Below are 55,832 nucleotides of genomic sequence, written 5' to 3'. Positions count from 1 at the left end.
TTCATGCCGCTCGCCACGTTGATTCATCGCGCCAGTTTGCCCAGTCCGCAAGTCTCTGCGGAGCAAGCGCTTGAGCTGTTGCAGGAGCATTACGGGCTGGGCGGCAGGTTGCAGGCCCTGGGCAGTCAGCAGGATTTGAACTACCGCGTCGACAGCGATCAGGGGCGTTTCGTCCTGAAAATCTGCCGGGGCGATTATTCGGCGCTGGAGTTGCAGGCTCAACATGCCGGGCTCAAGCATTTGGGCGGACACCCCGACGTACAGGTGCCGCGAGTGATCCCGGCAAAAAACGGTGCGGACCTGTTGTCTCTGGACGTCAGTGGCCAAGCGGTGCATGTGCGCCTGCTGGATTACATCGAAGGCCAGTCCCTGACGCACCTCGATCATTTCAACCGCACGGTGGTGGCGGGTTTCGGTCGCCTGTGCGGCGAGATGGACCTGGCGTTGGCGCAATTCGACCATCCGGGGCTGGTGCGCACCCTGCAGTGGGACGCGCGCCATGCCCAGGCACTGATCGCGCATTTGTTGCCAGTCATCCAGGATGACGCTCAACGTCGATTGATCGCCGAAGCGGCGGAGCAAGCCGAGCGTCACTTGCAGCCCTTGGTGGACAAGTTGCCGATCCAGGCCATCCATATGGACATCACTGACGACAACGTCGTGTGGCAGCGCGACTCAGCGCGCCAATGGCAGTTGCAGGGCGTGATCGATTTCGGGGATCTGATCCGCACTTGGCGCATCACCGATCTGTCGGTCACCTGCGCGGCATTGCTGCACCACGCCGATGGCGACCCGTTCTGCATTCTGCCGGCGGTACAGGCCTATCACGCGGTCAATCCCTTGCAGCATGAAGAGCTGCTGGCACTGTGGCCGTTAATCGTCGCTCGTGCGGCAGTGTTGGTGCTCAGCGGTGAGCAGCAGGTCAGCATCGATCCGGGTAACGCCTACAGTCGCGACAACCTGACTCACGAATGGGAAATTTTCCGCGTGGCGACCTCGGTGCCGTTGGCGCTGATGGAGGCCGCGATCCTGACCGCTGTCGGGCAGAATCTGCCAGGCATAGCCGGTGACGGTTTTGCACCGCTGCTGCCGAGCCTGGTGGGACGTGAGTTTGCCTTGATCGACCTGGGTGTACTCAGCCCGCATTTCGAGGCTGGTAACTGGGAGCAGGTGGGTGTCGATCAACGCCTGCTGGACGAAGCGGCCGTGGCCCACGGCCTGGCGGCCAGCCGTTACGGCCAATACCGTCTGTCCCGCACCCGGCCGGATGACGCCAACGAGCCGGACACTTGTCCGTTGCACGTCGAGTTGCGCGTGCCCCATGGCACGGCGGTCGAGGCGCCGTTCGCCGGGGTGGTGCACCAGCCGTTGCCGGGTGTGCTGCAACTGGATGGCCCGCAATTGAGCGTGCGTCTGTGGGGCGTGACACCGTCACTGAATGCAGGCGCCGCGTTAGTCAAAGGTCAGGTGTTGGGGGCCGTCAGTGGACCCCTGCTCGTGCAACTGTGCCGTGGTGCGTCGTTCACGGCGCCCTTGTTCTGCACACCGACCCGCGCGCCGGCCTGGCAAACGTTGTGCCCGTCACCGGCGGCGCTCCTGGGGCTGGCTTGCGATGCCGAAGAAGAACTCGATGCGCAAACCTTGCTGGCCCGTCGTGATGCCAGTTTCGCCCGTACGCAAAAACACTATTACGTCGATCCGCCGCGAATCGAGCGTGGCTGGCGCAACCACCTGATCGACATGCAGGGCCGCTCGTACCTCGACATGCTCAACAACGTCGCGGTGCTCGGCCACGGTCATCCGCGCATGGCCGCGGTCGCCAGCCGCCAATGGTCGCTGCTCAACACCAACTCGCGGTTCAATTACGCCGCCGTGGCTGAGTTTTCCGAGCGCTTGCTGAAGCTGGCGCCGGACTCCATGGATCGCGTGTTCCTGGTCAACAGCGGCAGTGAGGCCAATGACCTGGCGATCCGTCTGGCCTGGGCCTACAGCGGCGGCCGCGACATTGTCAGCGTGCTGGAGGCCTATCACGGCTGGACCGTGGGCGCGGATGCGGTGTCGACCTCGATTGCCGACAACCCCAAGGCGTTGGAAAGCCGCCCGGACTGGGTGCATCCGGTCACTGCACCGAACACCTATCGCGGTGAATTCCGTGGGCCGGACAGCGCGCCGGACTACGTGCGCAGCGTCGAACACAACCTGGCGAAAATCGCCGAGCAGAAACGCCAACTGGCCGGTTTCATCTGCGAGCCGGTGTACGGCAATGCCGGTGGTATCTCGCTGCCACCGGGTTATCTGAAACAGGTTTACGAAAGGGTCCGCGCCCAGGGCGGTGTATGCATTGCCGACGAAGTACAGGTGGGCTACGGACGCATGGGCCATTTCTTCTGGGGCTTCGAAGAGCAAGGCGTGGTGCCGGACATCATCACCATGGCCAAGGGCATGGGCAACGGCCAGCCACTGGGCGCGGTGATCACCCGTCGGGAAATCGCCGAAGCGCTGGAGGCCGAGGGCTATTTCTTCTCCTCGGCGGGGGGCAGTCCGGTCAGTTGCCAGATCGGCATGGCAGTACTGGATGTGATGGAGGAAGAAAAACTGTGGGAAAACGCCCAGGTCGTGGGCGGGTATTTCAAGGAGCGACTCGAAGCGCTGATCGATATTCATCCGCTGGTGGGCGCGGTGCATGGTTCCGGGTTTTATCTGGGCGTGGAGCTGATCCGCAATCGCGAAACATTGGAACCGGCGACCGAGGAAACCACTGCCCTGTGCGATCGCTTGCGCGACCTTGGCATTTTCATGCAACCGACGGGTGATTACCTGAACGTACTCAAGATCAAGCCGCCGATGGTGACATCGCGTCGGAGCGTGGATTTCTTTGTGGACATGCTCTCGAAGGTGCTCGCCGAAGACCTGTAAACATTTACCCCTTGTGGGAGCGAGCCTGCTCGCGAAGGCGATCGTTCAGTCGGTATTGAGGTTGGCTGGTACGACGCTTTCGCGAGCAGGCTCGCTCCCACATTTGTTTTGCGATATTAATTCGATTGTTATCGGGTTTAAGAGCGTAATTTTTGACAAGAGGCAGATTAATAGCTTCAAAAGCCGATTTTTATCGGTTATAAAGTCGCCACTGCCAGGGCGCGGATAAGCCATGCCCGACCGTCAAGCACTTGCCCGGAGATGATTCATGAGCCGTATCGTTACCGTTGCCGCCACCCAGATGGCCTGTTCCTGGGACCTTGAAGGCAACATCGAGGTCGCTGAAAGACTGGTCCGTGAAGCCGCTGCCAACGGCGCGCAGATCATCCTGATCCAGGAACTGTTCGAGGCGCCGTACTTCTGCCAGAAGCCGAATCCGGATTACCTGCAACTGGCTACGACCGTGGAAGACAACGTTGCCATCAAGCACTTCCAGAAAGTCGCCAAGGAACTGCAAGTGGTGCTGCCGATCAGCTTCTACGAACTGGCGGGCCGTGCGCGTTTCAACAGCATCGCGATCATCGACGCCGACGGCAGCAACCTCGGGATTTATCGGAAAAGCCACATCCCGGACGGCCCTGGCTACCACGAAAAGTATTACTTCAACCCAGGCGATACCGGCTTCAAGGTCTGGAACACCCGCTACGCGAAAATCGGCGTGGGCATCTGCTGGGACCAGTGGTTTCCGGAGGCGGCGCGCAGCATGGCGCTGCAGGGCGCGGAAATCCTGTTCTACCCGACCGCCATCGGCAGCGAGCCCCACGACAAGACCATTTCGTCCCGCGATCACTGGCAACGCGTGCAACAGGGCCACGCCGGCGCTAACCTGATGCCGCTGATCGCCAGTAACCGCATCGGCAATGAAGAACAAGACGGCTACGACATTACCTTTTATGGTTCGTCGTTCATCGCCAACCAGTTCGGCGAGAAGGTGCAGGAACTCAATGAAACCGAAGAAGGCATTCTGGTTCACACCTTCGACCTCGACCAACTGGAACACATCCGTAGCGCGTGGGGCTCGTTCCGTGACCGTCGTCCGAACTTGTACGGCGCGCTGAAAACCCTCGACGGAACCCTGGAGTCCTGATCGACATGACCACTTTGAAAAGCACCCCTCGCGCAGACGGCTTCTACATGCCGGCCGAGTGGGCACCCCAGACCCAGACCTGGATGATCTGGCCCGAGCGTCCGGACAACTGGCGCCTGGGCGGCAAACCGGCGCAAGCCGCGCACGTGGCAGTGGCCAAGGCCATCGCGCGTTTTGAACCGGTCACCGTGGCGGTCTCCGCGGGCCAATACGAAAACGCCCGTGCCCGTCTCGACGTGCCGAATATCCGCGTGGTCGAGATGTCCAGCGACGACGCCTGGGTCCGGGATACCGGCCCGACGTTCGTCATCAATAACAGCGGCGAAGTCCGTGGCGTGAACTGGGATTTCAATTCCTGGGGCGGTTTCGACGGTGGCCTGTATTCACCGTGGAACCGTGATTCGCAGGTGGGCGGCAAAATCCTCGAGATCGAGCGCAGCCCGCGCTACCGCACCGAGGGCTTCGTGCTCGAAGGCGGCTCGATCCACGTCGATGGCGAAGGGACGCTGATCACCACCGAAGAATGCCTGCTCAACCGCAATCGCAATCCGCACCTGAACCGCGCGGAAATCGAAGCGGTGCTCAAAGACAATCTGGCTGTGGATAAGATCATCTGGCTGCCGGACGGTTTGTTCAACGACGAAACCGACGGCCATGTGGATAACTTCTGCTGCTACGTGCGTCCGGGTGAAGTGCTGCTGGCGTGGACCGACGACCCGCAGGACCCGAACTACCCGCGTTGCCAGGCGGCCATGAAGGTGCTGCAAAGCAGCACGGACGCCAAGGGTCGCCCGTTCACGGTGCACAAGATGCCGATTCCGGGGCCGCTGTACGCGACCGAAGAAGAATGCGCGGGTGTCGACCCCGTGGATGGCACCCAGGAACGTAATCCATCGGTGCGTCTGGCCGGTTCCTACGTGAACTTCCTGATCGTCAACGGCGGCATCATCGCGCCGAGTTTCGATGACCCACTGGATGGTCCCGCCAAGGAAATCCTGCAGACGCTGTTCCCGCAGCACGAAGTGGTGATGGTACCTGGCCGCGAACTGTTACTGGGTGGCGGTAACATTCACTGCCTTACCCAACAGCAGCCTGCGCCGCACAAGGAGTGAGTGACCTCGTAACAGCTTGAGTTGATTGCCAAATCATTCACGCAAACGTTTTCGCTCGTGACCTCGCACAGAGCCCGCGGCCTTTCAGGATTGCGGGCTTTTTTGTATCCGCTTATCGACACTCCAGACACATTGGCATAGCTCTTGTATCTCTCATGAGGCAACTCGGGGAGGGGGAGAACTGCGATGTTCTGTCATAAACCTTGGATAAGTTAGCCGCTCACAAACCAGGAGAGAGCGCTGAAATGAACGCCGAAGTGAATGTGGTGAGCGAGCGGGCGTTGCATCCCCTGGCAGTCAATGGCGAATCGCTCCAGATCCTGGCGCACTGGTTCAAGTCCAATGGAACGCGTCCGATCAGCGAGACTGATCCGCGCCGGACGATGATCGAGCGCTACCCCGCTGGTTTATTCAGCGAAGCGGAACTGGATGCGTTGTGGGATGTGATGGAAGGATAAGAAGAAAAACAACGGATTGATAAAACAAAAGCGCTGCCGGGATGGCAGCGCTTTTTTTATGGGCGAGCATATTTTGTGATCAATGAGGATCAAATGTGGGAGCGAGCCTGCTCGCGAATGCGGTGTGTCAGCCACCATCGATGTCGACTGACCCACCGCTTTCGCGAGCAGGCTCGCTCCCACAGGGTTATGCAGTAGTTTTAGAAACTGTAGGTTCCAGTGACCACCACGCTACGCGGCTCCCCCGGCTGTATCTGTGCCGCACTGGTCGCCGAGGAGTAATACGTCTTGTCGGTGATGTTGTTCAGCGCTGCGCGCAAATCCCAATCCTTGTGCCGGAACCCGGTCAATGCGTCCCAGCGCCCATAACCCGGCAGGACCGTGGTGTTGAGGTTATCGGCATAACGGTCGCCCACCAGGGTCAATCCGGTCTCGGCGTACCAGCCCATTTCCGGTTTCCAGGTCAGGAACAGGCTGCCGTTGTGCTTGGCCACGTTACTGATGCGCTTGCCTTCAAAGCCGTTGTTGTCCTTTTCGACTGTTGCGTCCTGCACGCCCACGCCGCCGCGCACGTACCAGTTGCCGGTGATCTTGCCGGTGGCGGTCAGCTCGATCCCGCGTGAACGTTGCAGGCCGGAGAGCAGGGTGATGGTCGGGTTGTTCGGGTCGCTGGTGCGGCGGTTGTACAGTTCCAGTTCGTAGATCGCCAGTGTGGTGCTCAGGCGATCGTCCAGCCAGTCGCTCTTCACGCCGATTTCTTTCTGCCGGGTCAGCTCGGGACTGAGGTCGTTGGTGTTACCCGCGGCGCCCGGCGTGATGCCAATCAAACCACCGCCGACCGGCGAGAACGTCTTCGACCAGGATGCATAGAAGGAATGATTCTCCAACGGCGTCCAGACCAGTCCTACACGCGGGCTGGTGCTGTGGCTGTCGCGGTCTTCGGAAATGCCCCGCAGCTTGTTGGTCGATTCGATGTCAAACGTGTCGTAGCGCAAACCGGCGAGCAATTGCCATTGATCGTTCAGTTGCAGCTGATCCTGTACATACACCGCGCGGCTTTCGACCTCGGTGTGTGAGCTGCTGGAAACCTGCATGCGCCCGGTGTGGCGCAAATCGCGATTGGGGTTGTTGAGGTCCAGCGACGGTACAGGCGAGCTGCCCGGTCCGTTGGTGGCGGCGGTGTACAAGGTCGGATCGCGCCGCTGGCTGCCGATCTCGATCCCGGTCAGCAGGCGATGCTCCAGGCCGAAGGTATCGAAGCCGCCTTCCAGCTCAACGTTGTTGTAGACGTTGCGGGTGGTCAGGTCCTGCTGCCAGCGCTGGCGCGTGACCCGATTGGTCGCCGGGGTATAGCCGGTCAGGTAGGTGTTGTCGAAATCGCTGTTGAGCTTGAACACACCCAGGGTCTGGCGCAGCTGCCAGTTGTCGCTGAGTTCATAGGTGAGTTTCGAACGCAGGGATTGCGACTTGTCATCGATGAAATCGTGTTCGCTGCCGTAGGTCGTATCGCGGTCTACATCCGCTGGCCGGCCGTTTACCCCGGGAATACCGCGATCCGGCGTACGGTTATAGCGGCTGTATTCGTACTGCACCAGCCAGTTCAGGTCGGGAGTCAGTTGCCAGCTCATCGACGGCGCGAACAATTGGCGATTGCCGCTCACACCATCGCGAAAGCTGTTCTGGTCCATGTTGCCCATGTTCAGGCGAAGGCTGATGTTCTCGGAAGGGTCGGTGCTGAGGTCGGCGTAGAGGCTACGCAAATCGTCGCTGCCACCCTGTGCTTCGAGGGTTGAGCGGCGGCCGAATTCCGGCAGCTTGCTCACCCGGTTGACGATCCCGCCCTGGCTGCCACGGCCGTACAACACGGCGGCCGGCCCCTTGAGCACGTCAATGCGTTCGATGTTGTGCAAGTCGCGCACGTACTGGCTGTCGTCGCGGATGCCATCGAGATAAAAGTCGTTGCTGGCGTCAAAACCGCGGATGCGCAGGCTGTCGAAGCGGGTGTCAGCACCGCTGCTGACGTTGGGAATGCCACTGAGGGCGGTGCCCAGATCGTTGGTGCCGTAATCGACGACGTTCGCGGTTTTGATCGAGTCGATGGCTTGTGGCACGTAGCGCACCGGCGTGTTGGTGCGGGTCGCGGTGTTGGTTTCTTTCACGCGCGGGTCATCGGCCTCGGCTTCGGCGCTGATGGCGGTGGCGGGTAAAGTGGTAGGTGAAGCGTAGGAAAAACCGGCAGACAGCAAAGCAGAAAGCCCAAGACTGCAGGGCAAAACGCGAAAAGGGGCAGGCATTGAAAAACGCATCCGTAGGATTTTTAGGGGGCAGCTGAAGCGGTGCAAATGGTAATGCTTGCTATTTACTTCTGTTAATTATTCTTTATTGGTTCCCCTGATGGATTGTTTCTAATTGTGTCTATTTTGTTACTTTCAGCTCGATGCTGGGTGATTCAACGGTTGAATAAACGGAAGGGAATTGAATGATTCTGCCGCGTAGAGTCATTTCTTAGACGATTTTCGCCTAATTCCAGACGATTCATGAAATTGACACATCGTTAAGGGCACGGCTACGATTCGGCCAACGCCTGTGGCAGACCGCCATGACCCTAAAATAATAAAAAGGCCCGCCGCGAGTGATCGTGGGCGGGCTTTTTTGTTTGCGGAATGAAAAAAGAGCGCGATAGTGCCGTTTCAGCCGTTCGACACAGCGCGTTTCAACCCGTAATAAGGAAAATAAAATGTTGAACAAGCGAATCAGCCTGATCGCTCTGGGGATTTTGAGCGCTTCACAGGCCATGGCTAACGACCAGGCCGAATCCAAGGGATTTGTCGAAGACAGCAGCCTCAAAGTGCTGCTGCGCAACGCCTACATGAACCGTGATTTCAAAGATGGCCGGGACGATAAAGCCGAGTGGGGCCAAGCGGCTATCGGCACGTTCTCGTCCGGTTTCACCCAAGGTACCGTGGGCGTGGGCGTGGATGCCTTCGGTCTGTACGCACTGCGTCTGGACGGTGGCAAGGGCAAAAGCGGCGCACAAGGCATCGACTTTTTTAAACAAGGTGACAGCGGCAGCGCAGCTGACGACCTTGCCAAAGCTGGCGCCGCCGTCAAGTTCCGTCTGTCCAGCACCACGCTGACCTACGGCGACCAGATGCCGGCCCTGCCGGTGCTGAGCTACGACACTGTGCGTCTGCTGCCGGAAAGCTACACCGGCACCCTGATCACCTCCAAGGAGATCAAGGGCCTGGAGCTGAACGCCGGTCGCTTCACCGCCGAATCGCGTAAAAGCGCTGAAGGCCACGACAGCGGTGGCCTGAAGTCGATCAACGTGTTGGGCGGCAGCTACCAGTTCACCGAACAGTTCAAGGCTTCCCTGTACGCCTCCGACGTCGAAGACGTGCTGAAGAAGCAATACGTGAACGCCAACTATGTGTTCCCGCTGGCCAAGGATCAGTCCCTGACCCTGGACTTCAACGGCTACCGCACCAAGCTGGACAGTTCCTATGTTGAAGACGTCGGTGCTACAGGCGACGACAACAAAATCTGGAGCCTGGCTGCGATCTACGCCACCGGCCCGCACTCGTTCACCCTCGGCTACCAGCGCAGCACCGGCGACAGCAACCTGGGCTACCCGTACGGTGGCTACCAGAAAGATCAGAACCGCGTCGGCGACGGTGGCAACACCATCTACCTGGCCAACTCCTACTGGTCCGACTTCAACGCCGAAGACGAACGCAGCTGGCAACTGGGCTACGGCCTGGACTTCAGCACCTTCGGTGTTCCGGGCCTGAGCTACAACTTCGCCTATGTGCGCGGTGACAACATCACCACGTCCACCAGCGAGGGCGGTACCGAGCGTGAAATCTTCAACCAGTTCAAGTACGTCGTGCAAAGCGGCCCGGCCAAAGACCTGAGCGTAAAACTGCGTAGCTCCATCCTGCGCGTGTCGCAGAAATCGAGCGAATACAACGTCAGCGGTAACGAAGTGCGTGTGTTCGTGGATTACCCGATCAACATTTTCTGATGATCGGTTGCGTTATCGAGGCCTGATTCAAGGCCGGGAAAAAACAAGCCCCGACTGGTTCGGGGCTTTTTTATGGGCGCTGCAGGCTCTGGTCTGCGCCTCAGGAGCAATTCAATGGTCTACCGCCGTCACGGTTTTCACCTTGGATGATCGAAATGAGCATTCTTGTTGATTGAATTGCGCAAAATGAGGCAATGCCCTAAGATTATTTTGACTGAACTAATCATTGCATGATCAGTTCAGTCAGTTTCGAGGTGATACACGTCTTACCAAACAATTATAAAAGGAGACCCTCGTGGCCCAGATTCCTATCAAGCGCACCATTGAACGCATCCCCGGCGGCATGATGATCGTGCCCCTGCTGATCGGCTCGCTGGTCGCAACCTTCACGCCTGACACCCCCAAGTTTTTCGGTTCTTTCACCAACGCGTTGTTCACCGGTGCATTGCCCATTCTGGCGGTGTTCTACGTGTGCATGGGCGCGAGCATCAATATCAAGGCCACGCCTTATTTGCTCAAGAAGGGCGGTACGCTGCTCATCACCAAAGTCGGCATCGCCATGCTGCTGGGCATCGTGCTCGGGCAATTCCTGGGTGAGCAGCCAATTTCGTCAGGACTGTTCGCCGGCATTTCCACACTGGCGGTGGTCGCTGCGATGAACGACACCAATGGCGGCTTGTATATGGCGTTGATGGGGCAGTACGGCCGCTCCGAAGATGTCGGTGCCTATTCGGTGATGTCGCTGGAGTCGGGGCCCTTTCTGACGATGGTTACGCTGGGCATTGCCGGTCTGTCAGCCTTTCCCTGGCCGACGCTGGTGGGCAGCATCCTGCCGCTGGCCCTCGGCATGTTGCTGGGCAACCTCGACCGTGACATGCGTGACTTCCTGGCCAAGGCCGTGCCGGTGATGATCCCGTTCTTCGCCCTGGCCCTTGGTGCGAGTCTGGATCTGCATAACGTATGGCAAGCCGGTTTGTTGGGCCTCGCCATGGGTGTCGCGGTTGTCGTGCTGACCGGTATCCCGCTGTTTTTTGCTGATCGTTTGACCGGTGGCACTGGTGTCGCGGGTGTTGCGGCAGCCACCACTGCCGGGAATGCCGCCGCCGTACCTGCGCTGATTGCAGCGGCAAACCCGGTCTACGCCGAGGCGGCCAAGAGCGCGACCATACTGGTAGCCGCCTGCGTTGTGGTGACCGCGATCCTGGCGCCGATACTCACCGCTGCCGTCGCCAAACGCGTGCAGCAGCGCAACGCCGCCGTGGTCCCCGAGCCGGACCTCAAACCGCAAAAGCGGGAAGCCTTGCGATGAGTATTCTGATCATCGCCGACGATCTGTCCGGCGCGGCGGATTGCGCCATCGGCTTTGCCAGTGTCGGGCTGCAGACCGTAGTGACGCTCGACGCCTTGAACGATCAGCCGGATGCGCAGGTAATCGCCGCCGATACCGACACGCGACGCCTGTCGCCCGAGCAGGCAGCCGAGCGCACTGTCGCGGCGTTCAAGGCGCTGCGTAAACCCGGGCAGCGGTTGTACAAGAAAATCGATTCGACCTTGCGCGGTAACTGGGCGGCGGAAGTCGCCGCCCTGCAACCGTTGGCGGGGCTGGCCATCGTCGCCCCGGCATTCCCCGCCACCGGGCGCACGCTGCGCGGCGGTCGGGTATTCGTGAACGGCCAGCCGCTGGAGACCACCGATACCTGGAAGCTGGAAAACGCCGACCGCCCGGCGGATGTCGAAGCCATGCTCGTCGCCACCGGCCTGAGTACCGCAAAACTGGACCTCTATACCCTGCGCGGCGACCCGGATGCACTCGCGCATTATTTCGCCGAACTCGCCCGAAGTAATACGCAGGCAGTGATCGTCGATGCACAGACCGAAGACGATTTGCTGACCCTGGCGCGTTTGACCGCGACACTGGACCAAGCACTGTTCTGGATTGGCTCGGGTGGTCTGGCGCGGGAAATCGCCCAACTGCCCGACTTTTTCCATACATCGAATCAGCGTATCGAAAGCACCGATAGCGAGAAAAATCCGGCGTCGACTCTAGTAATGGTTGGCAGCCTCTCCGGCGTCTGTGAGCGGCAATGCACGGTATTGAAAACGCAGGCTGGACTGAGCGAATTGATCGTTCCGCCCGCCGTTCTGCGCCAAGGCAGCCAGCATCCAGACTGGGCGACCTGGCAGGCCCGCATCGGCGAACAGCTCGAAGGCTGGAGTGACCTTCTGCTGCGCATCGGCCGCGACGAAGCGTTCGACCCGCAAGAAGGGGCGCACCTTTCAACGATGCTGGCTGAGATGGTCGAACCGCACTTCGCCAAGGTTGGCGGCCTGATCGCCACGGGCGGCGAGACGGCGCGAGCCATTCTGACCACCGTCGGCATCGACAGCCTGCAACTGCTGGCGGAAGTCGAAGCGGGCGTGGCTTTCGGTCGGCCCAGCGCCTCCCGCCACGGCTATCGCCCGGCAATCATTACCAAGGCAGGCGCGTTCGGCACCGACCGCGCCTTGTATGCGGCATGGCGACACTTGAGCGACATCAACGATCGCTCCCAGCTCCAACGCCCACGAATCCAGGGACTCGAATGAACACTATGAGCAACTACCTCCCCATCATTGGCATCACCATGGGCGACGCTTCGGGTGTCGGTCCGGAAATCATCGTCAAGAGCCTGACCCACGACATCGTCTACCAACAGTGCCGGCCGCTGGTGATCGGCGATGCGCGACGCCTGGAGCAGGCCAATGTGATCGTCGGCGGCAGCGCCAAAGTGCGCCGCATCGAAGACGCCTCCCAGGCGCGCTACGAGGCCGGCACCATCGACTGCATCGACCTCGACCTGATCCCCGATGACTTGCCCTTCGGCGAGCTGTCGCCCATTGCCGGGGACGCCGCCTATCAGTACATCGCCCGCGCCGTGGAGCTGGCCGAGGCCAAGCAGATCGACGCGATCTGCACCGCGCCACTGAACAAGGAAGCGCTGCACGCCGGCGGTCACAAGTACCCTGGTCACACCGAAATGCTCGCGCACCTGACCCACGTCGACGAAGTGTCGATGATGCTGGTGGCGCCGCAGCTGCGGGTGATCCACGTCACGACCCACATCGGCATCATCGACGCGATCCGCAAAATCGAGCCGGGTCTGGTCCAGCGCACCATCGAGCGCGGCAACGCCACATTGATCAAGGCCGGCATCGCCCGCCCGCGAATTGGCGTGTGCGGGATCAACCCGCATGCCGGTGAAAACGGCCTGTTCGGTTATGGCGAAGAGGAAGAAAAAATCATCCCGGCGGTGAAGCTGCTGCAGGAACGCGGTCTCGACGTGACCGGCCCGTTGCCGGCCGACACGCTGTTCTTCCGCGCCGGACGCGGCGACTTCGACCTGGTGGTGGCGATGTATCACGACCAGGGCCATGGCCCGGTCAAAGTGCTGGGGCTGGAAGCCGGGGTGAACGTGACCGTGGGCCTGGAAGTGATCCGTACCTCGGTCGACCACGGCACCGCCTTCGATATCGCCGGCAAGGGCATCGCCGATGAACGCAGCCTGCTCGAAGCACTGCGTCAGGGTGCGGAGCTGGCCACGCGACGGGGATGAGCGGCGGCGGCGCTGTCGTGTAAGATCGACCACCGTCCAAACAACGAGACCCGCCATGAAAGTGTCCGAACGTCACCGCGCCATCCTCGAACTCGTGCGCATCGGTGATGCCAACGTCGAGCAATTGAGCGCGGCGCTCGGGGTTTCGGAAGCAACCGTGCGACGCGACCTGACCATGCTCGCCAAACAGCGGCACCTGGTCCGCACCTATGGCGGCGCCACCGCGGTGGTGGGCGTCCATGAGCCGGAAGCCTCGCTGGAAGAGCGCAAGACCAGCCAGTGGGAACAGAAAGACGCCATCGCCCTTGCAGCAGCGGCCCACGTTCAGGACGGCGACACCGTCCTGCTCGACGGTGGCACCACCTGCGCTGCGCTGGCCCATCACCTGTGCTCGCGCCAGGACGTGCACGTCGTCACCAACAACCTGCTCGCCGTGATGACCCTGGCCAACGCACCGGGCGTGCGCCTGACCCTGATCGGGGGTGACTTGCGCGGTTCGAGCATGAGCACGTTGGGACCGCTGGCAGAGCTGACGTTGAGCCGGTTGAGCGTCGACAAAGCCTTCCTCGGCGCGGACGGCGTCGTCGCGGAATTCGGCTTGTGCGAAGCGAGTGCGCAGCAGGCGTATCTCAAGGAGTGCATCATCAAACGTGCCGCCCAAATCGTCGTCCTCGCCGACACCGACAAACTGGGTCGCGCTCGCCAGCAACACTGGACGCCCATCGAGCGGGAATGGCGGCTGATCACCGGTGCCTCCGCCGATGAGGCTTTGCTTGCGCCGTTTCACGCGATTGCGCAAATCACTGTGGAAACCGTGGACGTCGCCTGATTTCCTGCTTTTTGTGGCGAGCGAGCTTGCTCGCGTTGGGCTGCGTAGCTGCCCCAAAAATCTGATATCCAACGCCGTTGTCGTGCATTGAAGCGATACCAGATTCCCTCGCCACACCGCTCATGTCGCAAAACCCATTTTCGGTAACACATGTCGCCAACCTGTCGTCCGTGACGACACGTTCCCAAGACGTGTCGCAAAAAGTGGAAAATTGCGACACGTTACAAAACGGACTGCATCAAAAAAGTCTGAGTCCTACTGCGGAAAGAGCCAGCGATGACTACCAAACAGGGCCCTACCAATCATCTACTTGAGAGTTCGGAGGGCGCCGCCCGATTCACGTAGGAATCTGTCTTTTGAAGAGATTTGCTTTTGTAAATGAAGCGGCAACTCGTGAGTACAAGGGATTGCCGGCATGGGTACAAGATGAGTTCGGAAAAGACTTGATGCGTGCGCAATACAGCGCGGACCCTGAGTTGGCAATAAAGCAGCTGAGTTCAGTTGGGGCTGGTGCAATTGAGTTGATCATCAACGGTAGCCCTGCCTACCGATGTGTCTACATTGCGAAGTACGCGGACACCATTTTTGTCCTTCATTCATTCATCAAAACAACGAACGGGACCGATCGTCACGCCATGGCGGTTGCGCAAAATCGGCTGAAGGAGCTGAAAAGTGAGCTCCGGAAAATGGGGTTCAATGTCTAGCGGGTTTGAACTTGTGAAATGACGATCCGAGGCAAGGCCCCGGCATCATCGGACGGCAAGGTAAACGTAGTGCGAAAGCCGAGTTTATCCAGCATGTCCATCATTGCATCGATCGTAAATTTCTCGATCTTGCCAGTGGCTAGCTCTGAGATGCGTGATTGGGTCACGTCTAACATGGTCGCTGCCTCACTCTGTTTCAGGCCCAGCTTTTTGATGCAATCAGTGATGAAGATCGAGAGTTCCATTTTTAAAGCCATTTTGCTCGCGATTTCCTCGTCATACGTGACATGGAATGGGCTGTCGAAGAATTGAATTGCCATGGGCATTCCTCTTTAGGGATTATCTAAAATTTAAGATAAATTAAGGTTAGCTGATTGATCAATTGAAGCAACCGTTTTTTTGCTCACCCTCGTGACACCCATTACACCACGTAACTAATGATGTTCCCGCCCCCACCTTTATCCCCTCCAGCGAACTCCCTACATTGAGCTCCAACGCCTCTCCCATCATTCCGAGGGAAGGTCACTGGAGATTCCTCAATGCCTTTCGTAAGCGTACGCATCACCCGCGACGGCGTTACCACTGAGCAGAAAGCTCAGGTGATCGCCGAAATCACTGAAACACTGGAGCGCGTCCTTAACAAGCGCCCAGACCTGACCCACATCGTGATCGAGGAAGTCGACACCGATAACTGGGGCTACGCCGGGATCACCACCACTCAGTACCGCAAGCAACTGGCGCAAGAGGGGCAGTCATGACGGCGTCGGTGACCATCGATTTCATCTCCGATGTGGTGTGCCCATGGTGCGCCCTGGGCGCTACGGCGCTGGAGCAGGCGATCGAGAACGTGGCGGGTGAGATTTCGGTTGAGCTGACCTACAAGCCCTTCGAGCTGAACCCGAACATGCCGCCCGAAGGCGAGAAAGCCGTCGAGCACTTGATGCGCAAATACGGGCGCACTGCCGAGGACGTCGCTTCCGGCAAAAAGATGCAGATCGAGCGCGGTGCGGCCATTGGCTTCAAGTTCGATCTGGAGAAGCGCACGCACTTCTACAACACCTTCGACGCTCACCGTTTGTTGCTGTGGGCACTGGAGGAAGGGCGTCAGGTGGCGCTGAAGAAAATCCTGCTTCGCGCTTACTTCAGCGAAGGCCAGAACCCGAGTGATCAGCAGACGCTGGTGCGGTTGGCAGGTGAAGCGGGACTGGACGAGGCCCGTGCACAAGAGGTGCTGGTGTCAGGTGCCTTTGCCGAGGAAGTGCGTGAGCTTGAGGCGTTTTACCAGCAGCACGGCATCAATTCGGTCCCGGCCATGGTGTTGAACGGCCGTCACCTGGTGTCCGGTTCGCAATCGGTCGAGTACTACGAACAAATGTTGAGACAAATGGCGACGGCCCCTGCTGAAGCCTGATTCATCGAATTTCAAATCCCACTATTGTTAGAGGTATACATCATGAGCAATTCGAAAAAAGTCATCGTCATCACTGGCGCATCCCAAGGTCTCGGCGACGGCATGGTCAAGGCCTTCCGTGAACTCGGCTACCAGATCGTCGCCACTTCGCGTTCGATCAAGCCGTCCACCGATCCGGACATCCTCACCGTGGCAGGCGACATCGGCGAACCGGAAACCGCCCAGCGCGTGATTCGTGAAGCCATCGCCCGTTTCGGCCGTATCGATACTCTGGTCAACAACGCCGGCATCTTCATCGCCAAGCCGTTCACCCAGTACACCGCTGAAGACTACGCCAATGTGTTGTCGGTCAACGTCAACGGCTTCTTCTACATCACCCAACTGGCCATCGCCGAGATGGAAAAAAATGGCAGCGGCCACGTCGTCAACATCACCACCAGCCTGGTTGATCACGCCATCGACGGCGTGCCATCGGTACTGGCCTCGCTGACCAAAGGTGGCCTGAACGCGGCGACCAAATCCCTGGCCATCGAGTACGCCAAGCGCGGCATTCGGGTAAACGCGGTTTCGCCTGGCATCATCAAAACCCCGATGCACGGCGAAGAAACCCACGCCGCGCTGGGCGCACTTCACCCGGTCGGTCACATGGGCGATATCGATGACATCGCCAACGCAGTCGTGTACCTGGATGGCGCCAAGTTTGTCACCGGCGAAATCCTGCACGTTGATGGCGGTCAGAGCGCGGGTCACTAAGACCTGGTTTTTCAACGGCAGAAACAACAAAGCCCTCGTATTGCTACGAGGGCTTTGTTTTTTGGTTTCGAGTGAGGTGATAAGCAGCATTTTCAGAAGCGTCTGACATACGCAGCGGTGACTTCATGATGATCATTGGCTCTTTTCCGTGGCACGGGGTCACGGGAGGAGCAATGAAGGATTTCGAGTGGAGTACTTGAAGCTGCATCGCGTGTCGATCTGTCTGCCGGGGGAGGACCGTCGTTGATGGGGGCCACACTGAAAAAGGTCTCTTTCGACGTTGATCGCGTGTTCTGCATTTCATTGAGTGAGCGCGAAGACCGGCGCGCATTATTCGAGCAGACGGTCGCAGCCCAGATTTCCAACCCGATTGAATTCTTCGTTACCGAACGCTGCAGCGACCCGGTCCAGGGCTGTTTTGAGTCGCATCAAGCACTCGCCAGAATGGCCCTGGCTGAAAATTGGCAAAGAATCCTGATCTTCGAGGACGACGCGAAACCCTACAAGCTTCGCGCGATGCAGGTCCGATGGGTGAATCGGTTTGTACGGGGTAAAAAATTCCAGTCACTGCACCTGGGATACAGCATGGGCCGAACGTGGCTGACGTGGTTCCCATTCGTTGCCCGGGGTGAAGTGGTTGCGCTCCATGCCTACATCATCTCTCGCGAAGGTTGTCAGGTCCTGGCCGAAACGCCTTACTCCGGCAAACCGGTCGATGTCGTGTTCAAGCAGCAGATCAAACAACATTGCGTATTCCCCATGCTTTTTCGTCAGCACGGGGCAGCTGTGGCAGGCAGTAATATTCTGAAGGTCGCCATCAATGAAGATGAGTGGTGGGAGCGCAACTGGAAAAAACACCGGCGATCGTTGCTCAAAAATATTTGGCGCACGGTGTTGCGGATTAGGTTTTGAGATTGAGTCGCACCGGTCATTAACCGATACGAAATTTCTCTGGGTGAAGCGAGGAAGTTGCTGGCAGAGAAACAAATTGGGTGTGGGCACTTTTTGGACGTTTTCGCCTTTTAAAGTGAAAGCGTTCCAAAGCCCAGAAACAACAAAGCCCTCGTATTTCTACGAGGGCTTTGTTTTGTATGGTGCCGGCACCAGGAATCGAACCCGGGACCTACTGATTACAAGTCAGTTGCTCTACCATCTGAGCTATACCGGCGTGTCAGGGCGACGATTATAGCGATTGGGCTGGTTCTGTAAACCCCTGAATTCTGACTATTTTTGCGCAGGCCATTGTGGAAGATTTCTGGCGCGTGCTGAGCCTCATCGAGCGTTGTAAAAGGTGGCGCCCGACGGGATGTCTTTGTTGACGAACGACATGGCACCGATGGTGACGTTGTCGCCGATTGTCAGGGTGTCCGCGATGATGCAACTGTTGGCGCCCACGCTGACATTGTCGCCGATGACCAGGTTATAGCTGTCCAGCCCCAGGGTCTTGATGCCAATCGTGGTGTTTTGCCGGATGAAGAAGTTGCGGCCGATTTTGACTTCGCCGGTGATCACTACGCCCGGCAGGTGGCCAATGCGAAATCCTGGGCCAATTTGGGCGTCGATGCTGATGTCGACGCCGTACTTGAGGTTGAGATTTCTCTCAAGACGCTTGGCGTACCAGCGCGCAAAACCGTTTCCGGAATAGAAATACTGGGCCAGTCGAAACATGAACAAGTAGCGCAGGGCGTTGTTCTTGCGAGTCCGCTTGAGGATGTTGCTGATGAGCCCCGTGCGGCTTCCGCGTTTTTTCTTGTTCGAGACTTCCGACCGCCAATGTTCTAGCAAGGTGTCCAGATTCAAAACTTGGCCCTGTTGATTGATCGTGTTGTGAGGTCATTGATAGTAGCTGCTGGCTATCACGATTCCTATGCTCACTTTCTGCCCGGATTTCAACAGATATGTCTTTTGCTCAAATGCTTATGCACAACAGGATTCGCAATGCACGGGGTATATGACGAATTTGTGGATCCGTTCTCAACTGCTCGCAAATCACTGTTTTTCTGGTTTTTTATCCAAGTGTACGAAAACTGAACAGTGACGTTTCACCCCTGAAACAGCTGTAAAATATTGGATCCACGATATTTCATCAACAGAGTTATCCACAGGCTGGGGCGTCAGGCGCGTTCTGCCAACATCAGGAAGTTACGCGGTGTGAGCTTGGTTTCACAGAAGGTGCCCAGACGAACCTCGTAACCCTGCTCGATCAGGAAAAGTGCGCGATCGAGTACCAGCCAAAGCTCCAGTGGGCGTCGGAAAAGTCCGCGCAGCAGCTCCAGATTGCGCACTTCAGCCAAGCGCTGCCAACCAGCGCCTTCTAGAGCCGGCCAATCCTGCGGGCCGATTGTGGATAACTCTTTGAGTTGGGCCAAATGCTGGCAGTAATCGGCGAAGGGCTTGTCCAGCCAGGCGCTGGGCAGGGATGGCGTTGGCAGGTATTCGTCAACGCCGCGTAGTTGCCTTTGCAGCAGGTCGAAGGCCAGGCGTCGGGCCATGGAGGTGTCGCGTTGGCGTCGGACGCGTGCACCGGCGGTGACGGTTTCACTCATCGGTAACGCGAGATCATCGAGAGACAGCTGTAGGTCGGAGGCCATGGCGGCCGAGGAAAGTGGCGAGTACCGGGGAAGACTGATCCGGTTGTAACAGCAAGGAGCAATGGCGAGTTGTTTGCAGCCTGCCGCGCTGGCGAGCTGAATCAACCTCACGTGGAGATCGCCGCAGGCGTGCAGCGCGACGGGGCTGTGTTCGGCGTTCAATAACGCGGCTACATCGACCGCGAACACATCCTGCTCGACATGCAGCGCATGCAGCTGATGGCGCTGACTCAGGGCCTGGCCGCTGGCAACCAGTGCCGGGTCATATTCCAGGCAAGTCAGCTGCTGGCCGGTTTGCAGCAAGCGTCTTCCCAAGTGCCCTTTGCCCGAACACCAGTCCAGCCAATGCTTGGGCGTATCGGCGAAGTTCAATCGACTGGCGAAGGCTTCGATCTGCTGCCACTTGCGCCCGGGTACGTCGACGTTCAATCGATGGCCCGCCGCTTCCAGCGCATGGGCGGGCAATTCATCCACGGTACTCAGCGCAAGAGACTTCGCCGCCAAGGTCGCAAAAGGCTCCGGTGCATCCAAAAGGGCGGGTTGGTTGTGTGCGTTTTCCGCATCGTCCAGCGACCGTCCGCGTAGCCAGGCGGCCAACTCAGGGTAGGAAGTTTCCCAGGGAAGTTGCAGGTGCGTGAACGGCCGTGGTTTCCACAGCGCCTGATGCGTTGTCAGAAAAGCATCCAGCGCCGTGAAGCGGGCGAGCAGGGCCTCGCCCGTCAACACGCGGGGATCAACGCCCTTGGCAGGCATCGACGCGCAGCCAGCGCTCCAGCAGCTTGAAGCCGCGCACCAGCACATAAGCCATCAGCAGGTAGAACATGCCGGCGGCGAAGAAGATTTCTACCGGCAGGTAGGTCCGGGCAATGATGGTGCGGGCCATGCCGGTCAGCTCCAGCAGTGTCACGGTGCTGGCCAGGGCGCTGGCCTTGAGCATCAGGATCACTTCGTTGCTGTAGGCCGGCAGACCGATACGCGCCGCCCGGGGCAGGATGATGTAGAACAGCGCCTTGGGCTTGGACATGCCCAGCGCGCGTGCCGCTTCGATCTCGCCCGGTGGAATCGCCTGAATGGCGCCGCGCAGGATTTCGGCGATGTAGGCGGCGGTGTGCAGGGTCATGGTCGCCGTGGCGCACCAGAACGGATCGCGCAGGTAAGGCCACATCGAGCTGTTGCGGATGACGTCGAACTGCGCCAGCCCGTAGTAGACCAGGAACAGCTGAACCAGCAGCGGTGTACCACGGAAAAAGAAAATGTAGCCGTAGGGAAATGCCCGTACCCACCACAGGCGCGACGAGCGGGCGATGCCCAGTGGAATCGCCAGCAGCAAGCCGGCGATCACGGCGATGGCCACCAGTTCCAGGGTCAGGGTTGCACCCTGGGCCAGTTTCGGCAGCCACTTGATGATGACTTCCCAGTTCATTGGGTGCTCCTCGCGAAGCCGCGAGCGGCGCGTTTTTCCAGGAAGTGCATGCCGGTCATGGCCAGAATCGTCAGACCCAGGTACATGAAGGCGGCCACCATATAGAAGGTGAACGGTTGTTTGGACACGGTCACGCCGATTTGTGCATGACGCATGATTTCTTCCAGGCCGATCACCGATACCAGCGCGGTGTCTTTCATCAGGATCATGAACAGGTTGCCCAGGCCGGGCAGGGCGATGCGCCACATCTGCGGCATGATCAGCTTGGTGAAGATCCGCCATTTCGACAGGCCCAGGGCCACGCCGGCCTCACGATGGCCTTTGGGAATGGCGAGGATCGCGCCGCGAAATACTTCCGTGGCGTAGGCGCCAAAGCACATGCCCAGCGCAATCACACCGGCGGCGAAGGCGTTCAGTTCCAGATCGGGGTTGCCGAAGAACTCGCCCAGGGCACGCATCAGGTTGACCGTGCCGAAGTAGATCAGCAGTACCCAGAGCAATTCCGGGATGCCGCGAACCAGGGTCGAGTAAGTACCGCCAAGCCATTGCAACGGCTTGTACGGGGAAGTCTTGGCCAAGGCGCCGAGCAGACCGAGTACCAGCCCCAGGCACAGGGCCGAGAGTGCCAGTTTCACAGTCATCAGCGCGCCAGCGGCGAGCGCCGGGCCGAATCCGTAGAGGTCGATAATCATGGATTTCTTTTCAAATCGCGGCAGGCAAGGCCGGGGACCGGCGTCATCACAAAGCGACGCCGGTCCGGCAGGTCAGTATCAATAGATGCTGAACGGGAAGTACTTGTCGTTGATCTTCTTGTAGGTGCCGTCAGCGACGATTTCTTTCAGCGCGGTGTTCAGCTTGTCGCGGATCGGGTCGTTTTTACGTACAGCGATACCGATCTTGTCGCTTTCTTCCACCGGGTCGCCCTTGAATTCGTAGGACTTGCCGGCGTCGCTTTTCAGCCACTCGTAGTTGACGTATTTGTCGGCCAGGATGCCGTCCAGACGACCGGAAGTCAGGTCGAGGTAGGCGTTTTCCTGGGTGTCGTAGAGTTTGATGGTGATGTCATCGCCAATGTTGTCTTCCAGCCAAGTGCCGGCCAGGGTCGCTCGTTGGGCGCCGATAATCTTGCCTTTCAGCGAAGCCTTGTCGGTCTTGAAATCGACGTTTTTCGGGGCGATGAACTGCAGCTTGTTGGAGTAGTACGGTTCGGTGAAGTCCACCGCTTGCTTGCGCTCGTCGGTGATCGACATCGACGAGATCAGGAAATCGAATTTCTTGGCGTTCAGGGCCGGGATGATGCCGTCCCAGTCGGAAGTGACCACGGTGCATTCGACTTTCATCTTGGCGCACAGGGCGTCACCGATTTCCTTGTCGAAGCCGACGACGTTGCCGCTGGCATCTTTGTTGTTGAACGGCGGGTAGGCCGCTTCGATACCCATCTTCAGGTTCTCGGCCATGGCACCGGCGCTGAAGGCCAAGGTGACGGCGGCAGCCAGGAAGACCTTTTTGTAGTTCTGCATGCGGGTAGCTCCGTTAGCGGTTGCTGGACATGAATTGTTTGCAGCGCGCCGAAAGCGGGTTTTCAAACACCTGCTGTGGCGATCCTTGCTCTTCTACCAGGCCCTGGTGGAGGAACACCACTTCGCTGGAGACCTGACGGGCAAAGCCCATTTCATGGGTAACCAACAGCATGGTGCGGCCTTCTTCGGCCAGTGCGCGGATGACATTAAGTACTTCCTGGACCATTTCCGGGTCAAGCGCGGAGGTCGGCTCATCGAACAGGATGACCTTGGGCTGCATGGCCAGGGTGCGGGCGATGGCTGCGCGTTGTTGCTGCCCGCCGGACAGTTGCGCCGGGTAGGCGTGGCGCTTGTCGGCGATACCGACCTTGGCCAGCAAGGCTTCGGCGACTTCGATGGCTTCGGCCTTGCTCTGGCCGAGCACGCGGCGCGGGGCTTCGATGATGTTGTCGAGCACGCTCATGTGCGGCCAAAGATTAAAGTTTTGAAACACAAAACCAATTTCGCTGCGCAGGCGGTTGATCTGCTTGCCATCGGCAGCGACCAGTTCGCCGTTCTTCGCGGCCTTGAGCTTGAGTTCTTCGCCGGCCACCAGGATCTGGCCCTGGTGCGGGTTTTCCAGCAGGTTGATGCAACGCAGGAACGTGGACTTGCCGGAGCCGGAAGAACCCAGGATCGAGATCACGTCGCCGTCGCGGGCGGTCAGCGAGATGCCTTTAAGCACCTCCAGCGAGCCGTAGCGTTTGTGCAAGTTGCGGATTTCAAGCGCGGGCGTGGCCTCAGCCATGTGCGTTCCTCATTGTGTATTCGCTCCTGCTGTTGGTGGCCTTCCTGGCGAGGCGGCCAAGCTAGCATAGCGTTTCAAAGGCAGCCAACAGCGCTACGGGCAGTAAGCGGGTGGCATGTGACAGGTTGTCGCATCGGCGCAGCAGACTGTCGCCCCATCAACAACCGAACAGCCGTTTGAACCCTGCTTGCAGGTAAAAGCGCGGTGGCTGTCGCGTAAAAAAGGGCGCGATGTTGCCAGCTTTGGCGGGGGGTTGGAAGCGCTAACAGGCCAAAGGTTGCCGATCCGCACTTTTATTGTGCGTTGAGGAGTTGTGGGGTGTGTTTCCGGTGCGCTGTTTCGTTCATCAAGTGAGTCGCAGGGTAACGCTTTGGCAAAGTGCCAGTATTATCAATGAGTTGCGATGACTGTCCGGTCAGGGCGAGATCGCCGGGGTAGAGGGTTTTGAAACATTTTGGCGCAATTATTGCGTGCAGATTCCGGAACGCCCCGTTGGTTTCTTTTTACAGAAGGGAAATTCAAACGGGATGCATGCATTCGCTTTTCCTTACAAAGGTAGTTTTAATGAGCAGTACCCAAAGCTCTAACGGCCTCGAACAGGGGCTTAAACCGCGTCATGTGACCATGCTGTCGATCGCCGGGGTTATCGGCGCCGGCCTGTTCGTTGGCTCGGGCCACGCCATCGCTGCAGCAGGCCCGGCCGTGCTGTTGGCCTATGCTGCCGCCGGTATGCTGGTGGTGTTGGTGATGCGCATGCTGGGTGAAATGGCGGTTGCCTCGCCAGACACCGGCTCCTTCTCCACCTACGCCGATCGCGCGATCGGTCACTGGGCCGGCTTCACCATTGGCTGGTTGTACTGGTGGTTCTGGGTGCTCGTCATCCCGCTGGAGGCCAACGCCGCCGCAACTATCCTGCACGCCTGGTTCCCTGGCGTGGACATCTGGGCCTTTGCCCTGGTCATCACCATGCTGCTGACCGTAACCAACCTGTTCAGCGTGAAAAACTACGGTGAGTTCGAGTTCTGGTTCGCCCTGCTCAAGGTGGTGGCGATCATTGGTTTCATCGTCCTTGGCGTGCTGGCGATCTTCGGCTTCCTGCCGACCAGCCAAGTCAGCGGCGTTTCGCACCTGTTCGACACCCAAGGCTTCCTGCCAAACGGCATGGGCGCGGTGCTGGGTGCCATCCTGACCACCATGTTCTCCTTCATGGGCACCGAGATCGTGACCATCGCGGCCGCGGAATCGAAGAACCCTGGCAAGCAAATCTCCAAGGCCACCAACTCGGTGATCTGGCGGATCGGTTTGTTCTACCTCGTATCGATCTTCATCGTCGTGGCTCTGGTGCCATGGAACGATCCGGTTCTGGCCAGTCTTGGTTCCTACCAGACCGTGCTTGAGCGCATGGGCATCCCGAATGCCAAGATGATCGTCGACATCGTGGTACTGGTCGCCGTGACCAGCTGCCTGAACTCGGCGCTCTACACGTCGTCGCGCATGTTGTTCTCCCTGGGCAAGCGCGGTGATGCACCGGCCGTGTCCACGCGCACCAACAAAAGCGGCACTCCATACTGGGCGGTCATGCTGTCCACTGGTGCAGCGTTCCTGGCAACCTTCGCCAACTACGTAGCCCCGGCGGCGGTGTTCGAATTCCTGCTGGCCAGCTCCGGCGCGATCGCGCTGCTGGTTTACCTGGTGATTGCGATCTCGCAACTGCGCATGCGCAAACAGCGCATGGCTCGCGGCGAGAAAATCGTCTTCAGTATGTGGCTGTTCCCGGGCCTGACCTACGCGGTGATCGTATTCATCGTCGCGGCCCTGACCATCATGCTGTTCCAGGACGCCCATCGCGTGGAAATCCTTGCAACCGGCCTGCTCAGCGCTCTGGTGGTGGCTGCCGGCTTGCTGGTTGCCCGCCGTCGTCGCATCGAGCGCGGCGTAGCGGCAATCGCGCGCTGAGTCTTCTGGCTCAATCGAGATTGTTGAAATAAAAAAACGGCCGCTGTCAGTGATGACAAGCGGCCGTTTTTGTTTGAGTCGAAAACCTTACTCGGCTTTTTCTTCGGGCGCATCCACCGACTGCCGGTAGACGTCCAGTGCGTCGCCGAAGTCAGCAATGAACTGCGGGTCGGTCAGCCATGCCTGGGCGGCGTCGCGGTCCATGCCGTCAGTCCACATGCGGTAGTCGATCAGCATGTCGGCGGCCAGGTGGGTGGCGGCCATGCCTTCGTCGTCGGCGTTTTCCATGTCCAGCAGTTCTGGATGATCAATGATGATAAAGGCGAGGTTCGTCAGCAGCACGGCGAGCATTTCGCTACGGCCGATGGCTTCCGCATCGCGCATTTTGCTGAACATCGCCAGGGTGTATTCCGGGATCGGCTCGCCGATTTCACCCAGGTCATCGTCCAGCGCGGCAGGTTTTCTGCCGTGGATATTGATTTGCCTGGCTTTGAGCTTGGCGCGTTTGGCGCGTTTCTGTTGCTTGTTCAGGGATGCCATGGGAACTCAGTTCGGTTTCTGTTGGGTTTGGGCTGCGATAGCGTCGGACGCTGCCACGTAGTCAGCCTGGAAGGCTGGGGATTCGATCCACGCCAGGGCGCCGGCTTCGTCGGTTTCGGCGGACCATTGACGGTATTCGATCAGCGCCGCGAGGATGAAGTCCATCGCGCCTTCTTCGCCCTCCTGCTCGTACACCAGCTCCAGCAGCGGGTCTTCCAGGAAGGCGATGCACATGGCTTGCTGGCTGACTTTTTGCGCGTCGATCATTTTCTTGAACAGTTCGGTCAGGTCCACCGATTCGAAATCGATGCGATCGTCGTTCGGGTCCAGTTCGACCGGCGCGGCGGCGCGTTGGGTGCGGTTCTGCTTGGCCTTGGCCTTGGCGCGGGAGGCGCGTTTTTGCTGCTTGTTGGCGGAGGCCATGGGCGTCGTTCCGTAATTCGTTGAGAGGGCAGTGTTTCAGCTGCGTGACACTGTCCGCCCGGGTGTGTCGGGGGCCAGTTCGCCGTTTTGCAGCCAGGACAATGCAATGGGCCATAGTGTGGCTTGGTATGCGCTACGAAAAAAGGCGAAATGTCCGACTTCTGCTTCGCCGATGTCTTCGGGAGCAATGCGCAGGTGGGTGTTGGTGCTGCTTGTGAAGTAGCCGAGCAGGCGTTCGATGGCCGGGATGGTGCCGTAGGGATCGTCGCTGATGCTGATTGCCAGGGTTTTTGCGCTGATGGTGGAGAAGGGCAGGTGACCGTTGGTTGCGTGGGCTACGCGGCCGCTGGGGCGTGTTTCATAGTGTGCAGTGGGCGTACTCCAGTCACGAACCACGCCCGCAGGTGTGTCTTCGAGCCAGCCGAGGCGCTTGCCGGGAAAGTAACCGTAAATCATCGTCACTATCGGCATCACCACATGCCATTTGGCGAACATCCGCCAGCGATGGGCCGGCGCGTAATCGCGCCAGTAGGCGAACTGCGCGCCGACTGTCACCAGGCGCCGGATGACTTGTCCGGAGGCTCCCAGTCCCGCTGCGCAGCCGCCAAAGCTATGGCCGACGACATCAATGGGCTGGCCCGGGAAGTCGCGCTGCGCACGCTTCAGCATCGCCTCGAAGTCCAGCGCGCCCCAATCTGTCCATGAGGCCTGAAGCCCTTTAAGCGATGCCGGACGTGATTCGCCGATGCCGCGGTAATCGTAGGTGATTACATCGAAGTCGTTGGCGAACAGGTAGTCGGCGAAGCGCGAGTAGTGTCGGCAGCGGACCGAGGTGGCGGCGTTGATGATTACCACTGGGCGATTGAGGTTCGCATTGGCATGCCGCCAGGTGAAACCACCGAGGATGAAGCCGTCGGCGGCGGATTGCCTGAAGGGTTCGCCCAATACGTCAGATGCCAGTTGCAGCTCGATTTGGGTAGGGGCCAGTGATGACATTTCCTGCAAACTCATCGGCTTCAGACCTTTGCGGGGAGCTGGTAACGATAGTCTTTGCGCTGTGGATGAACAATCCATGGGTACTAGCACGGCGTCTGATTGAGTCGCTCTTCCAGCATGGAGCGCTCTCTGTCCAGCTCCGCACGAAGTTCTTCCTCAGTGGGCAGTACCAGTTGGTATTTGCTGGCGAACAGTTGCTCGTTACCTTCCAGCACCGAGTAGCGCACCACGGACTCATCCTTTTGCGCGCAGAGAATGATACCGACGGTGGGGCCATCTTCCGGTCCGCGTTTCAAGTCGTCGTACATACGCACATACATGTCCATCTGGCCCACATCCTGATGAGTCAGTTCGCCGCGTTTGATATCGAAGATGACGAAGCAGTTGAGCAAATAATTGTAGAACACAAGGTCGATGTAGAAGTCTTTGCTGTCGGTACTGATGCGTTGCTGGCGCGCGATGAAGGCAAAGCCTTTGCCCAGTTCGAGCAGGAAACCTTGCAGTTGCTCTATCAGCGCCTGTTCGATTTCGCTTTCTTGAAGCCTGCCTGCACTGGGCAGGCCGAGAAATTCCAGCACCACCGGATCGCGAATGAACTCCCGAGGGTTGGCCTTCATTTGCTGGATGTTGGTGACAGCCTCCTGCTCGACAGCGAAGCGATCGCGACTCGTCAGCAGGCGTTCGTAGTAAAGGGTGTTGATCTGGCGCTCCAGCGCTCGGCTTGACCAGTTTTGTGAAGCTGACTCATTCATGTACCAAAGACGAGCGCTGTCGTTGTCGACTCTCAGCCTGCGATAGTGGGTCCAGCTCAATTCGGGGCGCACTGCGTTCCAAATTGGAAAGGTCTGATAAAAATCCCGCATGTATCGCAAATTGCGCTCATCAAAACCCTTTCCAAAATCGGCAGTAAGTACTTCGGCCAATTTAGCCAGCAAGCGTTTGCCATAACCCGCCCGTCTAGCCCCTTGCTGTTCGAACTCAACAATGTGCCGGCCGATCTGCCAGCAGGTTTGCACTTGAATGCAATCGACCGCGCGCAGCACTTTCTGGCGTGCCTGGCGGATCAATTCACCAAGATTGCCAAGCAGTGAGGCGATTTGTGGGTCTTGTTTGTCATGGGGTCTGAGGGCGCTCATTGAGTCTTCCGCGGCTGGTTGATCAGGCAGAAGAGGATGGCAAGACAGTGCTGGTCAAAGATGCAGGGCGCGGCCTGAAAACTGGAAGGAAATACCGGACTTGCCGGCAGGACCAGCCTGACAGCGGATAAGGCATCAAGAACAAATCACGTAGTACGTTTCGTAGTTGATCCAAGTACAAATCGATCTAAAACCCGACTGCTCGGCCCGAAATCCCAATTAAGTAACGATTGGGTTCTGTGGAGCCCGGGAGTCGTCATCATGAAGCGTTTACATTCACTGATGTTCCCCCTCGCCACGGTCGGCGTTTTGATGTTTCCCGCCATCTCGCTAGCTGCCAGTCTTGAACCGATCGACAGCACGGGCGTGCAGGTTCAACGGCAGGAACAGAACGGGATTGCCTACTTGTCCGGAGGTATCGGTGAGGATGAGTCGAGAGCTATCCAGCAAACCACGGGCTACAACCTGCACATGACCTTCTCTATCGGGCCGGAGAACAAATACGTGCCCGATGTGAATCTGGTCATTCAGAAAGCACCTGGGCAAACGGTGCTGGCGCTCAGCGAGGCCGGACCACTGGTTTATGCCCAGTTGCCTCCCGGCAAGTACACCGTGGTCGCGACGCGTAATGGGGTAGAGCGGCGTGACACAGCGGATGTGGGTAGCGGCAGTGCCCGCAATCTTGTGTTCCACTGGAATGATGCTGAGTAACCATTCCCTGAAACGACAAAGCCCGCGATCACTGTTCAAGTGATGGCGGGTTTTGTCTGCGCTACAGGCAGGACCGGATTCGGCGAACAGCAAACTGCAGGCATAAAAAAACCCTGAATCTTTCGATTCAGGGTTTTCGGTATTTGGTGCCAGAGACGGAATCGAACCGTTGGCTGCATGTATTGTATTTAAAGGCTTTCTCTGTTTTTGATTGTTTTTCTACTCACAAATCTACTCACTTTTTCGTTTGTTGCCCCTCATTCGGTCGTTTTTCCCTCTCGCCCAGTGTGACTCCATTGACACGTTGCGGGACTTCCACCATTGCCAATTCGTGGTTTTGACTCGGTCATTACCGAGTGAGACGCTTTGGCCTCGGTGAGACAGATCGGACTACCGACTCTCCAAAAATGAGGAATGGTGTCAGCGCCACACTATGGCATTTGCTGTTACATCGGCTGTTACACCACGTCTTATCACAAGGTCGTCTGCCATGCCCTCCATCGCTGGCGAATCTTCCTTGACGGGTATTTGACGACCCGCTCCCACTTCCTTGCGTGGGAATCAGCGCCAGCCCTTACAGATCAAGGCTTACAGGCCGTTGCTGGAGTATGGTTGCCTGGCAATCCGTCAAGCTCTGTCAAATATTCCGTCAAGGATGGTCAAGGGCGGGTCAAGGCTGGGCGCCATTCTGAACGGGCGTATTCTCGATGCTCGGCGATACCGAACGGCAAGCCGCTGCCCTCACGCTCTTCAGCTCGATTGGCCACCTGCTGGCGCCGCGAATCCGTCCAGTGCCTGTCCAGAAACCGTCCGGGGCCTGTCAGGGGTATGAGACGACCAAGCCCGCTTGTTTGACGGCCTCCCGCACGGGAGAGGCCCCAGACGCCAGCCGGGCGTCAGTTCCGTCTCGTGCCTGTCTCACACTTCGTCAAAGCGTGGTCAAAGTAATAGTCGGCGCCCAGCGTAGTGGGATCTACACGGCGTGTTGAATTCAGCACTCAGAGCGGGTGCATGCTGCTCGTTCGGGACAGAGTGACGGTTAGTCTTTTTTGATCGGAGCCATCAGCTCTTTGAGATACCCAAGCACTAGGCCACCGAACGCGCTGCTGAACAGCATCTTATCCATGGACTGGATCTCAGGGTCAGTTAGCCACCGTACACAGTAGCCAAACATCGAGTGCGGTCCGGCAAGATGCCAGAACCGTATGACAATCAATGATGCGAAGAGAATGGCTCCGAAACGAAGAGCGAAGATCGCTAAAGAATGAACTTCCTTCTGGACTTTCTCTTTAGGATCTTCGAGTGTCTTCTTTTCTTTCTCGGCTAACTTGAGAGATTCGGAGGTGGGCTCAAGGGGGGCCGCCGATCCGATGGCGGCAAACGGATCATCCGGCAGCATTCTGGCTGGCGATCGCTATTTTGTGTTTGTAGTGCTGATCAATCCATTCGTTAGGAATGATGGCTCCGTGGTACTGATCGCCGCCCGAGGCGTTCCATGTTTTTTCCCAAGGTGTGCCAGGCTGATGGGTCATCGCCGAGAGCGCCAGCCCGTCGTAATTTGCATACGAATCCCACACTCGATCCAACAGCGGCAGAGTCTGTTGATTAGGAGGAGTGTTATGGGGGTCTCCAGCAACTCCATAGCATTCAATCGGAGCGTAAATGTTGCCTTTGCCGTACTTCTTGATCTTCTGATACAGGTCAGGGATCACTGGTCCATAGCGCCAAGCTTGTACAGCATCGTTGATCAAATTTTGAGAGAAGTAACCACGATGCCAGCCATGCGCGATGTAAACCAGCTTGATAAGCTTCATCGGCGTAAGGGGGATACCCGTATCAAACGACTTCTGGATGAAGTAGTTGGCGACGGCTTCGCTATTCAGCATGACCACTCCTCCTTTGGCTGGGTGCGGTGTAAGGGTGCTATTAAAATGGGGCCGAATTATGAACAGTTCAAGAACTCTGTCAACGGGCAACCACGTTCGGCATAGTGGTTGCCCATCCAGTGTACGCCATAGAATGGGTTTCGGTTCGAATGCTGTCATGCGATATTGGCCATTCTTGATGTAAGAGAAAGCTTACAAAAAAGGTGCCCGTTTTGATCCTTTCGATGGAGGGATTTTACTAATGGGGCGGCAAGCCTGTGGTGCCGAGGCCTTAGTTTTGTTTCGATGCTGGCCAGATTGCCAGTGGTAACCACGCCAATACCGTCATCTATAGTGGAAGGCAGCCATGCGACTAGTAACCCTCTTTGATTCGTTTTCTAAGGCTCCGCCCCCCTGATGGCGACTCCTTGAAAATTACGATGGATCAGATTGCGCCATCGGATGAGCGGAGAGCTCGGCCCTATGAAAAAACATGCGGGTGATTTCCTCAAACGAAACATCGCCCAGATCCATATACTGGACAAAGCCTTTCTCACCGAACTCTATTTGGGCATAACGCCCGTCAGTTTTTCGGAAGACAATAAAGGTCTGGTCATCTACGTTCATCTTGTCGCATAGGTCACGGAAAACGTACGTGATGTCAGCGGTCAGGTTAAGACGCCCGGTCATCAGATCCACCAACAGAACCAGCTTTTCTCCGTTGTTGTCCGTCACCGAGTACGTCCAGTCACACAGGCACTTGTCACCAATGCCAGCCGCCGCCCACACTGAAAGAAAATAATCCGTCATGGACATATCAAGGCGTACCGCCTCAAGCTTGTAATCCCAGTAGGCACGGTGGGGAATCACAAAGCTCAAGCGCTTTGGTGGCTTGCTTTCGTCGTCGGGTTTGCTCATGCGTTGTGGCTCTCTTTCTAGAAGGCCCAAATCTTGTGGGAATATTGGACCATTGAAGTGTCCAGCACCCGCGCCTCATCCCTGTAGAAGGTCATGCTCAACCCACTACTTAGTGAAGTGGGCATTTTGTGTTCGGGCAATTCGTGAGGGGTACCGCGTTGTAATCGTAGGCCATTCATGGGGTGTTTCCACAACAGGGTCATTAGGGGCGCTTTGGGCCTCATTCATGGGGTGGTGTAGCCCTATAGATCATGGCTTTCAGCTTGGCTCTGCCCCATGGTCGACTCGAAATCCGTCAAGCCTGGTCAAGATTAGCTTTCCGTAACCAGCATGATATCCACTGACCGGGTTCGCACCAGCCTCGCGTAAGAGGGTGCGAACCTCGAAGCGAACTTGCTGGGTCGCCTAGTGAGTGCGTACTCACGGTGCGTACCAGTCCGCGTACCGATGCCGGCCAATGGTTGTCTCTTGTACGGCTTCACGCGCTCCGAGTGCGTGAAAAGTCTGCGTGAAAATCGGCAAACAGGTACTTGACGCGGGTCATTCATGGGGTTGATTTCACAAATGGGAGTTTGATGGTTTTGTGACCAGCGGAAAGTGGTCACTGATGGTGGTCACTCGCTTGGTCACCATCCAGGGTTTCGGCGCCGGATGAGCCTCAAAGCGTGGATTACAGAATGGATACCCGCCGCTTTTCAGTCGAAACCCGCCTGCTCGCCTCAGGCAGAAAATGGCCAGTATTGAGCTGCTCTGTATGCATAACATGCAACCTATACTGATAAAGCATTCCGGGCTTCGACGCTGGTTTGGCGTTTTGCCCCGGCTATCCAAGAGCCATGTGGAGGCAGCATGAATCCCATAACTGGCAGATTCAACAATACGCTTGATCCGGTGTCGATCGCGCCAGTTACGTCGTCCGACGCCTACTTCGCTGCTGCTAATGGGCTTATGCGCGGTGTGCGACTACTAGCAGTGGCTGAACCGGACGTGTGCGTTGCCCTCGGATTTCTTGCCGGGCAAACTTTGGAGTGCCTGCTTAAAGCGCACCTGTCGAAGTGCGGGACACCAGAAAAAGAATTGATGAAGCCTTCGCTTCGTCACAATCTAAAAGAACTTTGGCTCAGGTGTGATCAAGGCGGGCTTACCTGCGCTTCAGTACTGCCACAGTGGGTTGAGTGCCTCAGCGCACTTCACGACAAACCGTTCAACTTACGATATCCAATGAAGCTAAATGGGCTTGTGCTGCCGGGGTCTCAGCCAATGACTGCAGAGCTTGAGGTGTTGCTAGCGGAGGTCCATCAGAGCTTCCGACGGCCGATCTGCTCAGCGCCAGCGACTTAGTAAAACTTAGCATTCTGTCGGCGCGAAAACCTGACAAAACCTGTCATCGAACGCACACCAGAACCTAACAAAACCTAACCTCGGATCGAGTGGGTGGCCTGGGGTGATGTTGACAAATGTTTCAACCCGGCAACCTGTTAACAATTGTCAAGGTTGGGCCGGGAGAGGGGGTGCTGCGGGGTGGTTACCGGAAGTGGTTACTAGGGCCCCGCACCGTTACTGTTGGGATTATTTAGCCACAGGCTTTCGGGGTGGAACAAGGTTGTCAGCAGGCACATAGGTGACCTGTAGTGTTGCAACTTTGCTCTTTTTGCTGGCTAAAATGGCAGCTGAAAGGAGGTGCTTTTCTTCCGTGTCGGACCAGCTGACATATTCTTGTATTTCGAGATCAGGCTTTCCTATCTGCTTTGATACAACACCTACGACCTGTTTCATTTTGGCGAACTCGAAATCAACCATCGAAAGGTAATGGCGTCCTTGGTAATAACAGTGCGTGATTTTCGTTGGCTTGGCTCCAAAGGCTACGGTCGTTGGCTTTGAGTCAATGTAGCAGCGGTCTTCACCTTCGCCGAAGCCGTTATCAACAAGCCCTGTGGCCGGGTCATAAGGCGCGGCCCAAGTTTGTCCTCCCACGCCAGCATAGAGCCCATCCTTCGACGGTGTCAGGCCCTCCCATTCCAGGCCCGACACGTCGAACTTGAACTGTGCCTTTCCGTACCGGTACACCGGAACTTCTACGATAAGGCTCTTGGCCAGCCGGGCAGTAGCAACGAACAGATTGGGATTCTGGACATGGAGGATGCTGTTGGTGTCAGCTGCGCTCATCGCCTTCACATCTAGCACCTCGCCCCCGTCGAATTTCATGCTCACATCGCACAACTTGGGCACGCAAGAGAACTGCCCTTCGGATAGCTGGAACATAAAGCCCGAGCCCTTATCCGACCGGACAGCGGTAATGACCAGTTTTGCCGGTTTGCTGTACGGCGCTTGCTGGTCAATAGCGGTGGTCGACTCGATCACCGCCGAGGTCATGGTCTCGCCCCGCATCTCATCCGTGCTTGTGCGATACGACCAGTCGGCATGGGAAATGGTTGGGGGCAGAATAGTGGCAAGGGCCAGGGCCCGTACTGCTGCGCGCATGATGGCACTCCATTGAGGTGCGCCAACTCTATCACCAGCACGAAGACCGGCGCACCGGGCCTATCATGCCCGTCCCCTGTGGCCAGCATAGGATGTCTCTGTAACAGGAATCCGTTTGATGGCTAGACACCAGGCGGGAGAGGTTACTTTGGTGGTTACCCCGAACGGACAGTAACCGGCGAAACAGACTATATGGTCTTAGTGAGATCTTATGGTTTGTCTCAATCGCGCCACGTTTTCGCGATTCGCAAATCGTGGCGCGGATAGACCCGCCTAGAGCTTGTGAATTTTGCTCAGTGAGCCGCCTGGCCCGAGAATCTCAGAAGCGCATGGCTCGTAGCCGGTATGCATGTGTTGAGTGCAAAGCTCTATGTATTCGTGAATTTCAGGCCCGACTTCATCTCCACACTGCAGGACTGCTGTAATCCGTCCCATGACCTCGGCATGTAGCTTTATCCGTTCACGCCACATGTGAGGCGCTACTTTTTGGCCGGCTCCCTCGAACAACACTGGCGCGATAGCAGCGCTAATTACGTCCACCAGTTCGCGAACATCCAAATCAGAAATTTTCATCGGTTTCTCCTTATCAGTTGCATTGCCGGTCCGTTGCGTTTCAGGTCGTTAAGCATTCTTTCATAGGCTTTGTTTGACGCTCTATTTACTGACTCTTCCATTCTGGCCAGCTGATCCTGATCAGGATTTCCGTTCACGTAGATCTGGTTGACGATCGGCGGGAGAGCCAATGGCGCCGCAGAAGAAGCGCTCTGTGACGCTGCCGTGGAGTTTGCAGAGGTCGAACCGACGTAACCCCCGTTCGCATAACCCTTGGTATTCGAGTTCATGCGCTCGAGGAATTCCCGGGCGCCTGGCTGGCTTACCACATCCTTGCGCACAACGAATTCTCCGCCGTGCACCACGCCCTTGGGCTCGAGCTTGCCGCCGTCGCCCGTATAGCCGCCGCCGGAGAAACCAACTCCCGCGATCGAAGCAACGTTTGCGGCAGCTACCACGCCGGCAGACACTGCGAGTGCCATGCCCACCGGGTAGGGTTGAACCGCCAAGGCATTTTGAACAGCGACATAGCCCTGAATGGTTGCTTGCGCAATTGCCGCAGCCTTACCTACCGCCGCCAGTTTTTTGTTGCCTAGCTGGCTCAGGCTGGCCATGTTTCCGAAGAAATCAGCGCTCGAAGAAAGGATTGCTGAGTTTTTGGCGCGCTCAATCTTCGCTTGATTGCCCTGGCTCTGCTGGTTGATGTTGTTGACACGCTCAGCATAGGTTTCCTCGTTGATCGCTTTGAGATCGAGGTAGGCTTGCTGTTTTTGCAGCTCCATGGTGCGCCAGGCATCGACCTTGGCCGATTCTTCGTTGAGTCGTTCTATCTCGCTGTAGGCGCCACCTACGGAAGCATCAACCCCAGTTACTACTGGCGCCTGCGATACACCTTCAATGGTTCCTGGCTTCTGCGTTGCGTTGAGGTTGATGTCGCGGATCTTGATCAGCGTTTCCAGGCGCTTGGCGGCTTCGGTGTTGCCTTGTCGCTCGTACTCGGCCATTTGCGCGGCATCGTCCAGCCCAGAATTCAGTTGGTTCGCTTCGCGTAGTTGACCGGTCAGAGTCAGCAGCTTGATCTGATCCTCGTTCGCCTGCTTGATACCCCTCTGAATCTCGGCCTCACGCTCAAGCCCAGCATTTTTCTTCAGTTGGGCGGTGATCAGATCCTGGCTGGCCAGCAAGGACTTTTGGTCGGCGGTCAGGGTTTGCTTGCCCTTGATATCGGCGAGTTGCTGCTCCCACTTAACCAGCGCCTGCGCCTGGGTGCCGAGCTTCTGGGTGGAGATTCCTTGGCCATTGATCGACGCATTCTGCTGAAGTAGCACGGCATTGGTCTGACGGGCTGCATCCAGCTTCTTGAGGCCGGCGTCTGCAGTGTAAGCCTTGGTCGGCGTCGGCTTTTTCTCCTTGTACTGCTCTGCCGCTGCATCTTTCAGCTGCTTGATCTGAGATTCTGTATACGCCTGGCCGCGGCGACTTGCAGACGCGATTAGCTCATCGATCTCGGCGTACCGCGCTTTCAGCTTGTCCGCATTCGAGGCCGAATTCTTCAGCTCCTCGTTAAGCTTTCCTTGGCTCTCGATTGATTTCTTATCAAGTCGCAGCGCCTCAGTCTTGGCTGCAGCACGGCGATCATCCTCGGCCTTTTGAACATACAAATCGGTGATTGCCGACTGCGCTCCGCTCTCGCCAGCACCAAGCTCGCCAAGGTTTGGATTATCATCGAAGATGGTCGGCGTCTTGGCGTTGCGCACGCGACTCAACCGATCCTCAAGCTTGATCAGCTTCTGCTCGAACGTGTCTTCCCGACCGACGTCCAGGGCTGCATCCCACGCGCCTTTGGCTGCCGACTTAACCCCATCCCATGCGGTTTCAACAAGGCCGAGCTTGCTTTTGATGATGTCTGCCCGCGAGCTAATCGCTTCGGCGTAGGCCTTCTCAGCAAGGTTTGCAGCGCCTTGCTGATCACCTTGCTTCGCCAGCGCCTCAATTTGCGCGTAAGTGGACGCAGTCAGGTAGCCAAGCTGCTCGTTTAGCTCTGCCGAGTACTTCACTGGATCTTTCGCCAGCTTCTCGAAGTCCGCAACGGTTTGGCTTGCAGCCTTTCCGGTGGCGTCTTCCATCTTGAGCGCCGCCGTCGCGATCATTTCAAAAGACGATGCAGGTATTTTCGATGAGCCGGCCAGCTGAGCCAGCACTACCGATGCCGCGCCGATGGTCCCCACGGACCGACTGACATTTGCCGCCATCGAGCTAATGGCTCCTGAGCTGGTGCCTGCTGCGTTGCCAGTCAGAATTAGGGCTTGGCTGTAGGCATCAGCCTCTTTTGATCCTTGGTAGTAGGCCAGGCCAAGCGTGCCGACCGCCGCGGCAGCTACGGTGAACGGGTTTACCAAGCCGAGTACATAGCCACCCAGAGCCTTGGCCGCAGGGCCGGCGCCGCCGAACATATCCTTGAGCTGGCCGCCCTGCTGAAGGAATACGGTCAATGGGGCCTGCCCACCTTGGAGCGATGTAGCGATGTCGGTGAACTGGGCTGGCACACCGCGCAGGGCTGCTGCCGTCTGCTTGGCCGTGTTGCCGGTACGGGTCAGTGAGTCATCGAAGCTGGTGATGCCCTTGCGGGCTGCATTGATCTTCGCCTGGTATTCGTCATATGTGGCGGTGTCGAGCTTTCCGGCCTTGCGATGTCTGGCCAGATCCTGCTCTTGCTTGTCCAGCTCGCCCAAGCGGCGAACCACCGGGTCAATCTGACCCAGCAGCCTCTCCAGTTCGTCGGTCTCATCCTCAATGGACTTGGTGGCCTTCTCAGCGCCCTTGCCCATCTTTTCCATGCCTGCGCCGGCCTTGTTCAGTGCCGGCTGAATGCTCAGGCCCGCGTCTTCCAACGCCTCAAGCGCCTTGCGGGTGTCCGCCGCCTTGGCCTCTGCGTCTCGACTGTCCAGCTCAATGACGAGCCGGGATGTTTGGGTCATATCAATTCTCCATCAATAAACAACGTTGTGGGCTGATGCCCGGTGGTGGTGGTGCTCTGTGTCGCGGGGTTGGCCCGTCACCGTGCCGAAGGGGAGGCCGGTCGGCGTCATTGGTGCGACTCCATAGGGGTGCGGTCATAGGTGGCGCGAAGGTCAGCACCAGTTAGGCAGTAACGGGCTGTCGGCGCGCAGCAGGCACGACACGCCATAAGGTGGCTGATGTACTGGTCACGGGCGTTTCGCCACTCAGGCGTTGCCATGGCGGCGTTGGTGTAAGTGCTTGCCGGTAATTGGGCGGGCCGCTCGACCAGCACCAGGCGCGGACGATTTGGGGCGCGATTCGCCATGGTCGGTTTGTCAGCGCCAGCGATGGTCGGCGGGATGTGATCGAGCAGGCCGGAAAGGAGGCTCATTGCGCCACCTCACCCGGATTGCACTTACTCCCAAATGTGTCTGTGAAAAAAAATCGGGGGAACTGGGGAACGGGGGGAACACCCAGTGTTTCCGGGGCTTCCAGAGGGGGAACCTGTACCCCATCGAAAATTGTGGGGAACAGTGATAACCAAATGTCGGGAATTGCGCGGAGTCTTATATTCAAAAACATGTTTGTGTTCCCCCTGTTCCCCAACACTTCAATAAGGGGGAACAGCTACAGGCCACGGTTTTACTGGCCGTTCCCCCGTTCCCCCTGTTCCCCACGTTTATAGGTTCCTGTGAATTCGGGCATTGGTGTTTGGTGGTGTTCATGGGCTGACGCCTTCACCATCCATGGCTTCTGGATCGACGGCATACAGGCGGGCAGACCCACCAGCGGGCAGGCGGTATTTCTTGGTTTTTCGGCTGTCTCGGTCGGTATCGTGCTTGGCAATAGCGCCAGCGCCTTCTAGCGCCTTCACTACTCGCGTCAGGCCGTGGCCATGAGCCGCTTCGGTCAGCGCCGACTTGTTGAACAGGTAGAGGCGCTTACCGGCCACCACCTCCCAGTAGCCAGCACGGTTGAACACCTTGGCGTCGACCTCTGGCGCATCCACATCGGAGAATCGGCTACTGCCGTGCTTGTCGATAAAGTCCAGGATGCCTGCCAGGATCTGGCGGTCTTCGGCATTGCCACTGCCTACCCGACTCAGCCATTCGCCATAGAGCAACTGGCAGTCGGCCAACGCGCTGCCTGGCGTCCAGGGCAGCAGGCCGTAGGCGATTGCCATTTCCCCAGCCAAGGCAATGACGGCGAAGCGATCGGCCACACGTCCGGCTTGGGCGTTGTCCTCGATGAACTGGGCGCGGATACCGGCAAAGTCTTCCAGCAGGCCGGGACGGTCGTCGCTGGCGAGCAACTGTTCCACGAATGCTGGCCCGATGTGTCCGTGATGGGCACCAACAGCAACGGTGAGCACGCGGTGGAAGTCGGCGCCCGCAAGGCCGTGCAATTCATCGAAGGCGCGGTGGGTGCGAGTACCGGCGTTCACGTCCACCATGCGCAACTCAGCACCAGCGTGGGCCGCATTGCCGCCGATAGCGGCGTGTTCAGACAGAGAGCGTTCTCCACTCGACAGCGCCAGCAGACGCCACGACAGCTTGGCCCGACCTTCACGCTCACGGGTCATGGTGCCTTTGCCCTGACCGTTGGCGAGTGAATAGGCCATTTCCTGCACACGCTTGGGGTCGGCCCGCTTGATTTCGTCTAGAGGCAGCATGGTGTCGTTGCGGCCCGAGGCTTCAATCTCCAAACCGCCCTTGGTCATGTCCCACGACGCGGCAAAGATGCCGGGGTCGCCCCAGACCGATGAGCCGATCAGTTGCGCCAGTGACTTGCCGCTAGAGCTATCGCCCACCAGGTGAACACCGCCACCCAACACACCTACCAGGCTCAGCAGGGGGCCAGCCAAGGAGCAACCAATCGCCAACGTCAACACTGGGTTGCCTTCGCACTTGGCTGCTACTTCGGTTTTCCAACCCTCCAATTCACCGCGGATGCTGAATAGGTTTTGCCCTTTGCCGCTGGCTTGATAACGCACCTTATCGCTGCCGATGGTGCGGCCAGGCAGTACGAAAGCGCCCGATTCGTGCCAGCCGGGACGGCAGGTGGTGGCGAACATTTCACTGGGCCGCTGCTCCAGCAAATACTCCATGAACTGGCCGCGTTTCTTAAGTGCGATAATCACGCCCATGCCGAACAACGTGCGCCGGGCGTCCTCGCCGCTGCCGCCGAATACCTCCATGGGGATGATCCATTCCTTGGTGCCGCTTTCAGTCAACAGGCGCAGAAAACGGCCCTCGCTGCCATCGTCGCTATTGGTGGTGCGAGCGACAACGGTCACGGGGGTGGCGATCCATTCGTCAGTGATCGGGCGGTCTGTTTTATCGTCTTCAGATTCATCATCGGCGGCGGTGCGTTTGAAGCCGTGCCAGTACACGCCGGGGCGTAACCTTCGGCCTTTCTCGTTCGTCACCCAGTGCTCGTACACGCCCCAGCACGGGCGCTCAGGTTCGACCATGGGCGCCTCGGGGCGCAGGTTGATTACGTTATTTTCAGGCGTGCGCATGGGGGCGACTCCAGGCAGCTAGGTCGTTGAAGTCCGAGAGAGTCAGCGGTGCGTCAGCGGGCCATTCGGGAAAGGTCACCATGCCTCCGCACTCGGCTGCGGCGGCATTGGCGGCGGTGCGTCCGGGGTTGCCCTCGGTCAATCGGTCGTCGTCGCCCGCAATGATGATTTCGGTGGTGGGGTATTCCGCACGAAGCGCCAGCGCCACCGGTTTAAGGTTCCCGGCATTCATGGCGCAGGCGACGGTGTAGCCGCTTTCGTGAAGCGTTGCGCCTGTACCCCAGCCCTCACAGATACACAGCGGTTTGCCCGGTGTGATGCGCCCCAATGGTGAATAGGTGCCCTTGATCCGCCCCCCGAACAGGAAGCGCTTTCCGCCGTCCGGTGCGATCCGCTGCAGGTTGACCAGCACGCCCCCCGCATACAGCGGCACCAGCAATTCGTCACCACGCTGGCGCAAGCCGTGGGGGCGGACGACTTTAGCGATTAAATAGGCGTGGCCAGGATCGGCACGGCGGCCGTCACGCCACCAGCGTTGAGCGAGGTTTGCGGCCTTGAGCTGACGCCTTTGTTGCTCGGCTTCCCGTTGGCGTCGGACTTGCTCGATGCGCTGACGTACCTGCTCGGCTTCGCGGTTATTGTGTGGTTCCCGGCTGCTCCACGTATGGGTGCCGCCAGCTTTCCAGCTACCGAACGCGCCAGAGGCAATGCCGTCCAGGTAGAGCACATACCAGCCGTTGAGCGTTCCAGGCTTGTCGTCAGGGACGCGGAAACGGTGAATGTTGCCATCGGGCACGGGCAGCCAGTCGAGCGGCCCGTAGACCGTTTGGAGTGCGTCACGGAAAAGGATCGTTGCGTCTGTCATAGACCCCCCTTCGGCGATATGAAGCGCCGTGCGAGCCGATCAAGTTGCAGGGTCAGGCGCACCAGCTCATCGCAGTGCCGACCAGCATCACTTTCTGCGATGCCCAGCTCCAGGAAGCCGATCATGGTTTTCACCAGCAGCGCGTAGCTAGCGTTGTCGATGTGAGCGTCTGCGTTAGGCTGGCCACCGTTACACTTGCGCTTGATGGGGATGACGTTACCCATGATTCACCTCCAAGCGATCAGCGCCAGCAAAGGCACGGCATACCCGACCGTTGTTAACCCCGTGTCCGCGGGTAATGTCGTCGATTGAACCCACAAGGCAGGCGGTTACAACAGCGTCCGCACTGTGCATTACTACGCGCCCGCACTCGGCGTCGGCCTGGCTCAAGAACGGCCCCAACAAAGCTTTGGCCGCCTTCGGATGGGTGACGTAAAACAGCTCGGTGGTTTTCTTCGGGCAAGCGTTCGGCGTCACCGCCATTTGGCAGTGTTGAAAATTAGTCATGGTTAAGCCCCTTGGTTAACGGCGTTGCGCTGGATGCGGTGGGCTTTGGCGCAGTTGTCCGGGGCGGCTGCGGTTTCCAAGGTTCGGGCGATTGCCATTTGTGTGTTGTAGCGCTTGAGGCGAACGCTCAGCGATGAGTCGGCATGAAGGGCGGCCATAGCCATAGCACGGTGTGCGGCGGCTTTGGCGGATGCAATGGACGGATTGAGGGCGTGTTTCATGGGTGAAGCTCCTTGATTTGAGGAGCCGCTACCGTCCTTCCTACGGGATTGGGTGGCGACCGTGTGCAGGGTAGGAATACCGGGTATCAAGGAAACCGGCAGGGCCAAAGCCCTCCCACACACAGCCGCCATAGAACATTGCTGGAGACGTAAAAAAACGCCTCTCAATGGACTTGGGGCGCTGGTGCGCCTTGATAACAACGGGTTCCTACGCCCGGTCGCCAGCAATGTGACGACGGATTGACGATACATCCAGTCAAGTACAGACGCAATCCCCGTCTGCTTAACGCTTTTGGCTTTTAGTGGGCGGGGATTGATGGCGATCATGCGGCCACCTCAACAGGAGGATTGCTGCTGAGGTAGTACAGAGCCATGCCGCGGTGCTTGCGGCCTTGATCGTCTGTCAGGGTGAGGCGGTGGGTCAAAATCTTGTGGCCCAGGCTGCGCAGCTCATTGATGCGAGCACCAGGGCGGACGATGTTCAGTTCGCGGATGGCGGTGAAGGTATCAATTGGGCCGGTTTGCAGACGCTCCAAAAGGCGAGCGCGCTGTGCTGTACCACTGGTATTCTCTACGTGAGTATTTACTTGGCTGGCCTGTTGGTCGGCCATTTTTTTTGGGCTCATGTTAGGCAGCCTCCACTCGCAGAGCGACAAGTGAGTCGCACCAAGCAATAACCTCGGCCTCGATCCATACGGCAGATTTCGGCCCTAGCATTACCTGCTTAGGAAAACGCCCGGCTGCAATACGGCGATAAATCTCGGATGTGGAAAGGGTGGTCAGGGCTTTGACTTCCCCCAGTTTGATGAAGCGAAGTGGCCGCTCAGGCTGGACTGAGGATTGTTCGGTTTGCTTGCGGATAGGGTGGGTTGTGTTTGCCATGCTAGCGCCTCCTTGGGTGGCGTTGAGAACATGGGCTTATGCTGGGGCGGATTGCGGCAGGTGTAACCGCAATTGCGGTTTTTCGTTCCGCAATTGCGGTAATTGTATAAATCGCTGGGCGAGGTTATTCCTCTTCTGCTATAGCCTTGTTTGCGGCAGAAAATATTTCGTCAAGATTGCGCTCTTTTAAGCCACGAAAAGAGAAGCGCTCCAAAATAGCTGACTTGATGGCAGACTGTTTCATTCCTTGAGGTCTTGGGCGATCAATTGGCGACTCTATTAGTTTTATCAGTGCAGCAGTGGCCAACAAATGTGACCTCTTAGATGTATTGTGTGCTGTTTCTTGTCGCGTTAACTCAGCTTTCGCCAATCTTTCTCGTAAGTGCTGATTTTCTAAAAGAGCTGACTTTAGTTGGCTACTTAAAACCTCGACGCCTGCTTCGTTGTCAATTACCTGAATGCTCGAGTAGCCAATTGTTACAGGCATTGCTTTTATTTCATCTCTAGCGGCCCTTCGCAGCCAGATTACCTCTTCGACCAGCCTGTCCGAAATATTAATAGCCCGGTCATACCATTCCTCAAATGCCTCCCCAGGGGTGTATCCTCTTCCAGTCAGCCACTCACATAACGCGCTGTAATCAATGAAGGTCAGGTTTGGAACAATGATCTCATCAAAATCACGTAGGGTTCTCGCGGCTTTAAGGCGACCTATCTCAACGGCGTTAATCAGTTTTGGTAGGAATATCTCCGTGATACTAACAAGTTTGGAGGTCGCCTCGTATGACAGTAGGTGGCCACTATATTCAGTAAGCGCAGGTATGTTTACATTCCCGGCAGCCCATTGATCGCATGCGATTAGCTCAGCAGCTTCTTGGAGGGTCATCATCCAAGCGCCAAAGTTTTCCAGCTCAACCAGGCTTTCACCAAGGGTGTGATGTTGATGAATTACGTCAGTGATGTGCTTTTCTACTAATTCATCTTCCGGGCTGCGATGTCCCAATAATTGGGTTTTGTCTATGCCACGTATTATCCCGCCATTCATCACGTCACCCTCCCAAGTGCTCCCACTACTGAATAGGTCTGCCAGTCAGGCGGGTGGGAAGTCCGCTTTTCGCTCCGTTGAGCTAGGCCAGTCAAATTTTTTATGCGTTTTGTTTGATGCTCACCACGTTAGCGCCAGCGCACAGGGCGTCAATTGAGTCGGCCCAGGATTGCATCATTTCCCGGCGCTGCTGGACATAGGCCGCATGGTTGTAGGTGCCGCGTATTTCGTCGCTGTCACCGTGGGCAAGCTGGCGCTCAATCCAATCCTTGTTGTACCCGCGCCCGTTGAGCTCGGTACTGAGTAGGTGGCGGAAGCCGTGACCTGTTTGTCGGCCTTCGTACCCAGCCAGTCGCAACGCCTTGTTGATGGTGTTCTCACTCATAGGGCGTTCAGGGTTGGCGCCAGCAAATACCAGCGAGTAACGCCCGGTGATTTCGTGGAGCTGGCGCAGTACGGCAACGGCTTGGCGGGGTAGGGGGACGATATGCGGGCGGCGGGCTTTCATGCGGGCGGCGGGAATCGTCCAGGTGGCGGCGTCTAGGTCGAACTCAGACCATGGCGCTTGGCGTAGCTCACCAGGGCGAACCGCTGTCAGCGTCAGCAGCCTGATAGCGTGCCGGGTGAGGGCATGAATGTTCGCGGCTTCGACTTTGCCCAGCAGGTCGGGCAATTCGGCAAAGGTGACGTGCGGGTGATGGCGGGCGGCTTTTGCTGGCGCGGCGACCACGTTTAAGTCGGTGGCCGGATTGACCTCGACGACGCCCCTTGCCAGGCCGAAGCGGAATATCTGGTGTAGCCATTGGCGGATCTTGCCAGCGGCATTGAGCGTGCCCCTTGCCTCCACTGTGCGCACCAACTCGACCAACTCTGGCCGGGTGATGGCTTTTATCGGGCGGGCGCCTATGCCGGGGATGATGTCGTTATCCAGGTACAGCTTGGTTTTGTAGGCGGTCGCCTCCGCCCACCGTGGCGAGCTGTAGTCGTACCACTCCCGCGTCAGCGTCTCGAAAGTCAGCCCGTCGACCTTCTGAGCCTGTTTGGCGGCTTTTTTGTGTTCGCTGGGGTCGGTGCCTTCCGTAAGCAGTTGGCGGGCCTCATCGCGTAGCTGGCGCGCCTTCAGCAGAGTGACAGCAGGGTATTTACCCAATGCCAACATTTTTGCGTTGCCGTTAAAGCGGTACCGGTACCGCCATAGCTTGGTGCCTGTCGATGCCACTTCCAAACATAACCCGTTGGCGTCCGTCAGCCGGTAAAGCTTGTCCTTCGGCTTGGCGGTGCGAATGGTGGTATCTGAGAGTGGCAAAGCAGCCTCCTTGTAGGCCGCACCGGGCGGGCATTTTGCCGCCGTGGTGTGAGTAGATTTCTAGACCGAACTGGATCTACTCACGAATCTACTCACATCTGTTTGGGCTTACAAGGGGATGGTGGGGAACCATAGACAACAAAAAACCCGCACTAGGCGGGTTCTCTGTGGGTTTTCAGGTGTGGTTGGTACCACCTGAAAACGAAAGGTGGTGCCCAGAGACGGAATCGAACCGCCGACACGGGGATTTTCAATCCCCTGCTCTACCGACTGAGCTATCTGGGCAACGGGGCGCATTAAACGGGTTTTTCAGGGGGTCGTCAAGCAAGTTTTCAAAAAAATTTAATTATTACCGTCGCTTACGATCCGACCCCCGATTTCACGGGGTTACTCAGCGGGCGGCACGTAGCCTTCAGCCTTGGCGTAATCCTCGCCGGAGAAGAACTTGTCCATCTCGCCCTGAAGATATTTGCGATCTTCGGCGTTCATCATGTTCAAGCGCTTTTCATTGATCAGCAGGGTCTGGTGCTTTTGCCAATCGGCCCAGGCCTTGGCCGAGACGTGGTCAAAAATGTCCTGGCCTTTGGCACCCGGGAACGGAGCCCGCTCCAGGGCAGGCAATTCTTCTTTGTACTTGCGGCACATGATGGTGCGGGTCATGACGACTCTCCTGCGTTCAATACGACGGCCGCGCGTTCGAGCAAGGTCTTGACCGGGGCGGCGAGGCCCAGGCGCGGCGGGGTGGCGAGGTTATACCAGAGCCAGTCGGCCTCGGCCACGTGATGGCCAGCCTCCTGGACCTGAACCAGCCAGGGTTCGATGGACAACTGAAAATGGCTGAAGGTGTGCACCAGGCTCGGCAACGCCTGCTGGACGCCCAGTTCCAGCGAATGCTGCGAAGCCAGATGCTGCAGGTCGTCGAGGTCGTCGAGTTCCGGCAAGCTCCAGAGACCGCCCCACAGGCCCGTGGAAGGGCGGCGGTAAAGCAGGATCGCGCCCTCACCGTTGGCAAGCATCGGCATCAGCGTTCGCTTCTGCGGGATGGCTTTGCGCGGCTTGGGGATCGGATAACGGGTTTCCAGACCCAGCATGTGCGCTTCGCAGCCCTTTTCCAGCGGGCAGAGCAGGCAGCTCGGTTTGCTGCGGGTGCACAGCGTCGCCCCAAGATCCATCATCGCCTGGGTGTAGGCGTTGACCCGATCATGTGGCGTAAAGCGCTCAGCGTTCGCCCATAGCTGTTTGGCGACCTTCGGCTCGCCGGGATAGCCTTCTTGCGCGGTAAAGCGCGCCAGGACCCGTTTGACGTTGCCGTCGAGGATCGGCGCACGCAGGCCCATGCTGATACTGGCAATGGCCCCGGCGGTGGACAGGCCGATGCCCGGCAGGTCCGTGAGTTTTTCCACGTCACGGGGAAATTCGCCGCCGTATTGGTCGACGACGATCTTCGCGGTTTTCTGCAGATTGCGCGCGCGGGTGTAGTAACCCAGGCCCGTCCACAGGTGCAGCACTTCGTCCTCCGGTGCGGCGGCCAGGGCTTCGACGGTTGGCAGCGAAGCCATGAAACGGTCGAAGTAATTCAGCACCGTGCTGACCTGGGTTTGCTGCAACATGATTTCCGAGACCCACACCCGATAGGGGTTGATGTCCTGTTGCCAGGGCAAATCATGACGGCCGTGGCGGTCGTACCAATCCAGCACCGCCATTGAAAACTGCTCGGCTCTCATCGCTTGAACAGCCCCTTGAGTGCATCTTTGAGTTCCGGGCTGACCTTGTCGCCAAGCTTTTCGTCGATTTTTTCGCTGATCCGCTCGCCAGCCAGTTTGCTCGCGACCTGACCCATGCGTTCGTTATCCAGTCGGCAGGCCTTGGCGCCCAGCTCCAGCGGACCACGGCAGCGCAGCGGCCATTCGATGCCGACGAATTTCTCGCCCACCTGGCAAGCCGGGTCCGGCATGTCACTCTTGTCGCCTTCGACGATGATGCCCACGCGGTAGTCCATGCCCAGTACCCGCAGATCGACATCACCGTTGCCGTTGACGGTCATGCCCGGGATGCGCACTTTCAGGTCCGGGTTGCTGGCCACACCGTTACGCAAATTCAGGTTGCCCTTGAGTTCCTGGAAGGGTGTGTCCTTGCCCCGCGGCTCGCCATTGAGGGATTTGCGGTTGAGTGTGGCGATGCCTTTGCACAACTGTTGTTCGAGGTTAGCGTTGAGCAGCACGCCATCGTTGATGACGAAACTGGCGTTGCCATTGAGGGTTTCGATCAGTGCTTTCTGACTGTTACCGCTGCCGGTCACATTGCTGTTGAATGTGACCAAGCCTTTGACTGGTGGATTTTTGCCCTGGCTTTCGAGGATTTTTTCCGCCGGCACCCGGCTGATTTGCGTCTGCAAATTCAATACAGGCGCTTGCTGGCGCACATCGAGCGTGCCTTTGGCTTCGAAGTTGCCTTCGTACAAGTCCCCGCGCAGGCTCGTCAGTGTCAGCATTCCGCCTTGGCCGTTGGCCTTGAGCGCGGCGTTGTGGATCGGCAGTTTTTCCAGGGTCAGCTGGCCGAAAGTCAGGTCGGCGTCCACATCCAGCTTGCTCAGGCGTTCCACCGGCAACAGGCGTTCATTGCTCCACGCCTCTTTGGTCGGTGCCGGTGGCAGCGGGGTGCTGCCGGCGCCCGCCATGGCATCGGCTTCGGTGCTGGCGACTTCGGCCTGACGCACCTGTTTCACGCTGCTGGCCTCGGCCGATTTTGGCGGCAAGTAACGGTCGACGTTAAAGGTGTCGGCCTTGAGGGTGGCGCGCAGCGATTGTTTGGCGAAGTCCTCGACGGCGATGCGCCCGCTGAAGGTGCTGTCGTCGACTTTCAGGTTGATGTCATCCAGTACGACGCTGGTGGGCGTGCCTGCCAGGCGGCTCACCAGTTCGACTTTGCTCAGGCTGCCTTCGGCCATCGCCGGGAGTTTCTGGCCGATGCTGTCGACGAACTTTGCCAGATCGAACTGGGCAATCGACAGGCCGCCGCTGACCTGCGGGGTCTTGTCCAGGTCATTGACCTTCAGCTCACCCAGCGCGCGCAGTTGGTTGGCGGAAATCTTGATGCCGGTCCATTCAGCGACGTTGGCGGCCTTGTCCAGCAGCAACTGGCCCTGGGCGGCGAAGGTCATGGTCTTGCCTTGCAACGGATCGCCGGCGACTTCACCGGACAGTTTCATGTCCTCGAACTTGTAGCGCTGCAACGCGCGTTCGAAACGCAGCTCGCCGTTGAGCTCGGTGCGGACCCGCAGGACCGGTTGGTTGGTACCCAGGAATGCGGTGAGCTTGACCGGAATGTTGGTTGAGTCGTGCACCGGCCCCGTACTCAGCTGGATGCTTTCCGCGCTGAATTGGCGGCCGGTTTTCTCGTCGCTGTATTCGACGCGGGCGTTGTTGACCGTCAGGCTGTCGATGTCCAGGCGAACGGGTTGAGCTGGTTTCTCTGCTTGAGCGGTGGTTTGCGGTTCAGGCTCGCTGGTAGTGGCGGGAGGTGTGCCAGCGGTGTTCGAAGTGGCCGGGACCTTGCCGATGTCTTCCCAGTTGCCGTGGCCGTCCTTGTCGCGGCTCAGGCGCAGGTTCAAACCTTCGACGCGCACATCGCTCATCTGCACTTCACGGCGCAGCAGAGGCAGCACGCGGACCGACAGACCGAGCATCTGCAAATCAGCGAAGGGTTCGGCGGGTTTGGCCAGGGTCGCCACAGCGGCGTCGTGCAGTTCCAGACCCAGCCACGGGAACAGGCTCCAGCCGATATCGCCATTGAGCGTCAGCTCGATGTGGGCCTTGTCGCGGGCAATCTGGCGGATCTCTTCCTTGTAGTCGTTGGGATCGAAGAGGTGGGTCAGGGCAAAGCCCAGCGCCACAATGATCAGCAGCAACCCGAGAAGCACCAGACCCAGGATTTTGCCGAACGCTTTCATGGGCGAGTCCTTGTAGTTAGTCGAATTCGAAATTTAGCCGAGGAGTATAGCGCCCCGAAACGTTTGACCGGTCATCGATCACTCCGGCGTGGCATCGAGCGGCACGTTCAACTTGGCTGCCAATGCCTGGGCTTCCAAGTGCCCGGCAGGTGCCAGCAGGCGCAGAGTGGCGCCGGATTGCGCGGCCATGGCCTGTGCTTCACGCACCAGTCGCTCCGCGACGCCACGGCGTCGGGTGACTTTTCGTACACACAATTGAGACAAATGCCACACGTCCGGGTGCCGTTGCAGGCGTGCCGCACCCAACAGTCGATCGTTGAAGCGCCCCGCGATCATCGAGCCTTCCTGCAGGCAGACCTCGATCAGCTGTGTATCCCCTGTAAATGGCGCAAACAGCCACTGTGGAGCGTCACGGTAGATTTTCTGCAGATCCTGCTGATCCTGGCTGGTGGCTTCGTTCAACGACTCGACAACGATGGGCATGGACAATCCTTCTGAGGTACGAGAACAGACAACATTGAAAAAGGTGATATCAGTTTGGTTTTTCTGTCACGTGCAAATGGTAACCTTCGCCCGTTCGTCGGTCCTTCTGTGACCTGATGTCGCACCAAAATGGAGCTTTGCCCTGAAAAAGACAGTCATGCCTGCGTGCAACAAGGCTGGGGGTGAAGAGTGGCTGGCGAACCATACTAATAATTGGGGGATACACAATGACCACGAGTATCGCGGCGGACGGCTATGCCGACCAGCCCTCGTTCCTGTCCAAGGAACGCATCATCGCCAAGCCCGGGTTCAACCGTTGGCTGGTGCCACCGGCCGCTCTGGCCATCCACCTTTGCATCGGCATGGCCTACGGCTTCTCGGTGTTCTGGCTGCCACTGTCCAAGGCCTTGGGCATCACCAAAGCGGTAGCTTGCGCGCCGGACATGAGCTTCATCGCTCAAGTCTTTTCTTCGCAATGCGACTGGCCGATCTCGATGCTCGGCTGGATCTACACGCTGTTCTTCATCTTCCTGGGTTGCTCTGCAGCCATCTGGGGCGGCTGGCTGGAACATGCCGGGCCGCGTAAGGCCGGTGTCGTATCGGCACTGTGCTGGTGTGGTGGTTTGCTGATTTCTGCGCTGGGGATCTATACCCACCAGATCTGGCTGATGTGGATCGGCTCCGGGGTCATCGGCGGTATCGGCCTTGGCCTGGGTTATATCTCGCCGGTGTCGACCCTGATCAAGTGGTTCCCGGACAAGCGCGGCATGGCGACCGGCATGGCGATCATGGGCTTCGGCGGTGGTGCGATGGTTGGTGCACCCCTGGCGACGGCTTTGATGAGCCACTTCGGTTCGCCGGAAGGCGTTGGGGTTTGGCAGAGCTTCGTGGCAATGGCTGCGATCTACTTTGTGTTCATGATCGGTGGTGCCTTGTCCTACCGCGTTCCGCCAACCGGCTGGAAGCCTGAAGGCTGGACCGCTCCGGCGAAAAAAGCCTCCAATGCGATGATCACCAACCGTCACGTGCACGTGAGCGTTGCGTGGAAAACGCCGCAATTCCGTCTGGTATGGCTGGTGCTGTGCCTGAACGTGTCGGCCGGTATCGGCATCCTCGGCATGGCTTCGCCGCTGTTGCAGGAAGTCTTCGGTGGCAAGTTGCTGGGTAACGATCTGGCGTTTGGTCAACTGGACGCTTCGCAACTGGCCTCGATCGCCGCCATTGCTGCCGGCTTCACTGGTTTGCTGAGTCTGTTCAACATTGGTGGCCGGTTCTTCTGGGCATCGTTCTCGGACTACCTGGGCCGTAAAAACACCTATTTCGTGTTCTTCGCCCTGGGCTTTGCCCTGTATGCGCTGATTCCGAACCTCGGTCATCTGGGCAGCGTTGCGCTGTTCGTGGCGGCGTTCTGCGTCATTCTGTCGATGTACGGCGGTGGTTTTGCCACCGTTCCGGCTTACCTGGCGGATCTGTTCGGTACGCAAATGGTCGGCGCGATCCACGGTCGTCTGTTGACGGCGTGGGCGGCGGCGGGCGTGTTGGGTCCGGTGCTGGTGAACTACCTGCGTGAGTATCAGTTGAGCATCGGCGTTGAGCGTGCCGCGGCTTACGACATCACCTTGTACATCCTGGCGGGCCTGCTGGTGCTGGGTTTCATCTGCAACCTGCTGGTGCGCCCGGTGGCCGACAAATACTTCATGACCGATGCCGAGCTGGCCGCCGAACAGGCGCTGGGCCACGACAAAGGCGCTGACAGCAGCACCTCACTGGAGTGGAAAGCGGCCGCGGGCACCAAGCCGTTGGCAGTGGCTGCCTGGCTGGTGGTCGGTCTTCCGTTGGCGTGGGGTGTCTGGGTGACCCTGCAGAAAACGGCGGTTCTGTTCCACTAAGAAGCTGAGGGTCTGGCCTGGTATCTTCAGGCCAACGCCAAACCCTGTGGGAGCGAGCCTGCTCGCGAATGCGGTCTGACAGTCGACAGAGATGTTGAATGTGCAGCCCCTTTCGCGAGCAGGCTCGCTCCCACATTTGTTTTGTGATCCATGCCAATGGCTTGTATGGACATGTCTATCCCCGACGGCCGGGGATTCTATCCGTCAGCGATATCACCTCTCGTGTTTCTGTTTGGCGCCCGCGCCCCTATAATGGTTGCCTTTTTCGCCCAATGATTTTGCGGAGCTGGTGATGGCCGAACGTAAGGCGTCAGTCGAGCGCGACACTCTGGAAACCCAGATCAAAGCCTCGATCAACCTGGATGGCACCGGAAAGGCCCGATTTGATATCGGTGTGCCTTTTCTTGAGCACATGCTCGACCAGATCGCCCGTCACGGGCTGATCGACCTGGATATCGTCAGCAAAGGCGACCTGCATATCGATGACCACCACACGGTGGAAGACGTCGGTATCACCTTGGGTCAGGCATTCACCCAAGCCATCGGTGACAAGAAAGGCATCCGTCGTTACGGCCACGCCTATGTGCCGCTCGATGAAGCGCTGTCGCGCGTAGTGATCGACTTCTCCGGCCGTCCTGGCCTGCAGATGCACGTTCCCTATACCCGTGCCACCGTCGGCGGTTTCGACGTTGACCTGTTCCAGGAGTTCTTTCAGGGCTTCGTCAACCACGCCAACGTCACCCTGCACATCGACAACCTGCGTGGCCACAACACCCACCACCAGATCGAAACCGTGTTCAAGGCTTTCGGTCGCGCGCTGCGCATGGCCGTAGAGCTCGATGACCGCATGGCCGGTCAGATGCCGTCGACCAAGGGCGTTCTGTAATGCAGACAGTCGCGGTTATCGATTACGGCATGGGCAACCTGCACTCGGTGGCCAAGGCCCTCGAGCACGTCGGTGCCGGCAAGGTGCTGATCACCAGCGATGCCAGCGTGATTCGCGAAGCCGACCGGGTGGTTTTCCCCGGTGTCGGCGCGATTCGCGATTGCATGGCGGAGATTCGTCGCCTCGGCTTCGACTCGCTGGTGCGTGAAGTCAGCCAGGACCGTCCGTTCCTCGGCATCTGTGTCGGCATGCAAGCCTTGCTAGACACCAGTGAAGAGAACGACGGCGTCGACTGCATCGGCCTGTTTCCCGGCGCGGTGAAATTCTTCGGCAAGGACCTGCATGAAGACGGCGAACACCTGAAAGTCCCGCACATGGGCTGGAACGAAGTGAAGCAGAAGGTGAGTCACCCGCTGTGGCACGACATTCCGGACCTGGCGCGTTTCTATTTCGTGCACAGCTATTACATCGCGGCCGCTAATGCGCGCCAGGTGGTGGGTGGCGGTCATTACGGTGTCGATTTCGCCGCAGCGCTGGCCGACGGCTCGCGTTTCGCCGTGCAGTTCCACCCGGAGAAAAGCCATACCCATGGCTTGCAACTCTTGCAGAACTTCGCTGCGTGGGACGGTCGCTGGTAAATGGCCGTCAAGAAGTCCAGACCGCCGATCCTGACCCTCACGCCCGAACAGGAGCGTGAAGCCAATCACAAGATTCAGCGGTTCATGGAAGATCGCTTCGAACTGGACCTGGGTTCATTCGAGGCGGCGGAAATTCTTGAGCTGTTTACCCGTGAAATTGCTCCGCACTATTACAACAGGGCGATTTTCGATGTGCAGGCGCACCTCAAGGAGAGGTTCGAAAGCATCGAAAGCAACCTGTGGGCGCTCGAAAAAAGCAGCTGAAAGCTTCAAGCTTCAAGCTGCAAGAGAGAAACATACACACGCATGCTTGCAGCTTGTGGCTTGCAGCTTGCAGCTCTTTTGACGAAGGAAAAAGCATGCTGATTATTCCCGCTATCGATCTTAAAGACGGTGCCTGTGTTCGTCTGCGCCAGGGCCGCATGGAAGATTCCACGGTGTTCTCCGATGACCCGGTGAGCATGGCTGCCAAGTGGGTGGAGGGCGGTTGCCGTCGTCTGCATCTGGTCGACCTGAACGGCGCGTTCGAAGGTCAGCCGGTCAACGGCGAAGTGGTCACCGCCATCGCCAAACGCTACCCGAACCTGCCGATCCAGATCGGCGGCGGCATCCGTTCGCTGGAAACCATCGAGCACTACGTGAAAGCGGGCGTGAGCTACGTGATCATCGGCACCAAAGCCGTGAAAGATCCGGCCTTCGTTGCCGAAGCCTGCCGTGCGTTCCCGGGCAAGGTGATCGTTGGCCTGGATGCCAAGGACGGTTTCGTCGCCACTGACGGTTGGGCTGAAATCAGCACCGTTCAGGTGATCGACCTGGCCAAGCAGTTCGAAGCCGACGGCGTGTCCGCTATCGTTTATACCGATATCGCCAAAGACGGCATGATGCAGGGCTGCAACGTGCCGTTCACCGCTGCGCTGGCCGCTGCCACCAAAATCCCGGTGATCGCCTCCGGCGGCATCCACAACCTCGGTGACATCAAGACGCTGCTCGACGCCAAGGCGCCAGGCATCATCGGTGCGATCACCGGTCGGGCGATCTACGAAGGCACTCTCGATGTCGCTGAAGCACAAGCTTTCTGCGATTCGTACAAAGGCTGAGGACTGACCATGGCGCTGGCCAAACGCATCATCCCTTGCCTGGACGTGGATAACGGCCGGGTGGTCAAGGGTGTCAAGTTCGAGAACATCCGTGACGCCGGTGACCCGGTGGAAATCGCCCGTCGGTATGACGAGCAGGGTGCTGACGAGATTACTTTTCTCGACATCACCGCCAGCGTCGATGGTCGCGACACCACGCTGCATACCGTCGAGCGCATGGCCAGCCAGGTGTTCATCCCGCTGACCGTCGGCGGTGGCGTGCGTACCGTGCAAGATATTCGCAACCTGCTCAATGCCGGTGCGGACAAGGTTTCGATCAACACCGCGGCTGTGTTCAATCCGGAATTCGTCGGCGAAGCTGCGCAGCATTTCGGCTCGCAGTGCATCGTCGTTGCCATCGATGCGAAGAAAGTTTCCGGCCCTGGCGAAACCCCGCGCTGGGAAATCTTCACCCACGGCGGCCGCAAGCCGACCGGCCTCGACGCCGTCGAGTGGGCGAAGAAAATGGAAGGCCTGGGCGCCGGTGAAATCCTCCTGACCAGCATGGATCAGGACGGCATGAAAAACGGCTTCGACCTCGGTGTAACCCGTGCCATCAGCGATGCACTGGGCATTCCGGTGATCGCTTCCGGCGGCGTCGGCAACCTGCAGCATTTGGCCGATGGCATTCTCGAAGGCCACGCCAGTGCAGTGTTGGCGGCGAGTATTTTCCACTTCGGCGAATACACCGTGCAGGAAGCCAAGGCCTATATGGCTCATCGCGGCATCGTGATGCGCTAGGCTCATACGAAAACTGCCTGCGCGACGATCAGCTACGTTAAAAACAGGTTCGCCTGATCGTCGCTCGGCGAGTTTTCGTAAAGACCCTGACATTCCAATACAGGCCAGTGGACATCATGGCGGGCTCAAGGCACTCTTGGGTACGCCATGGATTTCGGTAGCCAGACATGCTTAAACGCCTTCTTCTCGTCCTTGCCAGCGCTTCCCTGTTGTTTGTCAGTGGAGGGCAGGCTGCAGACAATCCCGACACCGACATGGTGTTGCTGACGGAAAACTTCCCGCCGTACAACATGGCGAAGAACGGCAAGAACTTCGCGCAAGACGAAAACATCAGTGGCATTGCCACGGACATCGTCCGTGAGATTTTCAAGCGCGCCGACATTACCTACAGTCTGACGCTGCGTTTCCCTTGGGAGCGGATCTACAAACTCACCCTGGAAAAGCCCGGTTATGGCGTGTTCGTCATGGCGCGGCTACCTGATCGCGAAAAGTTGTTCAAATGGGTCGGCCCGATCGGCCCGGACGACTGGATCATGCTGGCCAAGGCTGACAGCAAGATCACCCTCGAAACCCTGAATGATGCACGCAAATACAAGATCGGCGCCTACAAAGGTGATGCGATCGCCGAGACACTGGCCAAGCAGGGACTCAATCCAATCGTTGTGCTGCGCGATCAGGACAACGCGAAGAAACTGGTCAACGGCCAGATCGACCTGTGGGCCACAGGCGACCCGGCCGGCCGTTACCTGGCTCGACAGGACGGCGTGACCGGGCTCAAGACGGTGTTGCGCTTCAATAGCGCCGAGCTTTATCTGGCACTGAACAAGGACGTGCCGGACGAAACCGTTGCCAAACTGCAAGCTGCACTGGATCAACTGCGCAAGGAAGGTGTGGTGGACGACATCATGGCGCGGTATCTG

55 protein-coding genes and 2 tRNA genes (1 of these 57 cut by a window edge) are annotated in these 55,832 nt (G+C 58.3%); 23 read left to right on the top strand and 34 right to left on the bottom strand.

Annotated features, from left to right (window positions below; all coding sequences use genetic code 11):
• Window positions 1-3 precede the first annotated feature (3 nt).
• The 4 genes from CKW21_RS02055 (at window position 4) to CKW21_RS02040 (ending at window position 5,633) form a co-directional block, all read left to right on the top strand.
• On the top strand, window positions 4-2,916 hold the full coding sequence (locus tag CKW21_RS02055) for an aminotransferase (protein ID WP_095192356.1): 2,913 nt from the start codon (window positions 4-6) through the stop codon (window positions 2,914-2,916).
• 268 nt (window positions 2,917-3,184) lie between these two features.
• Window positions 3,185-4,063, top strand: coding sequence for an N-carbamoylputrescine amidase (aguB, locus tag CKW21_RS02050; protein ID WP_095192355.1), 879 nt, complete (start codon window positions 3,185-3,187; stop codon window positions 4,061-4,063).
• 5 nt (window positions 4,064-4,068) lie between these two features.
• Entirely contained in the window at window positions 4,069-5,175 is a 1,107-nt protein-coding gene (aguA, locus tag CKW21_RS02045; RefSeq protein WP_095192354.1) for an agmatine deiminase, read from the top strand.
• Between the two features lie 245 nt (window positions 5,176-5,420).
• Window positions 5,421-5,633, top strand: a complete 213-nt coding sequence (locus CKW21_RS02040) for a hypothetical protein (protein ID WP_095192353.1) — start codon at window positions 5,421-5,423, stop codon at window positions 5,631-5,633.
• Between the two features lie 200 nt (window positions 5,634-5,833).
• On the opposite strand, the gene CKW21_RS02035 is transcribed toward CKW21_RS02040, so the two are convergent.
• Window positions 5,834-7,927: a TonB-dependent siderophore receptor gene (locus CKW21_RS02035; RefSeq protein ID WP_095192352.1), complete on the bottom strand. Its 2,094-nt coding sequence runs from the start codon at window positions 7,925-7,927 to the stop codon at window positions 5,834-5,836.
• Window positions 7,928-8,370: 443 nt separating this feature from the next.
• On the opposite strand from CKW21_RS02035, the gene CKW21_RS02030 reads away from it, so the two are divergent.
• The 6 genes from CKW21_RS02030 to CKW21_RS02005 all read left to right on the top strand — a co-directional run bounded on the left by CKW21_RS02030 (window position 8,371) and on the right by CKW21_RS02005 (window position 14,783).
• Window positions 8,371-9,657 (top strand): OprD family porin, encoded by a 1,287-nt coding sequence (locus tag CKW21_RS02030; RefSeq protein ID WP_095192351.1) that lies wholly within the window; start codon window positions 8,371-8,373, stop codon window positions 9,655-9,657.
• A gap of 295 nt (window positions 9,658-9,952) precedes the next feature.
• Window positions 9,953-10,966: a 2-keto-3-deoxygluconate permease gene (locus CKW21_RS02025; RefSeq protein WP_095192350.1), complete on the top strand. Its 1,014-nt coding sequence runs from the start codon at window positions 9,953-9,955 to the stop codon at window positions 10,964-10,966.
• Window positions 10,963-12,243: a four-carbon acid sugar kinase family protein gene (locus tag CKW21_RS02020; protein ID WP_095192349.1), complete on the top strand. Its 1,281-nt coding sequence runs from the start codon at window positions 10,963-10,965 to the stop codon at window positions 12,241-12,243. Before CKW21_RS02025 ends, CKW21_RS02020 begins: the two co-directional genes overlap by 4 nt.
• Before the next feature lie 5 nt (window positions 12,244-12,248).
• Window positions 12,249-13,250, top strand: a complete 1,002-nt coding sequence (pdxA, locus tag CKW21_RS02015; protein WP_095192348.1) for a 4-hydroxythreonine-4-phosphate dehydrogenase PdxA — start codon at window positions 12,249-12,251, stop codon at window positions 13,248-13,250.
• 55 nt (window positions 13,251-13,305) lie between these two features.
• Window positions 13,306-14,079 (top strand): DeoR/GlpR family DNA-binding transcription regulator, encoded by a 774-nt coding sequence (locus CKW21_RS02010; protein ID WP_095192347.1) that lies wholly within the window; start codon window positions 13,306-13,308, stop codon window positions 14,077-14,079.
• Window positions 14,080-14,435: 356 nt separating this feature from the next.
• Window positions 14,436-14,783, top strand: coding sequence for a type II toxin-antitoxin system RelE/ParE family toxin (locus CKW21_RS02005; protein WP_095192346.1), 348 nt, complete (start codon window positions 14,436-14,438; stop codon window positions 14,781-14,783).
• Here the strand turns inward: CKW21_RS02005 and CKW21_RS02000 are convergent.
• The gene (locus CKW21_RS02000; RefSeq protein WP_095192345.1) at window positions 14,780-15,103 is read right to left on the bottom strand and encodes a helix-turn-helix domain-containing protein; all 324 of its coding nucleotides are present in this window, start codon (window positions 15,101-15,103) and stop codon (window positions 14,780-14,782) included. The two genes, CKW21_RS02005 and CKW21_RS02000, sit on opposite strands and share 4 nt — an antisense overlap.
• A 219-nt stretch (window positions 15,104-15,322) precedes the next feature.
• Between CKW21_RS02000 and CKW21_RS01995 the strand changes: the two genes are divergently transcribed.
• The 4 genes from CKW21_RS01995 to CKW21_RS01980 all read left to right on the top strand — a co-directional run bounded on the left by CKW21_RS01995 (window position 15,323) and on the right by CKW21_RS01980 (window position 17,859).
• Window positions 15,323-15,541, top strand: a complete 219-nt coding sequence (locus CKW21_RS01995) for a 4-oxalocrotonate tautomerase family protein (RefSeq protein ID WP_095192344.1) — start codon at window positions 15,323-15,325, stop codon at window positions 15,539-15,541.
• Window positions 15,538-16,194 (top strand): DsbA family oxidoreductase, encoded by a 657-nt coding sequence (locus tag CKW21_RS01990; protein ID WP_095192343.1) that lies wholly within the window; start codon window positions 15,538-15,540, stop codon window positions 16,192-16,194. The genes CKW21_RS01995 and CKW21_RS01990 overlap by 4 nt, the downstream gene beginning before the upstream one ends.
• A 42-nt stretch (window positions 16,195-16,236) precedes the next feature.
• Complete coding sequence (locus CKW21_RS01985; protein WP_095192342.1) at window positions 16,237-16,947, top strand: SDR family NAD(P)-dependent oxidoreductase; 711 nt, start codon at window positions 16,237-16,239, stop codon at window positions 16,945-16,947.
• Window positions 16,948-17,193: 246 nt separating this feature from the next.
• A complete protein-coding gene (locus CKW21_RS01980) occupies window positions 17,194-17,859 on the top strand; it encodes a hypothetical protein (protein ID WP_256590094.1) in 666 nt (221 codons plus the stop codon).
• Window positions 17,860-18,039: 180 nt separating this feature from the next.
• Here CKW21_RS01980 and CKW21_RS01975 read toward each other — a convergent pair.
• From CKW21_RS01975 to CKW21_RS01945, 7 genes are all read right to left on the bottom strand, one after another.
• A tRNA-Thr gene (locus CKW21_RS01975) sits at window positions 18,040-18,115 on the bottom strand.
• Between the two features lie 104 nt (window positions 18,116-18,219).
• Window positions 18,220-18,747, bottom strand: a complete 528-nt coding sequence (locus CKW21_RS01970) for a serine acetyltransferase (protein ID WP_095192341.1) — start codon at window positions 18,745-18,747, stop codon at window positions 18,220-18,222.
• A gap of 314 nt (window positions 18,748-19,061) precedes the next feature.
• A complete protein-coding gene (locus CKW21_RS01965) occupies window positions 19,062-20,291 on the bottom strand; it encodes a methyltransferase (RefSeq protein WP_095192340.1) in 1,230 nt (409 codons plus the stop codon).
• On the bottom strand, window positions 20,272-20,961 hold the full coding sequence (locus tag CKW21_RS01960) for an ABC transporter permease (protein WP_095192339.1): 690 nt from the start codon (window positions 20,959-20,961) through the stop codon (window positions 20,272-20,274). Before CKW21_RS01960 ends, CKW21_RS01965 begins: the two co-directional genes overlap by 20 nt.
• On the bottom strand, window positions 20,958-21,653 hold the full coding sequence (locus tag CKW21_RS01955; RefSeq protein ID WP_095192338.1) for an ABC transporter permease: 696 nt from the start codon (window positions 21,651-21,653) through the stop codon (window positions 20,958-20,960). Before CKW21_RS01955 ends, CKW21_RS01960 begins: the two co-directional genes overlap by 4 nt.
• Window positions 21,654-21,731: 78 nt before the next feature.
• Window positions 21,732-22,481, bottom strand: a complete 750-nt coding sequence (locus tag CKW21_RS01950) for an ABC transporter substrate-binding protein (protein ID WP_095192337.1) — start codon at window positions 22,479-22,481, stop codon at window positions 21,732-21,734.
• A 13-nt stretch (window positions 22,482-22,494) separates the two neighbouring features.
• On the bottom strand, window positions 22,495-23,268 hold the full coding sequence (locus tag CKW21_RS01945) for an ABC transporter ATP-binding protein (protein WP_007972784.1): 774 nt from the start codon (window positions 23,266-23,268) through the stop codon (window positions 22,495-22,497).
• Between the two features lie 564 nt (window positions 23,269-23,832).
• Between CKW21_RS01945 and gabP the strand changes: the two genes are divergently transcribed.
• A complete protein-coding gene (gabP, locus tag CKW21_RS01940; RefSeq protein ID WP_095192336.1) occupies window positions 23,833-25,224 on the top strand; it encodes a GABA permease in 1,392 nt (463 codons plus the stop codon).
• 87 nt (window positions 25,225-25,311) lie between these two features.
• On the opposite strand, the gene CKW21_RS01935 is transcribed toward gabP, so the two are convergent.
• The 4 genes from CKW21_RS01935 to CKW21_RS01920 form a co-directional block, all read right to left on the bottom strand.
• Window positions 25,312-25,764 (bottom strand): hypothetical protein, encoded by a 453-nt coding sequence (locus tag CKW21_RS01935; RefSeq protein WP_095192335.1) that lies wholly within the window; start codon window positions 25,762-25,764, stop codon window positions 25,312-25,314.
• Between the two features lie 6 nt (window positions 25,765-25,770).
• Window positions 25,771-26,187, bottom strand: a complete 417-nt coding sequence (locus tag CKW21_RS01930) for a hypothetical protein (RefSeq protein WP_095192334.1) — start codon at window positions 26,185-26,187, stop codon at window positions 25,771-25,773.
• 36 nt (window positions 26,188-26,223) lie between these two features.
• Window positions 26,224-27,198: an alpha/beta fold hydrolase gene (locus CKW21_RS01925; protein WP_095192333.1), complete on the bottom strand. Its 975-nt coding sequence runs from the start codon at window positions 27,196-27,198 to the stop codon at window positions 26,224-26,226.
• Window positions 27,199-27,266: 68 nt separating this feature from the next.
• Entirely contained in the window at window positions 27,267-28,319 is a 1,053-nt protein-coding gene (locus tag CKW21_RS01920; protein ID WP_095192332.1) for a YhcG family protein, read from the bottom strand.
• Window positions 28,320-28,580: 261 nt separating this feature from the next.
• On the opposite strand from CKW21_RS01920, the gene CKW21_RS01915 reads away from it, so the two are divergent.
• Entirely contained in the window at window positions 28,581-29,030 is a 450-nt protein-coding gene (locus CKW21_RS01915) for a hypothetical protein (RefSeq protein ID WP_095192331.1), read from the top strand.
• A 1,039-nt stretch (window positions 29,031-30,069) separates the two neighbouring features.
• On the opposite strand, the gene CKW21_RS01910 is transcribed toward CKW21_RS01915, so the two are convergent.
• The 21 genes from CKW21_RS01910 to CKW21_RS01805 form a co-directional block, all read right to left on the bottom strand.
• The gene (locus tag CKW21_RS01910) at window positions 30,070-30,429 is read right to left on the bottom strand and encodes a hypothetical protein (protein ID WP_095192330.1); all 360 of its coding nucleotides are present in this window, start codon (window positions 30,427-30,429) and stop codon (window positions 30,070-30,072) included.
• The gene (locus CKW21_RS01905; RefSeq protein WP_170948606.1) at window positions 30,416-30,916 is read right to left on the bottom strand and encodes a Panacea domain-containing protein; all 501 of its coding nucleotides are present in this window, start codon (window positions 30,914-30,916) and stop codon (window positions 30,416-30,418) included. The genes CKW21_RS01910 and CKW21_RS01905 overlap by 14 nt, the downstream gene beginning before the upstream one ends.
• 414 nt (window positions 30,917-31,330) lie before the next feature.
• Window positions 31,331-31,813: a hypothetical protein gene (locus tag CKW21_RS01900; protein ID WP_095192328.1), complete on the bottom strand. Its 483-nt coding sequence runs from the start codon at window positions 31,811-31,813 to the stop codon at window positions 31,331-31,333.
• Window positions 31,814-33,382: 1,569 nt separating this feature from the next.
• Entirely contained in the window at window positions 33,383-34,294 is a 912-nt protein-coding gene (locus CKW21_RS01890; protein ID WP_095192326.1) for a hypothetical protein, read from the bottom strand.
• A 273-nt stretch (window positions 34,295-34,567) separates the two neighbouring features.
• On the bottom strand, window positions 34,568-34,867 hold the full coding sequence (locus CKW21_RS01885; RefSeq protein WP_095192325.1) for a hypothetical protein: 300 nt from the start codon (window positions 34,865-34,867) through the stop codon (window positions 34,568-34,570).
• Window positions 34,864-37,824, bottom strand: a complete 2,961-nt coding sequence (locus tag CKW21_RS01880) for a phage tail length tape measure family protein (protein WP_095192324.1) — start codon at window positions 37,822-37,824, stop codon at window positions 34,864-34,866. Before CKW21_RS01880 ends, CKW21_RS01885 begins: the two co-directional genes overlap by 4 nt.
• A gap of 107 nt (window positions 37,825-37,931) precedes the next feature.
• Entirely contained in the window at window positions 37,932-38,237 is a 306-nt protein-coding gene (locus CKW21_RS01875; RefSeq protein WP_095192323.1) for a hypothetical protein, read from the bottom strand.
• Window positions 38,238-38,567: 330 nt separating this feature from the next.
• Complete coding sequence (locus tag CKW21_RS01870) at window positions 38,568-40,367, bottom strand: DUF927 domain-containing protein (RefSeq protein WP_095192322.1); 1,800 nt, start codon at window positions 40,365-40,367, stop codon at window positions 38,568-38,570.
• Complete coding sequence (locus tag CKW21_RS01865) at window positions 40,354-41,232, bottom strand: toprim domain-containing protein (RefSeq protein WP_095192321.1); 879 nt, start codon at window positions 41,230-41,232, stop codon at window positions 40,354-40,356. The genes CKW21_RS01870 and CKW21_RS01865 overlap by 14 nt, the downstream gene beginning before the upstream one ends.
• The gene (locus tag CKW21_RS01860; RefSeq protein WP_095192320.1) at window positions 41,229-41,456 is read right to left on the bottom strand and encodes a hypothetical protein; all 228 of its coding nucleotides are present in this window, start codon (window positions 41,454-41,456) and stop codon (window positions 41,229-41,231) included. Before CKW21_RS01860 ends, CKW21_RS01865 begins: the two co-directional genes overlap by 4 nt.
• Window positions 41,449-41,739, bottom strand: a complete 291-nt coding sequence (locus CKW21_RS01855; protein ID WP_095192319.1) for a hypothetical protein — start codon at window positions 41,737-41,739, stop codon at window positions 41,449-41,451. Before CKW21_RS01855 ends, CKW21_RS01860 begins: the two co-directional genes overlap by 8 nt.
• 2 nt (window positions 41,740-41,741) lie before the next feature.
• Window positions 41,742-41,960 carry a hypothetical protein gene (locus tag CKW21_RS01850; RefSeq protein ID WP_095192318.1) on the bottom strand — a complete coding sequence of 73 codons (219 nt, stop codon included), beginning with the start codon at window positions 41,958-41,960 and terminating at the stop codon, window positions 41,742-41,744.
• A gap of 323 nt (window positions 41,961-42,283) precedes the next feature.
• The gene (locus CKW21_RS01845; protein ID WP_095192317.1) at window positions 42,284-42,586 is read right to left on the bottom strand and encodes a helix-turn-helix domain-containing protein; all 303 of its coding nucleotides are present in this window, start codon (window positions 42,584-42,586) and stop codon (window positions 42,284-42,286) included.
• Between the two features lies 1 nt (window position 42,587).
• On the bottom strand, window positions 42,588-42,842 hold the full coding sequence (locus CKW21_RS01840) for an AlpA family transcriptional regulator (RefSeq protein ID WP_095192316.1): 255 nt from the start codon (window positions 42,840-42,842) through the stop codon (window positions 42,588-42,590).
• Between the two features lie 124 nt (window positions 42,843-42,966).
• The gene (locus tag CKW21_RS01835; protein ID WP_095192315.1) at window positions 42,967-43,884 is read right to left on the bottom strand and encodes a hypothetical protein; all 918 of its coding nucleotides are present in this window, start codon (window positions 43,882-43,884) and stop codon (window positions 42,967-42,969) included.
• A gap of 100 nt (window positions 43,885-43,984) precedes the next feature.
• Window positions 43,985-45,190 (bottom strand): integrase arm-type DNA-binding domain-containing protein, encoded by a 1,206-nt coding sequence (locus CKW21_RS01830; RefSeq protein WP_095192314.1) that lies wholly within the window; start codon window positions 45,188-45,190, stop codon window positions 43,985-43,987.
• 209 nt (window positions 45,191-45,399) lie between these two features.
• Window positions 45,400-45,475, bottom strand: a tRNA-Phe gene (locus CKW21_RS01825).
• A 102-nt stretch (window positions 45,476-45,577) separates the two neighbouring features.
• Complete coding sequence (locus tag CKW21_RS01820) at window positions 45,578-45,850, bottom strand: oxidative damage protection protein (protein WP_095192313.1); 273 nt, start codon at window positions 45,848-45,850, stop codon at window positions 45,578-45,580.
• A complete protein-coding gene (gene mutY / locus CKW21_RS01815; RefSeq protein ID WP_095192312.1) occupies window positions 45,847-46,914 on the bottom strand; it encodes an A/G-specific adenine glycosylase in 1,068 nt (355 codons plus the stop codon). Before mutY ends, CKW21_RS01820 begins: the two co-directional genes overlap by 4 nt.
• Window positions 46,911-49,139 (bottom strand): AsmA family protein, encoded by a 2,229-nt coding sequence (locus CKW21_RS01810; RefSeq protein ID WP_095192311.1) that lies wholly within the window; start codon window positions 49,137-49,139, stop codon window positions 46,911-46,913. The genes mutY and CKW21_RS01810 overlap by 4 nt, the downstream gene beginning before the upstream one ends.
• A gap of 78 nt (window positions 49,140-49,217) precedes the next feature.
• Window positions 49,218-49,622, bottom strand: a complete 405-nt coding sequence (locus tag CKW21_RS01805; RefSeq protein ID WP_095192310.1) for an acetyl-CoA sensor PanZ family protein — start codon at window positions 49,620-49,622, stop codon at window positions 49,218-49,220.
• A gap of 227 nt (window positions 49,623-49,849) precedes the next feature.
• Between CKW21_RS01805 and CKW21_RS01800 the strand changes: the two genes are divergently transcribed.
• The 7 genes from CKW21_RS01800 to CKW21_RS01770 form a co-directional block, all read left to right on the top strand.
• Window positions 49,850-51,511: an OFA family MFS transporter gene (locus CKW21_RS01800; RefSeq protein WP_095192309.1), complete on the top strand. Its 1,662-nt coding sequence runs from the start codon at window positions 49,850-49,852 to the stop codon at window positions 51,509-51,511.
• A gap of 292 nt (window positions 51,512-51,803) precedes the next feature.
• On the top strand, window positions 51,804-52,397 hold the full coding sequence (gene hisB / locus CKW21_RS01795; RefSeq protein WP_024778052.1) for an imidazoleglycerol-phosphate dehydratase HisB: 594 nt from the start codon (window positions 51,804-51,806) through the stop codon (window positions 52,395-52,397).
• On the top strand, window positions 52,397-53,035 hold the full coding sequence (gene hisH, locus CKW21_RS01790; RefSeq protein ID WP_095192308.1) for an imidazole glycerol phosphate synthase subunit HisH: 639 nt from the start codon (window positions 52,397-52,399) through the stop codon (window positions 53,033-53,035). Before hisB ends, hisH begins: the two co-directional genes overlap by 1 nt.
• Window positions 53,036-53,299 carry a DUF2164 domain-containing protein gene (locus tag CKW21_RS01785; protein WP_095192307.1) on the top strand — a complete coding sequence of 88 codons (264 nt, stop codon included), beginning with the start codon at window positions 53,036-53,038 and terminating at the stop codon, window positions 53,297-53,299.
• 95 nt (window positions 53,300-53,394) lie between these two features.
• Window positions 53,395-54,132, top strand: a complete 738-nt coding sequence (gene hisA / locus CKW21_RS01780) for a 1-(5-phosphoribosyl)-5-[(5-phosphoribosylamino)methylideneamino]imidazole-4-carboxamide isomerase (RefSeq protein ID WP_095192306.1) — start codon at window positions 53,395-53,397, stop codon at window positions 54,130-54,132.
• A 9-nt stretch (window positions 54,133-54,141) separates the two neighbouring features.
• Complete coding sequence (gene hisF / locus CKW21_RS01775; protein ID WP_007897430.1) at window positions 54,142-54,912, top strand: imidazole glycerol phosphate synthase subunit HisF; 771 nt, start codon at window positions 54,142-54,144, stop codon at window positions 54,910-54,912.
• A 167-nt stretch (window positions 54,913-55,079) separates the two neighbouring features.
• Window positions 55,080-55,832, top strand: the 5' portion of a protein-coding gene (locus tag CKW21_RS01770) for an ABC transporter substrate-binding protein (RefSeq protein ID WP_095192305.1). 3 nt of this gene lie beyond the right edge of the window; 753 of the gene's 756 nt are visible here — the first part of the coding sequence; it begins with the start codon at window positions 55,080-55,082; its stop codon lies beyond the right edge, outside the window.

The sequence above is a fragment of the Pseudomonas sp. Irchel 3A7 genome (assembly GCF_900187565.1).
GTDB lineage: Bacteria > Pseudomonadota > Gammaproteobacteria > Pseudomonadales > Pseudomonadaceae > Aquipseudomonas.
The sequence above is the reverse complement of the archived record's forward strand: the minus strand, read 5'-3'. Positions and strand labels throughout refer to the sequence as shown.

What these genes read in the sequence shown, in the direction of transcription:
- CKW21_RS01935 (WP_095192335.1), bottom strand. Translation starts at nt 25,764, where the DNA reads ATGGCATCCCTGAACAAGCAACAGAAACGCGCCAAACGCGCCAAGCTC.
- CKW21_RS01925 (WP_095192333.1), bottom strand. Translation starts at nt 27,198, where the DNA reads ATGAGTTTGCAGGAAATGTCATCACTGGCCCCTACCCAAATCGAGCTG.
- CKW21_RS02020 (WP_095192349.1), top strand. Translation starts at nt 10,963, where the DNA reads ATGAGTATTCTGATCATCGCCGACGATCTGTCCGGCGCGGCGGATTGC.
- CKW21_RS01980 (WP_256590094.1), top strand. Translation starts at nt 17,194, where the DNA reads ATGGGGGCCACACTGAAAAAGGTCTCTTTCGACGTTGATCGCGTGTTC.
- CKW21_RS01875 (WP_095192323.1), bottom strand. Translation starts at nt 38,237, where the DNA reads ATGAGCCTCCTTTCCGGCCTGCTCGATCACATCCCGCCGACCATCGCT.
- CKW21_RS02035 (WP_095192352.1), bottom strand. Translation starts at nt 7,927, where the DNA reads ATGCCTGCCCCTTTTCGCGTTTTGCCCTGCAGTCTTGGGCTTTCTGCT.
- CKW21_RS01960 (WP_095192339.1), bottom strand. Translation starts at nt 20,961, where the DNA reads ATGAACTGGGAAGTCATCATCAAGTGGCTGCCGAAACTGGCCCAGGGT.
- CKW21_RS01845 (WP_095192317.1), bottom strand. Translation starts at nt 42,586, where the DNA reads ATGAGCCCAAAAAAAATGGCCGACCAACAGGCCAGCCAAGTAAATACT.
- CKW21_RS01840 (WP_095192316.1), bottom strand. Translation starts at nt 42,842, where the DNA reads ATGGCAAACACAACCCACCCTATCCGCAAGCAAACCGAACAATCCTCA.
- CKW21_RS01880 (WP_095192324.1), bottom strand. Translation starts at nt 37,824, where the DNA reads ATGACCCAAACATCCCGGCTCGTCATTGAGCTGGACAGTCGAGACGCA.
- CKW21_RS01920 (WP_095192332.1), bottom strand. Translation starts at nt 28,319, where the DNA reads ATGAGCGCCCTCAGACCCCATGACAAACAAGACCCACAAATCGCCTCA.
- CKW21_RS02030 (WP_095192351.1), top strand. Translation starts at nt 8,371, where the DNA reads ATGTTGAACAAGCGAATCAGCCTGATCGCTCTGGGGATTTTGAGCGCT.
- CKW21_RS01950 (WP_095192337.1), bottom strand. Translation starts at nt 22,481, where the DNA reads ATGCAGAACTACAAAAAGGTCTTCCTGGCTGCCGCCGTCACCTTGGCC.
- hisH (WP_095192308.1), top strand. Translation starts at nt 52,397, where the DNA reads ATGCAGACAGTCGCGGTTATCGATTACGGCATGGGCAACCTGCACTCG.
- hisA (WP_095192306.1), top strand. Translation starts at nt 53,395, where the DNA reads ATGCTGATTATTCCCGCTATCGATCTTAAAGACGGTGCCTGTGTTCGT.
- pdxA (WP_095192348.1), top strand. Translation starts at nt 12,249, where the DNA reads ATGAGCAACTACCTCCCCATCATTGGCATCACCATGGGCGACGCTTCG.
- CKW21_RS01945 (WP_007972784.1), bottom strand. Translation starts at nt 23,268, where the DNA reads ATGGCTGAGGCCACGCCCGCGCTTGAAATCCGCAACTTGCACAAACGC.
- mutY (WP_095192312.1), bottom strand. Translation starts at nt 46,914, where the DNA reads ATGAGAGCCGAGCAGTTTTCAATGGCGGTGCTGGATTGGTACGACCGC.
- hisF (WP_007897430.1), top strand. Translation starts at nt 54,142, where the DNA reads ATGGCGCTGGCCAAACGCATCATCCCTTGCCTGGACGTGGATAACGGC.
- CKW21_RS01820 (WP_095192313.1), bottom strand. Translation starts at nt 45,850, where the DNA reads ATGACCCGCACCATCATGTGCCGCAAGTACAAAGAAGAATTGCCTGCC.
- CKW21_RS01835 (WP_095192315.1), bottom strand. Translation starts at nt 43,884, where the DNA reads ATGAATGGCGGGATAATACGTGGCATAGACAAAACCCAATTATTGGGA.
- gabP (WP_095192336.1), top strand. Translation starts at nt 23,833, where the DNA reads ATGAGCAGTACCCAAAGCTCTAACGGCCTCGAACAGGGGCTTAAACCG.
- CKW21_RS01990 (WP_095192343.1), top strand. Translation starts at nt 15,538, where the DNA reads ATGACGGCGTCGGTGACCATCGATTTCATCTCCGATGTGGTGTGCCCA.
- CKW21_RS01805 (WP_095192310.1), bottom strand. Translation starts at nt 49,622, where the DNA reads ATGCCCATCGTTGTCGAGTCGTTGAACGAAGCCACCAGCCAGGATCAG.
- CKW21_RS02010 (WP_095192347.1), top strand. Translation starts at nt 13,306, where the DNA reads ATGAAAGTGTCCGAACGTCACCGCGCCATCCTCGAACTCGTGCGCATC.
- CKW21_RS02040 (WP_095192353.1), top strand. Translation starts at nt 5,421, where the DNA reads ATGAACGCCGAAGTGAATGTGGTGAGCGAGCGGGCGTTGCATCCCCTG.
- CKW21_RS01885 (WP_095192325.1), bottom strand. Translation starts at nt 34,867, where the DNA reads ATGAAAATTTCTGATTTGGATGTTCGCGAACTGGTGGACGTAATTAGC.
- CKW21_RS01955 (WP_095192338.1), bottom strand. Translation starts at nt 21,653, where the DNA reads ATGATTATCGACCTCTACGGATTCGGCCCGGCGCTCGCCGCTGGCGCG.
- CKW21_RS02055 (WP_095192356.1), top strand. Translation starts at nt 4, where the DNA reads ATGCCGCTCGCCACGTTGATTCATCGCGCCAGTTTGCCCAGTCCGCAA.
- CKW21_RS01905 (WP_170948606.1), bottom strand. Translation starts at nt 30,916, where the DNA reads ATGCTGAATAGCGAAGCCGTCGCCAACTACTTCATCCAGAAGTCGTTT.
- aguA (WP_095192354.1), top strand. Translation starts at nt 4,069, where the DNA reads ATGACCACTTTGAAAAGCACCCCTCGCGCAGACGGCTTCTACATGCCG.
- CKW21_RS01965 (WP_095192340.1), bottom strand. Translation starts at nt 20,291, where the DNA reads ATGCCTGCCAAGGGCGTTGATCCCCGCGTGTTGACGGGCGAGGCCCTG.
- CKW21_RS01870 (WP_095192322.1), bottom strand. Translation starts at nt 40,367, where the DNA reads ATGCGCACGCCTGAAAATAACGTAATCAACCTGCGCCCCGAGGCGCCC.
- CKW21_RS01855 (WP_095192319.1), bottom strand. Translation starts at nt 41,739, where the DNA reads ATGACTAATTTTCAACACTGCCAAATGGCGGTGACGCCGAACGCTTGC.
- hisB (WP_024778052.1), top strand. Translation starts at nt 51,804, where the DNA reads ATGGCCGAACGTAAGGCGTCAGTCGAGCGCGACACTCTGGAAACCCAG.
- CKW21_RS01995 (WP_095192344.1), top strand. Translation starts at nt 15,323, where the DNA reads ATGCCTTTCGTAAGCGTACGCATCACCCGCGACGGCGTTACCACTGAG.
- CKW21_RS01930 (WP_095192334.1), bottom strand. Translation starts at nt 26,187, where the DNA reads ATGGCCTCCGCCAACAAGCAGCAAAAACGCGCCTCCCGCGCCAAGGCC.
- CKW21_RS01910 (WP_095192330.1), bottom strand. Translation starts at nt 30,429, where the DNA reads ATGCTGCCGGATGATCCGTTTGCCGCCATCGGATCGGCGGCCCCCCTT.
- CKW21_RS01865 (WP_095192321.1), bottom strand. Translation starts at nt 41,232, where the DNA reads ATGACAGACGCAACGATCCTTTTCCGTGACGCACTCCAAACGGTCTAC.
- CKW21_RS01900 (WP_095192328.1), bottom strand. Translation starts at nt 31,813, where the DNA reads ATGAGCAAACCCGACGACGAAAGCAAGCCACCAAAGCGCTTGAGCTTT.
- CKW21_RS01985 (WP_095192342.1), top strand. Translation starts at nt 16,237, where the DNA reads ATGAGCAATTCGAAAAAAGTCATCGTCATCACTGGCGCATCCCAAGGT.
- CKW21_RS01860 (WP_095192320.1), bottom strand. Translation starts at nt 41,456, where the DNA reads ATGGGTAACGTCATCCCCATCAAGCGCAAGTGTAACGGTGGCCAGCCT.
- CKW21_RS02000 (WP_095192345.1), bottom strand. Translation starts at nt 15,103, where the DNA reads ATGGCAATTCAATTCTTCGACAGCCCATTCCATGTCACGTATGACGAG.
- CKW21_RS01890 (WP_095192326.1), bottom strand. Translation starts at nt 34,294, where the DNA reads ATGCGCGCAGCAGTACGGGCCCTGGCCCTTGCCACTATTCTGCCCCCA.
- CKW21_RS01915 (WP_095192331.1), top strand. Translation starts at nt 28,581, where the DNA reads ATGAAGCGTTTACATTCACTGATGTTCCCCCTCGCCACGGTCGGCGTT.
- aguB (WP_095192355.1), top strand. Translation starts at nt 3,185, where the DNA reads ATGAGCCGTATCGTTACCGTTGCCGCCACCCAGATGGCCTGTTCCTGG.
- CKW21_RS01785 (WP_095192307.1), top strand. Translation starts at nt 53,036, where the DNA reads ATGGCCGTCAAGAAGTCCAGACCGCCGATCCTGACCCTCACGCCCGAA.
- CKW21_RS01850 (WP_095192318.1), bottom strand. Translation starts at nt 41,960, where the DNA reads ATGAAACACGCCCTCAATCCGTCCATTGCATCCGCCAAAGCCGCCGCA.
- CKW21_RS01810 (WP_095192311.1), bottom strand. Translation starts at nt 49,139, where the DNA reads ATGAAAGCGTTCGGCAAAATCCTGGGTCTGGTGCTTCTCGGGTTGCTG.
- CKW21_RS01800 (WP_095192309.1), top strand. Translation starts at nt 49,850, where the DNA reads ATGACCACGAGTATCGCGGCGGACGGCTATGCCGACCAGCCCTCGTTC.